46 protein-coding genes and 1 tRNA gene (1 of these 47 cut by a window edge) are annotated in these 45,388 nt (G+C 61.4%); 15 read left to right on the top strand and 32 right to left on the bottom strand.

The features are described from left to right. Nucleotides 1-36 precede the first annotated feature (36 nt). Entirely contained in the window at nucleotides 37-1,518 is a 1,482-nt protein-coding gene (gltX, locus tag ACRESH_RS10305) for a glutamate--tRNA ligase (RefSeq protein WP_431741887.1), read from the bottom strand. A 121-nt stretch (nucleotides 1,519-1,639) separates the two neighbouring features. Beyond that, a complete protein-coding gene (uvrB, locus tag ACRESH_RS10300) occupies nucleotides 1,640-3,655 on the bottom strand; it encodes an excinuclease ABC subunit UvrB (RefSeq protein WP_431741886.1) in 2,016 nt (671 codons plus the stop codon). Between the two features lie 308 nt (nucleotides 3,656-3,963). Between uvrB and ACRESH_RS10295 the strand changes: the two genes are divergently transcribed. Then, nucleotides 3,964-5,160 carry an amino acid aminotransferase gene (locus ACRESH_RS10295; protein WP_431741885.1) on the top strand — a complete coding sequence of 399 codons (1,197 nt, stop codon included), beginning with the start codon at nucleotides 3,964-3,966 and terminating at the stop codon, nucleotides 5,158-5,160. Between the two features lie 62 nt (nucleotides 5,161-5,222). Continuing rightward, nucleotides 5,223-5,298, top strand: a tRNA-Asn gene (locus tag ACRESH_RS10290). A 128-nt stretch (nucleotides 5,299-5,426) separates the two neighbouring features. Here ACRESH_RS10290 and ACRESH_RS10285 read toward each other — a convergent pair. The 4 genes from ACRESH_RS10285 to ACRESH_RS10270 form a co-directional block, all read right to left on the bottom strand. Continuing rightward, complete coding sequence (locus ACRESH_RS10285; RefSeq protein WP_431741884.1) at nucleotides 5,427-5,987, bottom strand: DUF1285 domain-containing protein; 561 nt, start codon at nucleotides 5,985-5,987, stop codon at nucleotides 5,427-5,429. 10 nt (nucleotides 5,988-5,997) lie between these two features. After that, nucleotides 5,998-6,603, bottom strand: a complete 606-nt coding sequence (locus ACRESH_RS10280; protein WP_431741883.1) for a DUF4823 domain-containing protein — start codon at nucleotides 6,601-6,603, stop codon at nucleotides 5,998-6,000. 66 nt (nucleotides 6,604-6,669) lie between these two features. Beyond that, on the bottom strand, nucleotides 6,670-7,638 hold the full coding sequence (locus ACRESH_RS10275; protein WP_431741882.1) for a GTP 3',8-cyclase MoaA: 969 nt from the start codon (nucleotides 7,636-7,638) through the stop codon (nucleotides 6,670-6,672). Between the two features lie 127 nt (nucleotides 7,639-7,765). Further along, the gene (locus ACRESH_RS10270) at nucleotides 7,766-8,404 is read right to left on the bottom strand and encodes a TetR/AcrR family transcriptional regulator (RefSeq protein ID WP_431741881.1); all 639 of its coding nucleotides are present in this window, start codon (nucleotides 8,402-8,404) and stop codon (nucleotides 7,766-7,768) included. Between the two features lie 72 nt (nucleotides 8,405-8,476). Between ACRESH_RS10270 and ACRESH_RS10265 the strand changes: the two genes are divergently transcribed. From ACRESH_RS10265 to ACRESH_RS10225, 9 genes are all read left to right on the top strand, one after another. After that, nucleotides 8,477-9,610 (top strand): aminotransferase class V-fold PLP-dependent enzyme, encoded by a 1,134-nt coding sequence (locus ACRESH_RS10265; protein WP_431741880.1) that lies wholly within the window; start codon nucleotides 8,477-8,479, stop codon nucleotides 9,608-9,610. Nucleotides 9,611-10,153: 543 nt separating this feature from the next. Next, a complete protein-coding gene (locus ACRESH_RS10260; RefSeq protein WP_431741879.1) occupies nucleotides 10,154-10,288 on the top strand; it encodes a hypothetical protein in 135 nt (44 codons plus the stop codon). A 103-nt stretch (nucleotides 10,289-10,391) separates the two neighbouring features. After that, nucleotides 10,392-10,727: a hypothetical protein gene (locus ACRESH_RS10255; RefSeq protein ID WP_431741878.1), complete on the top strand. Its 336-nt coding sequence runs from the start codon at nucleotides 10,392-10,394 to the stop codon at nucleotides 10,725-10,727. Then, on the top strand, nucleotides 10,724-11,668 hold the full coding sequence (locus ACRESH_RS10250) for a magnesium transporter CorA family protein (protein ID WP_431741877.1): 945 nt from the start codon (nucleotides 10,724-10,726) through the stop codon (nucleotides 11,666-11,668). Before ACRESH_RS10255 ends, ACRESH_RS10250 begins: the two co-directional genes overlap by 4 nt. A 44-nt stretch (nucleotides 11,669-11,712) precedes the next feature. Beyond that, nucleotides 11,713-12,030 (top strand): hypothetical protein, encoded by a 318-nt coding sequence (locus ACRESH_RS10245; RefSeq protein WP_431741876.1) that lies wholly within the window; start codon nucleotides 11,713-11,715, stop codon nucleotides 12,028-12,030. A 3-nt stretch (nucleotides 12,031-12,033) separates the two neighbouring features. Next, nucleotides 12,034-12,984, top strand: a complete 951-nt coding sequence (locus ACRESH_RS10240; RefSeq protein WP_431741875.1) for a CorA family divalent cation transporter — start codon at nucleotides 12,034-12,036, stop codon at nucleotides 12,982-12,984. Next, complete coding sequence (locus ACRESH_RS10235; RefSeq protein WP_431741874.1) at nucleotides 12,981-13,880, top strand: CorA family divalent cation transporter; 900 nt, start codon at nucleotides 12,981-12,983, stop codon at nucleotides 13,878-13,880. The genes ACRESH_RS10240 and ACRESH_RS10235 overlap by 4 nt, the downstream gene beginning before the upstream one ends. Before the next feature lie 238 nt (nucleotides 13,881-14,118). Beyond that, on the top strand, nucleotides 14,119-15,129 hold the full coding sequence (locus tag ACRESH_RS10230; RefSeq protein ID WP_431741873.1) for a sensor histidine kinase: 1,011 nt from the start codon (nucleotides 14,119-14,121) through the stop codon (nucleotides 15,127-15,129). Further along, entirely contained in the window at nucleotides 15,126-15,752 is a 627-nt protein-coding gene (locus tag ACRESH_RS10225; RefSeq protein WP_431741872.1) for a response regulator transcription factor, read from the top strand. The genes ACRESH_RS10230 and ACRESH_RS10225 overlap by 4 nt, the downstream gene beginning before the upstream one ends. A gap of 19 nt (nucleotides 15,753-15,771) precedes the next feature. Here the strand turns inward: ACRESH_RS10225 and ACRESH_RS10220 are convergent, their stop codons facing one another. The 12 genes from ACRESH_RS10220 to ACRESH_RS10165 form a co-directional block, all read right to left on the bottom strand. Then, nucleotides 15,772-16,554 carry a TatD family hydrolase gene (locus tag ACRESH_RS10220; RefSeq protein ID WP_431741871.1) on the bottom strand — a complete coding sequence of 261 codons (783 nt, stop codon included), beginning with the start codon at nucleotides 16,552-16,554 and terminating at the stop codon, nucleotides 15,772-15,774. A gap of 43 nt (nucleotides 16,555-16,597) precedes the next feature. Beyond that, nucleotides 16,598-17,584, bottom strand: coding sequence for a DNA polymerase III subunit delta' (locus ACRESH_RS10215; RefSeq protein ID WP_431741870.1), 987 nt, complete (start codon nucleotides 17,582-17,584; stop codon nucleotides 16,598-16,600). Continuing rightward, the gene (gene tmk, locus ACRESH_RS10210; RefSeq protein ID WP_431741869.1) at nucleotides 17,577-18,209 is read right to left on the bottom strand and encodes a dTMP kinase; all 633 of its coding nucleotides are present in this window, start codon (nucleotides 18,207-18,209) and stop codon (nucleotides 17,577-17,579) included. The genes ACRESH_RS10215 and tmk overlap by 8 nt, the downstream gene beginning before the upstream one ends. 19 nt (nucleotides 18,210-18,228) lie before the next feature. Further along, nucleotides 18,229-19,383 carry an endolytic transglycosylase MltG gene (gene mltG / locus ACRESH_RS10205; protein WP_431741868.1) on the bottom strand — a complete coding sequence of 385 codons (1,155 nt, stop codon included), beginning with the start codon at nucleotides 19,381-19,383 and terminating at the stop codon, nucleotides 18,229-18,231. A gap of 3 nt (nucleotides 19,384-19,386) precedes the next feature. Beyond that, nucleotides 19,387-20,202, bottom strand: coding sequence for an aminodeoxychorismate lyase (gene pabC / locus ACRESH_RS10200; RefSeq protein WP_431741867.1), 816 nt, complete (start codon nucleotides 20,200-20,202; stop codon nucleotides 19,387-19,389). Continuing rightward, nucleotides 20,202-21,446, bottom strand: a complete 1,245-nt coding sequence (gene fabF, locus ACRESH_RS10195) for a beta-ketoacyl-ACP synthase II (RefSeq protein ID WP_431741866.1) — start codon at nucleotides 21,444-21,446, stop codon at nucleotides 20,202-20,204. Before fabF ends, pabC begins: the two co-directional genes overlap by 1 nt. A 104-nt stretch (nucleotides 21,447-21,550) precedes the next feature. Further along, nucleotides 21,551-21,787: an acyl carrier protein gene (gene acpP / locus ACRESH_RS10190; RefSeq protein WP_122783953.1), complete on the bottom strand. Its 237-nt coding sequence runs from the start codon at nucleotides 21,785-21,787 to the stop codon at nucleotides 21,551-21,553. Nucleotides 21,788-21,982: 195 nt separating this feature from the next. Then, the gene (fabG, locus tag ACRESH_RS10185; protein WP_431741865.1) at nucleotides 21,983-22,723 is read right to left on the bottom strand and encodes a 3-oxoacyl-ACP reductase FabG; all 741 of its coding nucleotides are present in this window, start codon (nucleotides 22,721-22,723) and stop codon (nucleotides 21,983-21,985) included. Nucleotides 22,724-22,739: 16 nt separating this feature from the next. Beyond that, a complete protein-coding gene (gene fabD / locus ACRESH_RS10180) occupies nucleotides 22,740-23,678 on the bottom strand; it encodes an ACP S-malonyltransferase (protein WP_431741864.1) in 939 nt (312 codons plus the stop codon). Nucleotides 23,679-23,807: 129 nt separating this feature from the next. Next, a complete protein-coding gene (plsX, locus tag ACRESH_RS10175; RefSeq protein ID WP_431741863.1) occupies nucleotides 23,808-24,818 on the bottom strand; it encodes a phosphate acyltransferase PlsX in 1,011 nt (336 codons plus the stop codon). A gap of 3 nt (nucleotides 24,819-24,821) precedes the next feature. Further along, the gene (gene rpmF, locus ACRESH_RS10170; RefSeq protein ID WP_010223221.1) at nucleotides 24,822-25,004 is read right to left on the bottom strand and encodes a 50S ribosomal protein L32; all 183 of its coding nucleotides are present in this window, start codon (nucleotides 25,002-25,004) and stop codon (nucleotides 24,822-24,824) included. A gap of 13 nt (nucleotides 25,005-25,017) precedes the next feature. After that, nucleotides 25,018-25,545 (bottom strand): YceD family protein, encoded by a 528-nt coding sequence (locus ACRESH_RS10165; protein ID WP_010223220.1) that lies wholly within the window; start codon nucleotides 25,543-25,545, stop codon nucleotides 25,018-25,020. A gap of 95 nt (nucleotides 25,546-25,640) precedes the next feature. On the opposite strand from ACRESH_RS10165, the gene ACRESH_RS10160 reads away from it, so the two are divergent. Further along, nucleotides 25,641-26,225: a Maf family protein gene (locus tag ACRESH_RS10160; protein ID WP_431741862.1), complete on the top strand. Its 585-nt coding sequence runs from the start codon at nucleotides 25,641-25,643 to the stop codon at nucleotides 26,223-26,225. Between the two features lie 60 nt (nucleotides 26,226-26,285). Here ACRESH_RS10160 and ACRESH_RS10155 read toward each other — a convergent pair whose 3' ends face one another. The 3 genes from ACRESH_RS10155 to rluC are packed head-to-tail and all read right to left on the bottom strand — an operon-like array spanning nucleotide 26,286 to nucleotide 28,899. Continuing rightward, on the bottom strand, nucleotides 26,286-27,269 hold the full coding sequence (locus ACRESH_RS10155) for a S49 family peptidase (RefSeq protein WP_431741861.1): 984 nt from the start codon (nucleotides 27,267-27,269) through the stop codon (nucleotides 26,286-26,288). 6 nt (nucleotides 27,270-27,275) lie between these two features. Continuing rightward, nucleotides 27,276-27,953: an HAD family hydrolase gene (locus tag ACRESH_RS10150; protein WP_431741860.1), complete on the bottom strand. Its 678-nt coding sequence runs from the start codon at nucleotides 27,951-27,953 to the stop codon at nucleotides 27,276-27,278. Further along, nucleotides 27,943-28,899 carry a 23S rRNA pseudouridine(955/2504/2580) synthase RluC gene (gene rluC, locus ACRESH_RS10145; protein ID WP_431741859.1) on the bottom strand — a complete coding sequence of 319 codons (957 nt, stop codon included), beginning with the start codon at nucleotides 28,897-28,899 and terminating at the stop codon, nucleotides 27,943-27,945. Before rluC ends, ACRESH_RS10150 begins: the two co-directional genes overlap by 11 nt. Nucleotides 28,900-29,644: 745 nt before the next feature. Between rluC and rne the strand changes: the two genes are divergently transcribed. Next, nucleotides 29,645-32,725, top strand: coding sequence for a ribonuclease E (gene rne / locus ACRESH_RS10140; protein WP_431741858.1), 3,081 nt, complete (start codon nucleotides 29,645-29,647; stop codon nucleotides 32,723-32,725). Nucleotides 32,726-32,815: 90 nt separating this feature from the next. Here the strand turns inward: rne and murB are convergent, their stop codons facing one another. From murB to ACRESH_RS10100, 8 genes are all read right to left on the bottom strand, one after another. Then, nucleotides 32,816-33,835: a UDP-N-acetylmuramate dehydrogenase gene (murB, locus tag ACRESH_RS10135; RefSeq protein WP_431741857.1), complete on the bottom strand. Its 1,020-nt coding sequence runs from the start codon at nucleotides 33,833-33,835 to the stop codon at nucleotides 32,816-32,818. Then, nucleotides 33,832-34,296 (bottom strand): low molecular weight protein-tyrosine-phosphatase, encoded by a 465-nt coding sequence (locus tag ACRESH_RS10130; protein WP_431741856.1) that lies wholly within the window; start codon nucleotides 34,294-34,296, stop codon nucleotides 33,832-33,834. Before ACRESH_RS10130 ends, murB begins: the two co-directional genes overlap by 4 nt. Continuing rightward, nucleotides 34,296-35,060 (bottom strand): 3-deoxy-manno-octulosonate cytidylyltransferase, encoded by a 765-nt coding sequence (kdsB, locus tag ACRESH_RS10125; protein WP_431741855.1) that lies wholly within the window; start codon nucleotides 35,058-35,060, stop codon nucleotides 34,296-34,298. The genes ACRESH_RS10130 and kdsB overlap by 1 nt, the downstream gene beginning before the upstream one ends. Then, nucleotides 35,057-35,242 carry a Trm112 family protein gene (locus ACRESH_RS10120; protein ID WP_003247142.1) on the bottom strand — a complete coding sequence of 62 codons (186 nt, stop codon included), beginning with the start codon at nucleotides 35,240-35,242 and terminating at the stop codon, nucleotides 35,057-35,059. Before ACRESH_RS10120 ends, kdsB begins: the two co-directional genes overlap by 4 nt. A gap of 38 nt (nucleotides 35,243-35,280) precedes the next feature. Next, entirely contained in the window at nucleotides 35,281-36,291 is a 1,011-nt protein-coding gene (lpxK, locus tag ACRESH_RS10115) for a tetraacyldisaccharide 4'-kinase (RefSeq protein ID WP_431741854.1), read from the bottom strand. Then, entirely contained in the window at nucleotides 36,291-36,722 is a 432-nt protein-coding gene (locus ACRESH_RS10110; RefSeq protein WP_431741853.1) for an ExbD/TolR family protein, read from the bottom strand. The genes lpxK and ACRESH_RS10110 overlap by 1 nt, the downstream gene beginning before the upstream one ends. Further along, the gene (locus ACRESH_RS10105) at nucleotides 36,719-37,354 is read right to left on the bottom strand and encodes a MotA/TolQ/ExbB proton channel family protein (protein WP_431741889.1); all 636 of its coding nucleotides are present in this window, start codon (nucleotides 37,352-37,354) and stop codon (nucleotides 36,719-36,721) included. Before ACRESH_RS10105 ends, ACRESH_RS10110 begins: the two co-directional genes overlap by 4 nt. 70 nt (nucleotides 37,355-37,424) lie before the next feature. Next, on the bottom strand, nucleotides 37,425-39,647 hold the full coding sequence (locus ACRESH_RS10100) for a DNA internalization-related competence protein ComEC/Rec2 (protein ID WP_431741852.1): 2,223 nt from the start codon (nucleotides 39,645-39,647) through the stop codon (nucleotides 37,425-37,427). Nucleotides 39,648-39,790: 143 nt separating this feature from the next. Between ACRESH_RS10100 and ACRESH_RS10095 the strand changes: the two genes are divergently transcribed. Next, nucleotides 39,791-40,333 (top strand): DUF2062 domain-containing protein, encoded by a 543-nt coding sequence (locus ACRESH_RS10095; RefSeq protein WP_431741851.1) that lies wholly within the window; start codon nucleotides 39,791-39,793, stop codon nucleotides 40,331-40,333. On the opposite strand, the gene ACRESH_RS10090 is transcribed toward ACRESH_RS10095, so the two are convergent. From ACRESH_RS10090 to ACRESH_RS10080, 3 genes are all read right to left on the bottom strand, one after another. After that, complete coding sequence (locus tag ACRESH_RS10090; protein ID WP_431741850.1) at nucleotides 40,301-41,080, bottom strand: ABC transporter permease; 780 nt, start codon at nucleotides 41,078-41,080, stop codon at nucleotides 40,301-40,303. The two genes, ACRESH_RS10095 and ACRESH_RS10090, sit on opposite strands and share 33 nt — an antisense overlap. Next, the gene (locus ACRESH_RS10085; RefSeq protein ID WP_431741849.1) at nucleotides 41,077-42,009 is read right to left on the bottom strand and encodes an ABC transporter ATP-binding protein; all 933 of its coding nucleotides are present in this window, start codon (nucleotides 42,007-42,009) and stop codon (nucleotides 41,077-41,079) included. Before ACRESH_RS10085 ends, ACRESH_RS10090 begins: the two co-directional genes overlap by 4 nt. A 138-nt stretch (nucleotides 42,010-42,147) precedes the next feature. Next, a complete protein-coding gene (locus ACRESH_RS10080) occupies nucleotides 42,148-42,771 on the bottom strand; it encodes a glutathione S-transferase family protein (protein WP_431741848.1) in 624 nt (207 codons plus the stop codon). 184 nt (nucleotides 42,772-42,955) lie between these two features. On the opposite strand from ACRESH_RS10080, the gene ACRESH_RS10075 reads away from it, so the two are divergent. Continuing rightward, on the top strand, nucleotides 42,956-45,388 hold the 5' portion of the coding sequence (locus tag ACRESH_RS10075) for an acyl-CoA dehydrogenase (RefSeq protein WP_431741847.1). Its footprint extends 15 nt past the window's final position; the window shows 2,433 of its 2,448 coding nt (coding positions 1-2,433); the start codon lies at nucleotides 42,956-42,958; its stop codon lies beyond the right edge, outside the window.

Below are 45,388 nucleotides of genomic sequence, written 5' to 3'. Positions count from 1 at the left end.
CCCACTGTAGGAGCGGGCTTGCACCCGCGAAGACTATCAGGCGATGGTGCCCAACAGCTTCTCCCACTCCTTGTTTTCCTTCTTCGATACACCACCGAGCAGGTCCAGCGCCTGGCGCAGACGGTAGCGGGTCAGGTCCGGACCAAGGATTTCCATAGCGTCGAGCACCGATACCGAGCTGGCCTGGCCGCTGATCGCGGCGAACATCAGCGGCATGGCATCACGCAGTTTCAGCTCCAAAGCCTCGACCACGGCCTGGATGCAGTTGGTGATGCGGTCTTTTTCCCACTGGCGCAGGCTTTCCAGCTTCCACAGGATCAGCTGGATGACCTGACGCACCTGGTCGGCCGACAGCTTCTTGTGCTCGAACAATTTGGCATCGAGCTTGAGCGCGCCTTCAAAGAAGAAGCCCCCCAGCGGTGCGATCTGGCTGAAGGTCTCTACCCTGCCCTGCACATGCGGCGCGATCTTCATCATGTAGTCGCTGTTGAACGCCCACTTCTGTATCCGTGCAGCGAATTCTTCCACCGGCAGCTCGCGCAGCCACTGACCGTTGAGCCAGGACAGCTTCTCGATGTCGAAAATCGGCCCACCCAGGGAAATCCGCGACAGATCGAAGTGCTCGACCATCTCGGCCAGGGAGAACTTCTCGCGCTCGTCCGGCATCGACCAGCCCATGCGGCCCAGGTAGTTGAGCATGGCTTCAGGCATGAAGCCCATGCGCTCGTAGAAGGTCACCGAGGTCGGGTTCTTGCGCTTGGACAGCTTGCTCTTGTCCGGGTTACGCAGTAGCGGCATGTAGCACAGGGCCGGCTGTTCCCAACCGAAGTACTCGTACAGCTTGATCAGCTTGGGCGCCGAGGGCAGCCACTCTTCGCCGCGCAGCACGTGGGTGATGCCCATCAGGTGGTCGTCGACGACGTTGGCCAGGAAGTAGGTCGGCAGGCCGTCGGTCTTCATCAGCACCTGCATGTCCATGCGGTCCCACGGAATCTCGACCTCGCCACGGAGCATGTCCGGCACCACGCAGACGCCTTCGCTCGGCACCTTCATGCGGATCACATGCGGCTCGCCAGCGGCCAGGCGGCGCTGCACTTCTTCGGCCGACAGCAGCAAGGCGCGACCGTCATAGCGCGGGGTCTCGCCGCGGGCCATTTGCTCGGCACGCATCTGGTCCAGCTCTTCGGCGGTGCAGAAGCACGGGAAGGCGTGCCCCAAGTCGACCAGTTGCTGGGCGTACTGCTTGTAGATGTCGCCGCGCTCGCTCTGCCGGTACGGGCCATGCGGGCCACCGACGTCCGGACCTTCGCTCCACTCGATACCGAGCCAGCGCAGGGCGTCGAAAATCTGCTGTTCGGACTCGCGGGTCGAACGCAACTGGTCGGTATCTTCAATACGCAAGATGAACTCGCCGCCGTGCTGCTTGGCAAAGCAGTAGTTGAACAGGGCGATGTAAGCGGTGCCGACGTGGGGATCGCCAGTAGGCGAAGGCGCGATACGCGTGCGAACGGTGGTCATGGAGAGTCTCGAACTAGAGATGAATCAAAGGCTGGATGTTAACAGGGAGCGGGCATCCGGCTCCAGCAATGGGCGCGATCGTCACCTGTGTGCGAGCCTGGCTAGTCCCATGATGAAGCCCTCACATCGTGATCAAACGCTCGCGCAACGCGGTTATTTCGTCACGCATTTGCGCTGCGGCCTCGAACTCCAAGTCCCGCGCCAACTGGTACATCTTCTCTTCCAGCAGCTTGATCCGTTTGGCAATCTCGCCGGGTGAGCGCAGTTCGGCTTCGTAGCGCGCGCTTTCTTCGGCCGCCTTGGCCATGCCCTTGCGCTTCTTGCTGCGCGAGCCGGGCACGTTGGCGCCTTCCATGATGTCGGTGATGTCCTTGACCACGCCCTTGGGCACGATGCCGTTGGCTTCGTTGAAGGCAATCTGTTTGTCACGACGGCGTTCGGTTTCACCGATCGCCCGCTCCATCGAGCCGGTCATTCTGTCGGCATAGAGAATCGCCCGGCCATTGAGGTTGCGCGCCGCTCGGCCGATGGTCTGGATCAGTGAACGCTCGGAACGCAGGAAACCTTCCTTGTCGGCATCAAGGATCGCCACCAGCGACACCTCGGGCATGTCCAGGCCCTCGCGTAACAAGTTGATCCCCACCAACACATCGAAGGTGCCCAGGCGCAGGTCGCGGATGATCTCGACGCGCTCCACGGTGTCGATGTCCGAGTGCAGGTAGCGCACCCGCACGTCGTGATCGGCCAGGTAATCGGTAAGGTCTTCGGCCATGCGTTTGGTCAGGGTGGTGACCAGCACACGCTCTTCCAGCGCAACACGCTTATGGATTTCCGACAACAGGTCGTCGACCTGGGTGGTGGCCGGACGCACCTCAACCTGAGGGTCGACCAGGCCGGTCGGGCGCACCACCTGCTCCACTACCCTGCCAGCATGTTCAGCCTCATAGGGCCCAGGCGTGGCGGACACGAAGATCGTCTGTGGACTGACGCTTTCCCACTCGTCGAAACGCATGGGCCGGTTGTCCAGTGCCGATGGCAGGCGGAAGCCGTACTCCACCAGGGTTTCCTTGCGCGAACGGTCCCCCTTGTACATCGCCCCCACCTGGGGAACGCTGATATGCGACTCGTCGATCACCAACAACGAATCAGCCGGCAAGTAGTCGTAGAGGGTCGGCGGCGGCGCCCCGGCCGGACGCCCGGAGAGATAGCGCGAGTAGTTCTCGATGCCGTTGCAATAGCCCAGTTCGAGGATCATTTCCAGATCGAAACGGGTGCGCTGCTCCAGGCGCTGGGCCTCGACCAGCTTGTTGGCCTTGTGCAGGTATTCAAGGCGCTGCTGCAGCTCTTCCTTGATGCCCTCCACTGCTTCGAGCAGGGTTTCCCGAGGGGTCACGTAGTGACTCTTGGGATAGAAGGTGAAGCGCGGCAACTTGCGGATCACCTCGCCGGTCAACGGGTCGAAGGCGGCAATGTTCTCGACTTCATCATCGAACAGCTCGATGCGGATCGCCTCCAGGTCCGATTCGGCCGGGAAGATATCGATCACATCGCCACGCACCCGGAAGGTGGCGCGGGCAAAGTCCATTTCGTTGCGGGTGTATTGCAAGTCGGCCAGCCGACGCAGCAAGGCGCGCTGATCGAGCTTGTCGCCGCGATCCACGTGCAGGACCATCTTCAGGTAGGTTTCCGGGCTGCCCAGACCGTAGATGCAGGACACCGTGGTGACGATGATTGCATCGCGACGTTCCAGCAGCGCCTTGGTCGCCGACAGGCGCATCTGCTCGATGTGGTCGTTGATCGAGGCATCCTTCTCAATGAAGGTGTCGGAGGACGGTACGTAAGCTTCGGGTTGGTAGTAGTCGTAGTAGGAAACAAAGTACTCGACGGCGTTATTGGGGAAAAACGCCTTGAACTCGCCATACAGCTGCGCTGCCAGGGTCTTGTTCGGCGCCAGCACCAGGGTCGGTCGCTGCACTTGGGCAATGACGTTGGCGATACTGAAGGTCTTGCCCGAGCCGGTCACCCCAAGCAGGGTCTGATGCGCCAGGCCCGCGTCGATGCCTTCAACCATCAGACGAATGGCTTCGGGCTGGTCGCCGGCCGGCTGGAAACGGGTGACGAGCTGGAACTCGGACATGACAAACCTCTGTGTTTTCGCGACGTTTTTATCGCAGACGCCGGCAACTGTATTTATAGACAGTAGTTATACCGAATTAGGGGTCTTGAGCGCCAGTTTCAACTTAATGTCGTGGGCATTTCTGATTATGGACCGGTCAATTCGACTAACGGTCGAAAAATAATCGGCGAAACAGCAGGAAAAGCTGCGTCAGACTGTCGCCGTGACCGATGGGTATCACTATACTGACTCCCCGTTTGTGCACCGCTCTAGTGCATTCGACTGGAGCGTGCGACCTCTTCCACTCTCCATTCAGAGCCAAGGTAATAATGAGCCTGTTTTCCGCTGTCGAGCTGGCACCACGCGATCCCATTCTGGGTCTCAACGAAGCTTTCAACGCCGATACCCGTAGCAACAAGGTCAACTTGGGTGTAGGTGTGTATTGCAACGAAGAAGGGCGTATCCCACTGCTGCGTGCAGTGATCGAAGCCGAAACCCAGCGCGCTGCCCAGCACGCTTCCCGCGGTTACCTGCCGATCGACGGTATCGTCGCCTACGACCAGGCCGTGCAGAAGCTGCTGTTCGGTGCCGAGTCGCCGCTGCTGAGCGCCGGCCGCGTGGTCACCACCCAGGCCGTCGGCGGTACCGGCGCCCTGAAGATCGGTGCCGACTTCCTCAAGCAGCTGTCGCCCAACGCTGTCGTCGCCATCAGCGACCCGAGCTGGGAAAACCACCGCGCCCTGTTCGAAACCGCTGGTTTCCCAGTGCAGAACTACCGCTACTACGACGCCGCCACTCACGACGTCAACCGCAGCGGCATGCTCGAAGACCTCAATGCCCTGCCAAACGGCTCGATCATCGTGCTGCATGCCTGCTGCCATAACCCGACGGGCGTCGACCTGAGCCTGGACGACTGGAAAAACGTCCTGGAAGTGGTCAAGGCCAAAGGCCACGTGCCATTCCTCGACATGGCCTACCAAGGCTTTGGCGACGGCATCCACGAAGACGCCTTCGCCGTACGACTGTTCGCCGAGTCGGGCCTGGACTTCTTCGTCTCCAGCTCGTTCTCCAAATCCTTCTCGCTGTACGGTGAGCGCGTTGGCGCCCTGTCAATCGTCACCGAGTCCAAGGAAGAGGCCACTCGCGTGCTGTCGCAAGTCAAGCGCGTGATCCGCACCAACTACTCCAACCCGCCGACCCACGGCGCCACCATCGTCGCCACCGTGCTCAACAGCCCTGAGCTGCGCGCCATGTGGGAAGAAGAACTGGCCGAAATGCGCCAGCGCATTCACGGCATGCGCAAGCAGATGGTCGAACTGCTGGCCCAGTACGGTGCCAAGCAGGACTTCAGCTTCGTCGGTCGCCAGCGCGGCATGTTCTCCTACTCGGGCCTGAGCGCCGATCAAGTGGCGCGCCTGAAGAATGAGTTCGGCATCTACGCCCTGGATACCGGCCGCATCTGCGTGGCCACCCTGAACCAGAGCAACATCCATGTGGTGACCAAGGCTATCGTCGAGGTCCTGTAACTGACTTTTTGCCCGGGGGAGGCTTGACTTCCCCTTAGCAATCAGTAAGATACGCCACAGATTCCGCGATAGCTCAGTCGGTAGAGCAAATGACTGTTAATCATTGGGTCCCAGGTTCGAGTCCTGGTCGCGGAGCCAAATACTTGAAAAACCTCCAGTTGCGCTAAGCACTGGAGGTTTTTTCGTTTCAGCCCCTCGCCCTTTACCCTGCCCTACAAGCTGATAGGGCTTGGTTACTGGCCGCCGCTCATCCAGCGGGAGGCCAATCAGCTGCGACCAATGGGGTAGAAGGTGCCGCCACTCCAGACACCCAGCCATTGCTGCCCGTCGATCTGGCGCGGCACAGCCAGCTCCACCAACTGATAAAACACATTGCGATGGATCAGCGCTTCGAGGTTGCTGCGCATGCGTACATAGGGCGACGGCTCCTGGGTCTGCACATCGATTTCGAAGCGCAAGGGGTGTTCAGGACCAGCTTCGACCTGATCCTCGACATTGCTGATGAACCGCAGCACCTGCTGCTCACCTGTGCCCTGCACATCCAGGGCCACCGCCACGAACGGCGCATCGTCGACCTTGATGCCGACCTTCTCCACCGGCGTCACCAGGAAATAGTCGTCACCGTCCCGGCGAATGATGGTGGAGAACAGACGGACCATAGGCTTGCGCCCGATCGGCGTGCCGAGGTAATACCAAGTGCCGTCACGGGCGATGCGCATGTCGATGTCGCCACAGAAGTCCGGGCTCCACAGATGCACCGGTGGCAGCCCTTTTTCGGACTTGGGAATCTGTGCCAGGAGATCACTGGCCTTGCCGGTATCTGTCATCACCCTTTCCTCAACGGCTCATGCCCAAAAGACTACGAGCGTAATCCTCAAGTGGCAGCCCGAGCAAATCTTCCGGCTTATTGTCGTGAAACGTCAGCAATCCGCCGCGGCTTTTGATCCGCGCGGTATCGATCAGGTAGCGGGTATTGGTTTCGATGAGCATCAGCTGGACCACACCGGTATCGATGCCCAGACGGTCGAGCGCTTGCTCGTCATACCATTCGTCGCCATTGCCGATGCGGTCGTCGGTGCGGGCAAAGCGGGCATAGAGAAGGTAATGGGCACCCACCCCACGCGCTTCGACCAGGGCCTGTTCCAACCCCAAGGGGGCCTGGGCCCGGCGGACCATGGGGAAGTACTCGATAAAGCCCTTGAAGGCTTCCTCAGCCACCACATTAGGCCGCGGATAAGGCCCCTTTCCCGGAGGGACGAAGGCACCCTGGCCAATATAAATGAATGAATCAGGCTGCAGGCGCACCGACAACGAACGACGGGTATCGCTGTGATCGAGCAGACCAGCATCGCTCATGTGATAACGGGCACCCTCGCCCATATCGCTGACATTCATACAGCCGCCCAACGCCATCAGCGCCAGCAGCAAAACCAGGCTACGCATCTATCCTCCAGTGGCCGGTGACGGAAAACCGGCGAACGGCTGACAGATGCAGCTTTTGCGCCAGTCTTAGCCGCCGATGATCTTCATCACCGTTGCACCACCGGAAAACGCCACCGACTGCTTGTCGCCCAAAGCCTTGAGAAGCAATCCTTGCAGGGCGGGCAAGGCTTGATGGCGCGGTTTGTCGAGCAGGTCGCCGATAAAGTGACGGTTGCTCGATGACAGACAGCCATGCAACCAACCCGTGGAAGACAGGCGCAAACGCGAGCAGGTTCGACAGAACGGCACGCTTTCATTGGCGATCACCCCAAAGTAACCCTGACCAGGAATCTGATAGCGCAGCGCCGTGGCATCCACCGGCGCGTTGGCCTGCAGGTATTCGTAGCGCTCGCCAATCAACTGCAGCAAGTGCTCGAGACTGACGAACTGCTGCAGGAAGGCATTGCTGTCACGGGCCAGGTGTCCCATACGCATCAATTCGATAAAACGCAGCTCGAAACCACGGGCCAGGCAGTACTCCAGCAGCGCCAGCACCTGGTCGAAGTTCTGCCCACGCAAGGGCACCATATTGACCTTGATTTTCATCCCGGCCGCACTGGCCTGCTCCATGCCATCAAGCACAGTGGCCAGGTCACCACCGCGCGCTATACGGCGGAAGGCATCAGGATCGAGGGTGTCGAGGGAAACGTTGAGCCGACAAATGCCGGCCGCACGCAGCAGCGGCAGCTTGCGCGCCAGCAACTGGCCGTTGGTGGTCAGACTGATTTCGTCCAGCCCCAGGCCAGCGACCGAAGTAAGAAACGTTTCAAGCTTGGGACTGACCAGCGGCTCGCCGCCCGTTACGCGTAAACGCTCGATGCCGGCCGCTTCGATCAGATAGGCCACACCGCGGGCCATGGCCTCGGCAGACAGCTCATCCTGGGCCGCCACCAGACGCTTGCCGTCCGGTACACAATAGGTGCAGGCATAGTTGCAGGCAGCGGTAAGGCTGACACGCAAATTGCGAAAACGCCTGCCTTGGCGGTCGACGATCATGGATGACTCCGGCATGGATAAATCGGGCCTGCAAAACCTGACTCAAAAATCAGGTTTTTGCAAGCCTCATACCTGAGTATATTCCTGCAGGGGCCACACCAGTAACTTCGTTGGGCCTCTGGATGTGTCAGTTGCCGGTCGTGTCCGGGTCGCGCTTGCGCTTGTTGCCCATGCGCACGCCGATATCCATCAGGAACTGGAAGAAACCTTCCTGGTCCTCCAGCACGTTGCTCCAGAACGGCGAATGGTAGAGCGCCACAGCCCCATGCACCAAGGCCCAGGCGGCGCAGTAGTGGAAATACGGCGGCACGTCTTCAAGCTTGCCTTCGCTGATGCGGCCTTTGATCAGCAAGGTCAGGCGGTCGAAATTGGAGGCACGGATCTTGTGCAGCTCCTCGACCATCTCCGGCACCTGGTTGCCCTTGACCACCTTTTCTTCAAGACGGTCGAACAAGCGGTAGCGCTGCGGATCGCGCATGCGAAATTCGAAGTAGGCACGCGACAGGGCTTCCTTGTCGCGGTCAACATCGGCAGAGTGCAGCAGTTCGTTCAAATCGCGCTCGTAGTCGAGCATCAGGCGCAGGTAGATCTCCGCCTTGGATTTGAAATGCTTGTAGATCGTGCCTTTGCCGATACCGACTGCATCAGCGATCATCTCGACGGTGACACTGTCTTCACCCTGTTCGAGAAACAGCTTGAGCGCGGTATCGAGAATTTCTTGCTCACGGCGACGAAACTCACGGACCTTACGAGGTTCTTTCTGCATAAGAAGGACTGGATCAAAATCGAAGCCGGTTATTATGCCTAACTTGCGCCAAAATGCACGGATCATCCGACCATGTCTATGTTTCTTGATGAGTTTGAACAGGCTCCAGGCCTTCGCTACCTGAACCACGCTGCCGTCGCCCCATGGCCAAGAAGGGCCAGCCAGGCCGTTGCCCGCTTCGCCAATGAGAACGTTTTGCTCGGCGCCAGGGACTATCCAGACTGGATGGCCATGGAGCAACGCCTACGCGAACGCTTGATGCGCCTGACGAATGCGCCGTCGACCGATGACATCGCCCTGATCAAGAACACCTCCGAAGCGCTTTCGTTCGTCGCTTTCGGACTCCAGTGGCAAGCGGGTGACCGGATTGTCATCAGCGATGAAGAATTCCCCTCCAACCGCATCGTCTGGGAAGCCCTGGCCGACCAGGGTGTAGAAGTGATCCAGGTGAGCCTCAAGGGACAAGACCCGGAAGCCGACCTGCTGGCCGCCTGTGGTCCGCAAGTGCGCCTGCTGGCGATCAGCGCCGTACAGTTCGCCAGCGGCCTGCGTTTGGACCTGGTGCGGCTCGGCCAGGGTTGTCGTGAACGCAACGTGCTGTTCTGCATCGACGCCATTCAGCAACTGGGCGCCCTGCCCTTCGATGTGCAAGCCTATCAGTGCGATTTCGCCATGGCCGATGGTCACAAGTGGATGCTCGGCCCTGAAGGCCTCGGTGTTTTCTACTGTCGCACCGAGGTTCGCCCACAGCTGAAACTCAGCGAATACGGCTGGCACATGCTCGAACACATGGGCGACTACACCCGCACCGAGTGGGAGCCGGCCCGCAGCGCCCGGCGCTTTGAATGCGGCAGCCCGAACATGCTCGGCGCGGCGGCGCTGGACGCCAGTCTGTCGCTACTGGAAGAAGTGGGCATGGAACAGGTATCCACGCTTCTGGCAGAACGGGTGCAATGGCTCTATGAAGGGCTGGCGGCGATTCCCGGGGTTCAGTTGCACAGCCCGGAAGATCCGCAGCGCCGTTCGGGCATCGTTTCGTTCAGCATCGACGGGGTGGACAATGCCCAGGCCTATCACCAGCTGAAACAACAGCAGGTAGTTTGTATTACCCGCGGGCCTGGCGTGCGCTTTTCCCCGCATTTCTACACACCCAAGCAGATAATCGACGAAACTCTGGCAATTGTGCGGCAAATTGCAGAGCGATGAGTGCTCAGCAGCCGTGGTCGTATTCCAAATCTGTTTAAAAAACCAGCAACAGCCGCTGGCAGCTCGCCAATCCTGACCAATACTTCAGGTGTTGGCGCGGCGCATCCCCCCAAGTGGCGCGCTGATAAAGGTGCTCAGGGACCGTGTGCCTTTGTTTTACTCCTAATGGTCTTAACCCGGATTCACCCCCCAGAACCCGGGTTTTTTTTGCCTGACGCCAGCAACGGGCCTCACTCTATACCTTGGTATATATCGATTATCCCTTGGCCGCTCCGGGGTATCCCATTGCTGTCTGGCATCGAGCAAATACTGATGCGAGAATTTCCCCCAGTCGCAGGTTGACGCAGTTCGAACACCGCGTTGACACACCGCTCCAAAGAGGAGGAAGTCCATGGACCCCGATCCGCATCGGCGCCCGAGCGCGCCTGAACCCGCCTTGCAACCAACCATGATCGCAACCTATCGGAGGACACTGGCTCCGAGGCAGCTACTCACCTGAACGTGTGAGATGCCTTGGCGACCGTGCGTCCCGAGGACAGTCTCATGCTGATGCTCCATATTCTCCCCGGCAACACCCGTCAGCGCGCACCGCGCGCCCTCACTGCCCATCTCCCCTCGGCACCAAGTGCCTTACTGGCTTCCTCTGCCCGCCTGGAAACGACCCTGCGCGTCGCCTGAGCCGGTACACCTTCAATTCACACCGTCTCGCCACCCGGCATGTCGAGCGACAGAAGTCGCACGCCGCCGCGCTGGCCAGCAATTCATCAGACGAGGCCGCAGCATGCCGCAGATGATCAGCGCTCCGCCGTCCACCCCCTCAGCCGACAGCATTCTCCAGCCCCTGGTCTGGACACGAACCGCACGACGCTTCAGCAACATCCCGCCTGCAGCGCCCAGGCGCTGGTCCCGCTATGAGCGACTGTCCTTCTCGATGCTGGGCTACACCTGGGGCATCCTGGTCATCGCGGTCAGCGCCCTGCACTTCGGCAACTATGACCTGGACACCAGGACTTCATCCACATCCGGCTCACATTCCGGTTTCTATGAAAGCGCCAAAGCACTCAAGCCCTCGGTGCAGGGTACCCGCCAGCCTGCGTCGCAAGGAGGCCAGCCATGACCCTAGAACAACAGGGTGCTGACCGTCGCACAGCGGACAACGGGCAAACACCCCATGACTGGCTGCGCATCAGCAGCGCCACGCCGGAAAAGTTGAACGAGGTCAGACAGGCCCTTGGCATCGACATCCCCCGGACACTACAGCGCATCGTGAGCCAGGACGGCGAGTTCAGCTACTTTCCGATCACCTTCCTTGGCGTCGACAACGGCCGCAAGAAGGCCAGCCGGGTGGTGTTCGTGCTCGGTCGGCAGATACTGATTTCGCTGGAGCCCGATCCTGCTCCACAGCCCCTGACGGTGGCCCTGAACCGGCTCGCGCGTGACGGACGAGACAGCTGTGCACTGCTGAGCTTCGCCGCGATTCTTCAGGCCATCAACGATGCCACCGACGAGTTGCTGGACTCACTCAACGAAGACTTGGGCAAAGTGCTGGTACAGACCAACTCGGTGCTCAACAGCCTGGAGACGCGCGACCGTGACTTTGGTGCCAGCGACGTGGTGTCGACACAGCTGAATCTGGGCGAAGTGGAAGAACTGCTGTCGGACTGCATCGAAAGCCAGCTGCAACTGGCCCTCGCCGCACGCCATGTACTGGGACGCCTGTCGGCTGCGAACGCCCGCTTGAGGCCGCTGTACCAGACGCTGATCGCCGACATCGAAGCGGTCGAGGAGCACGTCAGCTTCGTGCACGACCGTGTGCGACTGCTGCAGACCACCAACAACATGGCCCTGAACGTCAAGCAGAACCAGATCGTCAAGGTGTTCTCGGTGATTACCGCAGTGTTCCTGCCGGCCATGCTGATCTCCACGTACTACAGCATGAACGTTGCCAACATGCCCATTCTCGAGTGGCAGTACGGCGAACCCATGATCATCGCCCTGACAGCCTTTCTCGCGGTGCTGCCACTGCTTTACGTAAAGCACCGCGGCTGGCTGCGGTGAATGACCACGGTCAGCGGATCGTACTTAACTCTGGAGAATCCCCCATGCCGCCAATCCTTAACGACGCAACGCCACCCACCCCTGCTAGCCCTGGCACCCTGCAAGGCCTGGTCTGGAACGCCGACCTGACCCTGCAGGACGATTCGAATCCAGCCGCCCTGCAACGCCGCCAGGCGATTGACCGCGCCCGTGCAAGCCGCCCACGCACCGCGCAGATCGAGCGAGAAATCATGATCGCGGTGATCGTGCTCTACGCCCTGATCCTGGGCAGCTTCGCCGCGCTGCACCTGTACGGCGAACATGCCCTGCCAGCAACGACCGAGCAGAGCGCGCAGGCCGAGTTGACTGGAACAGGAGGTTGAACCATGACCGCAAAGCAACCTGAGCTGATGCGTGCCGTCGGGCATGCCGATGAACTGCAGCAAGCCGGCTGGCTGCGCCTGTCCGCCGGGCAGCACGAGCAACTGCGCGCTGCGCACAGCCAGCATGGCGTTGACCTGTCAATCATCCGTGGTCGTGCGGCCACCGAGGAAGGCGACTTCATCATCATTCCGCTGGAACTGGTGATTCACCAGGAGCAGCAGTACCTGGAAACCAGCGTGCTGTTCGCCCTCAGCAAGGATGTATTGATCAGCGTGGAGAAGGATGTCCACCTCAACGCCCTGGAGCAGGCCAGCCAGCAACTGCTGGAAACACGGCTGGCCGGCCGCCCGCTCGATCCGGCCGGGATGCTGTTCACCCTTCTCGAAGTGCTCAACGATTCGGCGCACGCGGCCATTCGCGAGATTTCCGCACGCCTGGACGAGCGCAGCGAAATCGTCGCCATTGCCAGCGGCGGCTTCGAGATGTCCAAGCGCCAGGCCGGCGTTGCCGACATCGCCGGGACAGCCATCGCCCTGGGTGAGGCCGAAGAGCTGGTCGCCAAGACGGTGGAGGGGCAACTGATGCTGGCCCGTGCCGGCCGCTGGCTGCGGCGGGTGGCAGGTGAAGCCCGCTTCGAGCAGAGCCTGCCCATGCTGCTGTCCGACATCCAGAGCCTGAGACGCTATGCACGATTTCAGCACGACAAGATCCGCAACTTGCAGCAGTCGCTGATGACCACCATGGACATCAAGCAAAATCAGGTAGTCAAAGTGTTCACGGTGGTCACCGCGGTTTTCACCCCACCCACCCTGGTGGCCTCATTCTACGGACAGAACTTCGCTCACATGCCGGAGCTGGAATTGCCATGGGGCGAATGGATGGTCATGGGCCTGACAGGACTCTTCGCCCTGATGCCACTGCTCTACATCAAACGCAAGGGGTGGATGCGATGAACGCAATCAACCAACTACCGGCCTGGCAGCGGCTACACGCTGCGGATCCGCAGGCGCTAGAGGACCTGGGCAGACTCCACGGCATCAATCTGATCCCTGAACCCATCGCGCGACCCGGCACCACCCTGCGCATACGCTGCGCCCGGCTGCAGGACGACCAGGTGCTGGTAACAGATCTGCTGTGGCGCCAGGGCGACGATGACCACCCACTGTTCACCGTCGAGACCGGGCACCGGGTGCTGCGTCCCGGCCAGGCATTCGAACGGATCCAGGCCCAAGGACTGTCGACCGACAGCTCCCAGTCGATATCGCTGGTGCTGCTGCACCAGTTGCTAGGCCAGACCTGCCTGGTACTCGATCGCATCGACCAGGGCCTGCGCGTGTCCATGCAGTCCATTCGGACCTTCCAGCTCAACGCGGGAACTGACAACACACGGGGCGCGGAAGATCTGGCGGATGTGGATGGTCATCTGGCGACGCTGAACGCGCCGCTGTCGTTCGTCCTGCAGTCGCTGGATGACCTTGAGCAGGCCGCCCTGCGGCTACGCCGGGCGATGGTGTGCAGGCCCACGGCAAGGCCGGAAGATGCCGATGAGCTGATCGCCCACATCGAAGGCGTGCAGCGCCGTGCGCGCTTCATCCTGGAACGTCAACGCTTTCACTGGCGCGCCGCTGGCGAGACGGTAGCGATGAGCGACCTGAACGTCACCAAGGTGTTCAGTGTGTTGTGGGCCGCGTTCATCCCCGGCACTGCCCTGATCAACTGGTACGGTCAGAATTTTCGGGTGATGCCCGAGTTGTCCTGGGACGGCTCCCTGTGGACGCAACTGCTCGCCGTGCTGGTGCTGACCGCGGTACCGGTGCTGATGGTCAAGCAATCGGGTGCGCTGCGCTGATCTGCGCCCGCCGGCTCGCCCCAGGTCAAGCCCAACCCTTGAAGCACCCTGTGGCCAACCTCACCCAATCCTGCTGTGGTACGCTTTTCAGCCCCGCGCCACGGCGCAGGCTGGAGAGTGTGGACAGGGGCGGCCTGCGCAACGCCGCACAGCAACAAGCACAGGAGCCAAGCAGGTGATAAAAGCGCCCCCCTTGCAAACGCCCTCGACGCCTTACCGAGTGACACGATTCGTGCTCATGGCGATGGTGATGGCGGCGATCTTCATAATCGACAGCGCGACCAGCTACGAGGTCGCGGCGTCGGTGTTCTATACCGTGGTGATCCTCACTGCGGCGCGCATCCTCAGCCGACGCGCATTGATGGTCTTGGCCGGCATTTGTGTCACGATCACGCTGCTCAGCTTTTCCATCACGACACAGGGGGACTACCGCGCAGGCCTGATCAACATGACCATCAGTGTCATCGCGATCCTGATCACCGCCTACCTGGTACTGAAGATGGAAGCCGCGCGCGCTGCCGCCCACGATGCGCAAGCGCGCCTGCTGCGCATTGCCCGGGTGAAAAGCCTGGAGGGCCTGACCACGTCTATTGCCCACGAGCTCAATCAACCGCTAGCGGCCATCGTCACCAGCGGTAATGCCTGCCAGCGTTGGTTGGCACAGGACCCGGCGAACCTGGACAAGGCTCGCCAGGCGCTGGAGCGCATCCTGGCCGACGCAAACCGCGCCAGCGATATTATCGCCCGGGTGCGCAGCCTGACCAAGGGCGAGCCATCACAGAGGGTCGCCTTCGCGTTCAATGACGCGGCCCAGGAGATCATAGCGCTGTCGCAGCAGGAAATGGCGCGGGCCAGCATTGTGTTAACCGTCGATCTGAGCCCCGATCTGCCCTTGGCGCTGGCCGATCGCGTGCAGGTGCAGCAGGTGATGGGCAACCTGATATTGAACGCCATCGAGGCCAGCGTAGCGGTACCGGTATCCAGGCGCGCCATCCGGATCACCTCGGCACGCCAGGACGCTATGATCGTGTTCAGCGTTTGCGACGCAGGTGTCGGGCTGGCAGCCGGTGTCCATGAACACCTGTTCGAGGCCTTCTGGACGACCAAGGCCCAGGGCATTGGCGTGGGCCTGAGCATCAGCCGCGCGATCATCGAGGCCAATGGCGGCGATATCTGCGCGCAATCGAATGAAAATGGCGGTGCGTTGTTCCGCTTCAGCCTACCCACCACGGATAAGGAACAGGCATGACACCCCTCTCCCCTGCAATTGCACAGCCAGTCGTTTATATCATCGACGACGACAGCTCCATGCGCGCCGCCCTGGAGGACCTGCTTGCCTCCGTGGGGCTGACAACACGGGCGTTCGCCTCTACCCGGGCGTTTCTCGCCGAGCCGGTCATGGATGCCCCCGGCTGCCTGGTGCTGGATGTGCGCATGCCCGAGCAAAGTGGCATGGACTTTCATCGCCAAATGCAAGAACTGGGCTTGCAGTTGCCGGTGGTCTTCATCACCGGGCATGGCGACATCGCCATGGGTGTCACGGCGATCAAGCGTGGTGCCATCGAGTTCCTGACCAAACCGTTCCGCGATCAGGACCTGCTTGACGCCATCCAGCAGGGCCTCGAGCAGGACCGCGAGCGCCGCCAGCGCGATGCCGCCAGCGCCGAATTGCACGAGCGCTGGATGTTGTTGAGCGAGGGCGAGCGCAACGTGGCGCGCCTGGTCGTGCAAGGCCTGCTGAACAAGCAGATCGCCGCCCAGCTCAATCTGAGTGAAATCGCCGTGAAAGTTCGCCGAGCCAATGCGATGCGCAAGATGCAGGTGAAATCCTTGGCAGACCTGGTCAGGATCACCGAGAAACTGGAAAACTGATCAAGACATCCGGCCGGTCTCAGCTCACCCGAGCCAACGGAAACAGGCGTTTGAAGTTCGCAGTGGTCTGTTCGGCCAGTTGCTCATAGGTTTCGCCCCGCACCATCGCGACGAATTCCGCCACTTCCCGCACATACTGCGGCAGGTTCGCCTTGCCGCGGTAGGGAATCGGCGCCAGGTAGGGCGAGTCGGTTTCGACCAGCAGGCGATCGGCCGGCACTTGCCGGGCGACGTCGCGCAAGGCATCGGCATTGCGGAAGGTGACGATTCCGGACAACGAGATGTAGTAACCCAAGTCCAGTGCCGCCTTGGCCATGCCCCAGTCTTCGGTAAAGCAATGCAGTACACCCGCCTGGCTCAGGTCTGCTTCGCGCAGCAGGGTCAGGGTGTCGGCACGCGCTGCACGGGTATGAATGATGACCGGCTTACCAGTAACTTGCGCCGCCTGCAGGTGCAGGCGGAAGGAGTCCTGCTGCACCTCGGCCGCTTCTGGCTCGTAATGGTAGTCCAGCCCGGTTTCGCCGATGGCCACCACATGCGGGTGCTCCAGCTCCTTGAGCAGCCACGCAAGCGGCGGCGCGCCGTCGGGCGTCAGGTCCAGTGGGTGGATACCCACCGAACAGTCGACGTCGCGGTAACGCTCGCTCAGGTCCTTGACCGCCTTGGCGTTATCGGCACTGACGCCGATGCACAGGAAGTGGCCAACGCCTCGAGCGCGGGCAGCATCCAGGGCCGCATCCAGAGAGCCCTGGTGAGCGGTGAGGTCGAGACGGTCGAGGTGGCAATGGGAATCTACAAGCATGGGCACATGACAACGCTGAAAGGAAATAAAGGGACAGCCCGGCTCAACGCTGGCCGGGCAACATTGCCCAGGAGGCCAGCAGCGCTTCGAGCAACAGCACACGATTGAGATTGGCCTTGGCCAGGATCTTCTGGCGCTGGGCGAGGATCCAGTCCTGAATCTCCAGGACCTTGCCCTGGCCGCTCTTCTGCGCCAGGTACTGCACAACCTTGCGCATATCGCTCAAGCCTAAACCTTCCTCGTCCTCGGTCAACTGATAACGCAGGACCAGATTGGACCAGTCACAGAACCAGTCGAACAACTGCAGCAAGGGAATCGCATTCCAGGCTTCGGCCAGCTGACTCGGGGACTGCTGCTGCTTGAGCAGCTTTTTCACCCCGTCGACCACCAGCGCCCGCTGCTCGCGCGCACCCTGAGCCTGCAGGCTGACAGCAACCAGCGGCGAGCCTGCCGCCAGGCTGAGCAGCTCAAGGCGTTCCTGCTCATCGCACTCAGGCAACGCCCCGCTCAACCAGGCCAGGCTTTGCGTGGTATCGGGTAAAGGACACGCTTGCTGTACGCAACGACTCTTGATGGTCGGCAACAACCGGCTCGGCTGGTGGCTGACCAGCAGCAACACAGTATTGCCGGAAGGCTCTTCCAGGCTCTTGAGCAAGGCGTTGGCAGCATTGATGTTCATGGCCTCGGCCGGTTCGATCAACACCACCTTGCGCCCGCCCAGCTGTGCGGTCTGGACCACGAAGGACACCAGGTCACGCACCTGGTCTACCTTGATCGGCTTGTCGGCCTCCTCTGGCTCCAACACGTAGTTGTCCGGGTGACTGCCGGCCGCCAGCAACAGGCACGATTTGCATTGCCCACAGGCTTGCAAATTGGCCGGGCGCTGGCACAGCAGCAAGGCCATCAGCCGCTCGACCAGGGCGCGCTTGCCAATGCCTTGTGGCCCATGCAGCAGGTAGGCATGGGCATGCTGGGTGCGCCCGGCCAGTTGCTGCCACAAGTCCTGCTGCCAGGGAAAGGCCTCAGCCACGGCAACGCTCCAGGATCTGCGGCAGCAAGGCGTCCAGCGATTGCTGCACCTGGGCCAGCGATTGCGCAGCGTCGATCAGCTTGTACTGCTGCGGCGCAGCCTTGGCGCGCGCCAGGTAGGCCTGACGTACGGCCTCGAAAAAGGCCTGGCCTTCCTGCTCGAAGCGGTCCAGACGGCCACGGGCCGCAGCCCGGGACAGGCCGATTTCCACCGGTAGGTCGAAGACCAGGGTCAGGTCCGGACGCAGGTCGCCCTGGACGAAATTCTCCAGGGTGGCGATGCGCTCCAGCGACAGGCCACGGCCACCGCCTTGATAGGCGTAGGTAGCATCGGTGAAACGGTCGCAGAGCACCACCGCACCATGGGCCAGGGCCGGGCGAATCACTTCGGCCAGGTGCTGGGCACGGGCGGCGAACACCAGCAACAGCTCGGTATCGGCATCCATTTTTTCGTCGCTGGGGGCCAGCAACAGTTCGCGGATCCGCTCAGCCAGCGGCGTGCCGCCTGGCTCACGGGTCAGCACCACATCCACACCCTGGGCACGCAGGTGCTCGGCAAGGTACTCGCGGTTGGTGCTCTTACCCGCGCCTTCGGGACCTTCCAGGGTGATAAACAAGCCGCTCACAGGCAGTCCTTATAGTTGGTCATTGCGCAGAGGCTTCACTGGCCGGCGCCGAGGCTTCAGGCACAGGCTCAGGACTCACCTCAGTGGATTCCGGGGTCTGCGGCTCGGCTGCAGGCTCGGCTTCAAGCTCAAGTTCGGTCACAGGTGCCGGGCTCGAACGGTAGTCGGCACGGCGCTTGATCTGGTACTCGCGGACCGCCGAATTGTGCGCATCCAGGTCGTCAGAGAAGATATGGCTACCATCGCCACGGGCGACGAAGTACAGGCTGCTGCCCGGTGTCGGATTCAATGCGGCATGGATGGCTTCACGGCCCACCATGGCAATCGGCGTCGGCGGCAGGCCAGCATTGGTATAGGTGTTGTAGGGCGTCGGCTCGCGCAGGTCGGCGCGGGTGATCTTGCCGTTGTAACGCTCACCCATACCGTAGATCACCGTCGGGTCGGTCTGCAGCAACATGCCGATGCGCATGCGGCGCACGAACACCCCGGCAATCTGGCCGCGCTCCTGGGGCACACCGGTCTCCTTCTCCACCAGCGAAGCCATGATCAGCGCCTGGTACGGATCACGATACGGCAGGTCGCTCGGACGCTCGGCCCACTCCTTGGCCAGCACCTCGTCCAGGCGCGCATAGGCTTGCTGGAGGAACTCTACGTCAGTCATGCCGCGCACGAAACGATAGGTATCGGGGAAGAAACGCCCTTCAGGGAACACACCGGGGTGACCGAGCTTGTCCATCACCTCGACATCACTGAGGCCATCGATTGTCTGCTTGATCTTTTCGTGCTTGGCCAATGCCGAGCGCACTTGACGGAAATTCCAGCCTTCGACCAGGGTCAGGCTGTACTGCACGACATCGCCCCGACGCCAGACCTCGAATAGGTCGCGCACGGTCATGCCTGGGATCATGCGGTACTCGCCGGTATGCAACGGCACGCCCGCCATGTTGAAGCGCCAGTACAGGCGCAGCCAGAAGGCATCATCCAGCAGTCCTTGGCTCTCCATACGGTAGAACATGCGATTAGGGTTGGTACCAGTGGGCACGTCGAGCAGTTGCTCCTGGTTAACGTGCAGGGTCTGCTCAAGCGCCGAATTCACTTTCCAGGCTGAAAAACCCAACATCAGGCCTGCCAGAATCAATCCGGTTTCCAGCAGCACCAAGAATTTACGTCTCACAAATCAGGCATCCAGTAGCGTTCGGGCAATGGCCTGCAGTTTACGGGTGAGTGGACCCGGCGACCAGTTCAGCGCTGCAAATGCACGCACCGGCCAGATACCGTAAACGCTGTTACAGACGAAAACCTCATCAGCCTGCTCCAAGTCCTGCAGGGACAGATCGGTAACACGCAGCGCGATTCCAGCCACTGCAGCCTGCTCGATCAGGGCCGCGCGCATGACCCCGGCCACGCCACAGCGGCTCAGGTCAGCCGTCAGCAGCTCGCCATCACGCACCAGGAACAGGTTACTGAAGACGCCTTCGACGACCCGTCCCGAGGTATCGCGCATCAAGCCTTCGGCATGCTCGGTATCCTGCCATTCGGCACGCGCCAGCACCTGTTCAAGTCGATTGAGGTGTTTGATTCCGGCCAGCAGCGGTTGTTCCGCAAGGCGGGTGGTACAGGCAAACAGACGAACGCCCTGCTCGGCATGCTGTGCAGGATAAGCAGGCAAGGGACTGCCCTGAAGGATACGTCGTGGTACCACGCCAGCGCCAGGCGCATAGCCGCGCTGACTGTCACCACGGACGAGAATCAGTTTGAGTACGCCGTCACCCAGCAAGCTGGCATAACGGCATAGCTCGTCACGAATCAGGCCGTGATCGGCGCTGATCGCCAGGCGCTGGCAACCCAGCGCCAGGCGCTCGAGATGATACTCGAGCAACGATGGCCGACCGGCCCTGACAGCAATAGTCTCGAACAGACCATCGCCGTAGGCCAGCGCGCGGCTTTGCAGGTTGACTGCATCTGCCGCCTGGCCATCGATCCAGCTGTGCATCAGCCGGCGAACCGGCGGAACACCAGCGAGCCGTTGGTACCGCCAAAACCGAAGGAGTTGGACAGCACGATATCGATCGGCATGTTGCGCGCCTCATGCGGCACGAAGTCCAGATCGCAGCCCTGGTCCGGCTCATCGAGGTTGATGGTCGGTGGTGCCACCTGACTGTTGATCGACAGCACGCTGAAAATCGCTTCCACTGCACCGGCAGCGCCCAGCAGGTGACCGGTCATCGACTTTGTCGAGCTGACCGCCAGCTTGTAGGCATGCTCACCAAATACCGACTTGATCGCCGAGGCTTCCGCCAGGTCACCGGCCGGGGTCGAGGTGCCATGGGCGTTGATGTAGTTCACCTGGTCAGCGTTCAGGGCGGCATCGCGCAAGGCGTTGACCATGCAGCGCGCCGCGCCGCTGCCGTTTTCTGGCGGCGAAGTCATGTGGTAGGCGTCGCCACTCATGCCAAAACCCACCAGCTCGGCATAGATGGTCGCACCACGGGCCTTGGCGTGTTCGAGCTCTTCAAGCACCAACGCACCGGCACCGTCGGCCAGGACGAAACCGTCACGGCCCTTGTCCCACGGACGGCTGGCACGGGTCGGGTCGTCATTGCGGGTCGACAGCGCCCGCGAGGCACCGAAGCCGCCCATACCCAGGCCGCAGGCCGCCATTTCCGCCCCGCCGGCAATCATCACATCAGCTTCACCGAAGGCAATGTTGCGCGCAGCCATGCCGATACAGTGGGTACCGGTGGTGCAGGCGGTGGCAATGGCGTAGTTAGGTCCCTGTACACCCAGGTGGATCGACAGGAAACCGGAAATCATGTTGATGATCGAACCCGGCACGAAGAACGGCGAAATGCGCCGCGGGCCTTGCTCATGCAAAGTCCGGCTGGTTTCTTCGATATTGGTCAGGCCACCGATACCCGAGCCCATGGCCACGCCAATACGCTCGCGGTTGGCATCGGTCACTTCCAGGCCAGCGTTGCGCACTGCCTGAAAACCGGCTGCCAGGCCGTACTGAATGAACAGATCGAGCTTGCGGGCTTCCTTGACCGACAGGTACTGCTCAACCTCGAAGCCCTTTACCGAGCCGCCAAAACGGGTGGAGTAGGCAGACAGGTCGGTATGTTCAATCAGACCTATGCCACTGCGGCCAGCCAGAATGCCCTGCCAACTGCTCGGCACATCCGTACCCAGTGGCGACAGCATACCCATACCGGTGACCACGACGCGTCTACGCGACACAGCACTCTCCTTATTCAATTGACTACATCTCTTGTAAAGAAAAAACCGCACGCCGGCGAAGGCAGTGCGGTTTTTCCATGACAAGAAGCGACGACTACAACGTCTTAGGCCTGGTGGCTGGTGACGTAGTCGATAGCAGCTTGAACAGTAGTGATCTTCTCGGCTTCTTCGTCAGGGATTTCGGTCTCGAATTCCTCTTCCAGAGCCATCACCAGCTCAACGGTGTCAAGGGAATCGGCACCCAGATCTTCGACGAAGGAAGCAGAGTTCACTACTTCTTCTTCTTTAACGCCCAGTTGCTCGGCGACGATTTTCTTGACGCGTTCTTCGATGGTGCTCATACCTTGTTTTCACTCCTAATGGACATATGTCAGGCGGCTGGCCGGTGTGTAAGTGTATAGAAAGACGTCTGCTTTTCAAGCGCAACACGCCTCGCCAGACCACACCTGCCAACCGACTAGAATCTGGTTGCAGCTTTATAACGGATTTTAGACAGCTCGTATGACATTTTTTTGAAGCAATCCGTCACATTAGATTTACATGTACATGCCGCCGTTGACCGGAATGGTCGCGCCAGTCACATAACCTGCGCCTTCAGAGGCCAGGAAAGCGACCACATTGGCAATTTCCTCAGCCTGGCCCAGACGCCCCAGGGGAATCTGGGTCTGCAGCGCCTCGCGCTGAGCTTCGGGCAATTCGCGGGTCATGTCGGTATCGATGAAGCCCGGGGTCACCGAGTTGACGGTGATCGCACGCGAGCCGACTTCGCGCGCCAGGGCACGGCTGAAGCCTTCCAGACCGGCCTTGGCTGCAGCGTAGTTGACCTGCCCGGCATTACCCATGGCACCCACCACCGAACCGATGCTGATAATACGACCCCAACGCGCCTTGGTCATGCCACGCAGCACGCCCTTGGACAGACGGTAGAGGCTGTTCAGGTTGGTGTCGATGACGTCGAACCACTCGTCGTCCTTCATGCGCATCATCAGGTTGTCACGGGTGATGCCGGCGTTATTGACCAGAATGGTTGGCGCGCCGAACTGCTCCTGGATCTTGGCCAGGGTGGCAGCAACCGACTCGTCGCTGGTCACGTTCAGCTCCAGGCCGGTACCGGTGATGCCGTGCTCCTTGAGGGTCGCGGCGATACGCTCGGCGCCCGAGGCAGAGGTGGCGGTACCGATCACGGTAGCGCCCAGACGGCCCAGCTCCAGGGCGATAGCCTGGCCAATACCACGACTGGCGCCGGTAACCAGGGCAACTTTACCTTGCAGGCTCATGCAAGCTTCTCCTAAATCAGGCCAGCGCCGCACGGGTGGCGGCGACAGCATCCGGGGTGTTGAGGTTATAAGTGGTGACGCCATCGGCGCAACGCTTGTTCAGACCGGCAAGCACTTTGCCCGGGCCGCACTCGACCAGTTGCACCGCGCCATTGGCGGCCAGGGTCTGCACGCACTCGACCCAGCGAACTGGCTTGTACAGCTGCTCGAGCAGGTCGCGCTTGAGGGTGCCCAGGTCAGCTGCCACAGCGGCGCCGACGTTCTGCACTACGGGAATCTGCGGAACCTGCCAGTCGATGGCATTGACCGACTCGGCAAAGCGCTCGGCAGCCGGACGCATCAGCTCGCAGTGCGACGGCACGCTGACCGGCAGCGGCAGCGCGCGCTTGGCGCCGGCAGCCTTGCAGGCTTCCATGGCGCGCTCGACGGCAGCCTTGGCGCCGGCGATCACGACCTGACCTGGCGAGTTGAAGTTCACCGCACTGACCACTTCGCCCTGGGCTGCCTCAGCACAGATACCGACGACGACAGCGTCATCCAGGCCGAGAATCGCCGCCATCGCGCCCTGCCCGGCCGGAACGGCCTCCTGCATGAGTTCGCCACGTCGCTTGACCAGCTTCACGGCGTCACCCAGGCTCAGGCTGCCCGCGGCAACCAGCGCGCTGTACTCGCCCAGGCTATGACCGGAAACGAAAGCCGGGCGCGCACCGCCCTCTGCCAGCCACAGGCGCCATAGGGCGATCGAGGCGGTGAGGATGGCCGGTTGGGTTTTGTCAGTTTGATTGAGTTGCTCTTCCGGACCGTTCTGGGTCAATGCCCAGAGGTCATAGCCCAGAGCCTCGGAGGCCTCGCGGAAGGTATCAATGACCAGCGGATACTGGGCGCCCAGCTCGGCAAGCATGCCGAGGGACTGCGAACCTTGACCGGGAAAGACAAATGCGAGGGATGCAGACATTGAACAAGCCCCTAATGATCTTGTCGGCGGAAATGAAGCGCCCAGCGCCTGGCTGAGCACAAGAAACTGCAGACTTGGATGGTAACGCGGACCAAGCGGTCACATTTAACCACTTCCTGAGGCATATGCCTAAAGCAACAGGTCTTCCAGGCGCCCGTGCAGGCGCTGCGGCAGATTCTCCTGGATTTCGATCAAGGCACGCTGGATAGCACTCTGAAAGCCCTGCACACCGGCAGAACCATGACTCTTGATGACGATACCCTGCAACCCCAGGAAGCTTGCGCCATTATGCCGCGCCGGGGCCAGGTCGGCCTGCAGGCGCTTGAGCAGCGGCATGGCCACGGCACCGGCCAGGCGTGCAGCGAGCCCACCCTTGAACAGGGCCTCGATACGCGAACCGATCATCGTCGCCAGACCTTCGCTGGACTTGAGCAGGATGTTGCCGACGAAGCCGTCGCAGACCACCACATCCGCCTCACCACGGTACAGACCATCGCCTTCGACGAAGCCGATGTAGTTAAGCCCGCGCGCACTCTGCAGCAGATTGGCCGCCAGCTTGACCTGCTGGTTGCCCTTGATGTCTTCGGTACCGACATTGAGCAGCGCTACCCGAGGCCGGGAAACCCCCAGAGCCTGAGCCGCCACGGAGCCCATCACAGCAAACTGGAAGAGGTTTTCCGCGCTGCAGTCGACATTGGCACCCAGGTCGAGCAACTGACAGTAACCGGCCTGAGTGGGAATGGCCGCCACCATGGCTGGGCGGTCGATGCCGGGCAGGGTTTTCAGCACATAGCGCGACAGCGCCATCAGCGCACCGGTATTACCGGCACTCACGCAGGCCTGAACCTTGCCATCACGCAATAATTCCAGGGCCACGCGCATGGACGAATCAGGCTTGCCACGCAACGCCTGGGCCGGCCGCTCATCCATGCCGATCACTTCGCTGGCCGCAACAATCTGCAGGCGCGCGCGATCCGCTGCCGACTGGCCAGCGACAAGATCTTCTAGGAGGGAGGGTTGACCGACAAGGGTCAGGTGCAGCGAGGGGGTAGCCGACAGGCAAGCAATACTCGCCTGAACAATGCTGCGGGGACCGAAGTCCCCGCCCATTGCGTCAATCGCGATGATCTGAGCGGACAAGGATTACTCGTCAGCGCCCTTGTCGATCACTTTACGACCACGGTATACGCCTTCTGGCGATACGTGGTGACGCAGGTGCACTTCACCGGTGGTTTTCTCTACGGACAGAGCGTTTTCCGAGAGGGCGTCGTGCGAACGGCGCATGTCACGGGCAGAGCGGGATTTTTTGTTCTGCTGAACAGCCATAATTGATTAACTCCTAAACGTTTGGGTCACGCTTTAACTGCGCCAATACACTGAACGGGTTGGACCGTGTTACCTCGTCCTTGCTCGGTTCGGGCTCATCGGCGCCCGCCGGCTGCTGGCATTCTTCCGGATGATGAGCAGGCACGATGGGCAAAGCGAGCAGAAGCTCTTCCTCGACCAAGGCCTGCAGATCCAAAGGATCTTCGCCCAGTTCCAGCACGTCATAACCTTTCGGCAACGACTGGGTATTCGCACCCTCCTTCACCACGGCGTAAGTACATTCGCTGTGGATCGGCAGGGTGACCAGCTCAAGACAACGCTGGCAAACCATCTTGACCTCGACGCTCAGGTCGGTGTGGATAACCACAGCCTTCTGCTCGTCTCGCTCAAAATCGAATTTAGCCTGCACCGTACCGACAGTGTCGGAAAGCGGGTCGCAGAGTCTCTCCAAATCGGCGAGCTGCAGTGTTCCTTCGAGGGAAACACCACGATCGGCCAATTTGCGCGGGTCAACGTGAGGTGGAATCGGGTCATTCAACATAGGCGCAGCATTCTAGGGATGACCCCCGCCCCTGTCAAAGGAAATTCGGCTCCGCTCAGCATGTTAGAATCGTTTCACCTGCCCAGGAGTTTACCATGCTGCCTTTATTACTGGCTTCCAGCTCGCCCTACCGGCGTGAATTGCTTGAACGCTTACGCCTGCCCTTCAGCTGGGCCTCCCCGGATATCGACGAACAGCGCCTACCCGAAGAGCCTGCCCTTGAGCTGGTCAAACGCCTGGCCCGAGAGAAAGCCCAGGTCCTGGCAGACAGCCACCCTGGCCACCTGATCATCGGTTCGGACCAGGTCGCGGTGCTCGGCGAGCAGATCCTCGGCAAGCCGCACACCTTCGAACGGGCCTGCGAGCAATTGCTCGCCGCCAGCGGCAACCACGTCACCTTTCTCACCGGCCTTGCCCTACTCAACAGCCAGACCGGCCACTGCCAGGTGGACTGCGTGCCGTTCACGGTCAACATGCGCGAACTGGACCTGGCGCGCATCGAACGCTACCTGCGCACCGAAGAGCCCTACGACTGCGCTGGCAGCTTCAAGGCTGAAGGCCTTGGCGTCAGCCTGTTCCAGAGCACCCACGGGACCGATGCCACCAGCCTGGTCGGCCTGCCATTGATTCGGTTGGTGGATATGCTCCTGGCCGAAGGTGTCAGCCTCCCACAAGGGTAGCCTCGCACCCCAGAAAGCAAAAAGCCGACCCCAGGGGCCGGCTTTCTTTTGTCGGAGCAATCAGCGCAACGACGGCCCTTGAAAGCCCATCCACATCGCCAGTCGCTCGGCAATACTGGTACCCAGGCGCTTAGAGAAGCGATCGAATGGCGACTCTTCGACGGTGAAGTCCACCAACTCCTTTTCGCCAACCACTTCACGCGCCACGTAACCTGCACTCCCAAGGCCATCCACCAAGCCCAACGCCAACGCCTGCTCACCGGACCAGATCAAACCGCTGAACAGCTCAGGGTGCTCTTTGTCCTTGAGGCGCTCGCCACGCCCTTGCTTGACGCTGGTAATGAACTGCTTGTGAGTGGTTTCCAGTACACCCTGCCAGAACGCGGTCTCTTCGGGTTTTTGCGGCTGGAACGGATCGAGGAACGCCTTGTGCTCGCCGGCCGTATAGGTACGGCGCTCGACACCAAGCTTCTCCATGGCACCGACAAAACCGTAACCGGCGGCCGTAACACCGATGGAACCGACCAGACTGGCCTTGTCAGCGTAAATCTGGTCGGCGGCACTGGCGATGTAATAGGCACCGGAGGCGCCCAGATCACTGATCACCGCGTACAACTTGATTTGCGGGTACTCGGCACGCAGACGGCGAATCTCATCGTAGACATAGCCCGACTGCACCGGGCTACCACCCGGACTATTGATACGCAGGACCACCGCTTTGGTTTTCGAATCCTTGAACGCCTCACGCAAGCCACCGACGATGTTATCGGCACTGGCAGGCTCCTGATCAGCAATCATCCCACGCACCTCAACCAGCGCGGTGTGATTGACGCTTCGGGAGGTGGCCTTGTCCATGTTCATCATGGGACTGAACAGCGCGAGAAGGCCAAACAGGTAAGCAAAGGTCAGCAACTTGAAAAAAACACCCCAGCGCCGCGCCCGACGCTGCTCCTGCACACCCGCCAGGAGGGTTTTCTCCAACAACTTCCAGCTTTTCTGCTCTTCGTTGCCTTCGGCGCCAGGCGCCTTCCACTCGTCAGCCATGCTCACCTACCCTGGAATTACTGCGGCAGGCGACTGGCTCAGCCAGGCCTGCAAATGTGAAAAATGCTCGATACAGACCTGCGGCCCGAAAGCACTCAATGCTTGCGGCGACATGGCCCCGTAGCCGACAGCCACCGAGTGCATCCCGGCATTGGTAGCCATCAACAGGTCGAACGACGAATCGCCGACCATCAAGGCACGCCCAGGCTCAACCCCGCAGTGCGCCAGAATCTCTTCAAGCATCTGCGGATGAGGCTTGCCGCGGCTTTCATCGGCAGCCCGGGTGATATCGAAGTAATCCTGCCAGCCATTGGCCCTCAGCACCCGATCCAGACCACGGCGCGCCTTGCCGGTGGCCACCGCCAGACGATAGCCCTGAGCGCGAAAAGCCTCCAGCGACTCCACCACCCCCTCGAACAGGGGCGATGGCTGCTCGTCCAGCGCCATGTACACATCGGCGTAGTGTTGACGGAACACCGCCACCTGCTCGACATCCAGGTGCGGATACAGCGTGGCGATCGCCTCGGACAACGCCAGGCCAATTATACCCTTGACCGCCTCGTCATCGCAGGTAGCGTGACCGGCGCGACCAGCGGCCAGATGCATGGCCTCGACAATGCGCCCGATTGAATCAGCCAGCGTGCCATCCCAATCGAAGATCAGCAGATCGTAATCACGCCGCACTCAAGCGCTCCACGGTTTTGGCCCACATCTCGTCCACTGGCGCCTCAAGCTTGAGCTCGCCACCGTCAGGCAGGGGCACGGTCAGGGCATAGGCATGCAGAAACAGACGCTTGCCGCCCAGGTCACGAATCTCACGGGTGAAATCTTCATCACCGTACTTGCTGTCACCAGCAATGCAGTGCCCGGCATGCAAGGCGTGCACGCGGATCTGATGGGTACGACCGGTGATCGGACGCGCCTCGACGATGGTGGCAAATTCACCAAAGCGGCGCAGCACACGGAAAATGGTCAACGCCTCCTTGCCTTCGTCGTTGACTTCGACCATGCGCTCGCCGGAACGCAGGTTGCTCTTGAGCAAAGGCGCGTTGACCTGCTTCTTGGCGGTCGCCCAGTGGCCACGAACCAGGGCCATGTAGCGTTTGTCGACACCATCCCCGCGCAACGCGGCGTGCAGGTGACGCAACATGCTGCGCTTTTTGGCGATCATCAGCAGGCCGGAAGTATCGCGATCCAGGCGATGGACCAGCTCCAGCTCCTTGGCATCTGGACGCATCTGACGAAAGGCTTCGATCACCCCGAAGTTCAGGCCGCTGCCGCCATGAACGGCAATGCCGGCAGGTTTGTTCAGCACAATCAAGGTCTTGTCTTCATAGACGATGGCGGCCTCCAGGCGTTGAAGCAAACCCTGGGCCACTGGCACAGGCTCATCGCGCTCAGGCAGACGAACGGGCGGCACACGCACGATGTCACCGGCCTGCAACTTGTACTCGGGCTTGATTCGACCCTTGTTCACGCGCACTTCGCCTTTGCGCAAAATGCGGTAAATCAAGGTCTTGGGAACACCCTTGAGCGCAGTGATGAGGAAATTATCGATTCGTTGGCCGGCAAGTTCCGGCGCGACCTCGATCAGCTGGACGCCGGAGGTCGGAGGGGCATTAGTCGTCATTTATCAATCATAACAATTTTTTATGGATTTGAAGCACTTAATGATTGCTGCTATAGTCGCGAACGCCGCCAAAAGCGGCTGGCCAGCGGACTCACGGCTTCTAGCCGGCCCTGACCGACGCAAAATCTCGAGGACGCGAGGCCGTCCGACGGGGCTTTTGCCAGTTTACAGAATTGCCTGGAATCGCCACCAGCGCCGTGCAGAGAAGACCGATAAAAACGACAAGAGCGGTGTTTTGCCCTCCCCCGATGTTTTTTTCGCTGCCACTCTGTCAGTGCCGTCAATTTCACGCAGTCATGGCGAAGGCTTCGGAAATACCAGCCTTGGACATAAAGGCGCGGGCTCCCGTATTGGAGCTGGCGATAAATGCAACCCGTTGCGGATTCAGCGCGCGGCAGCACCCGAATTATCAGGGATACGTGTAGGGTGGAGATGCACAACCGTCGGACCGTGTAGTACTGCGTTCAGTCCACAGGCCTTTTGGCCAGGCGACCGGACCCGGTCTTGATCAAGATGCCCCTGGGCGTCCACGGCCGAAGGCTGATTCCTCCTCCTGACTGAGTGCATTTGACACCACAGCAAGCAGGACGCGTCGTCGCGACTTCGGCAGTACTGGGTTACCAGTCTGGCTCGACAGTCGCTGGACACAGGGGTGGCCTGCCACCCCTTGCGCACCTGACACCGACCGTGAGAAGTCGTGTGTGCCGAACGCCGTTTCCGGCAGCCCGGAAACCGACGGTATTACATGAAAAGAATGCTGATTAACGCAACTCAACCCGAAGAGTTGCGTGTAGCGCTGGTAGACGGCCAACGTCTCTACGACCTGGACATCGAGTCCGGTGCGCGCGAGCAGAAGAAGGCCAACATCTACAAAGGCCGGATCACCCGGATCGAACCTAGCCTGGAAGCCGCTTTCGTCGACTTCGGCTCCGAACGCCATGGCTTTCTGCCGCTGAAAGAAATCTCCCGCGAATACTTCAAGAAGTCCCCGGAAGGCCGGGTGAACATCAAGGAAGTGCTCAGCGAAGGCCAGGAAGTCATCGTCCAGGTCGAGAAAGAAGAGCGCGGCAACAAGGGCGCAGCCCTGACCACCTTCATCAGCCTGGCCGGCCGCTACCTGGTGCTGATGCCGAACAACCCGCGTGCCGGTGGCATCTCCCGCCGCATCGAAGGCGAAGAGCGCAATGAACTGCGCGAAGCCCTGAACGGCCTGGTCGCCCCTGCTGACATGGGCCTGATCGTGCGTACTGCCGGCCTCGGCCGCAGCAGCGAAGAAATGCAATGGGACCTGGACTACCTGCTGCAGCTCTGGACCGCAATCAAGGAAGCCTCCCTGGACCGCGCCGCGCCATTCCTGATCTACCAGGAAAGCAACGTCATCATCCGCGCCATTCGCGATTACCTGCGCCAGGACATCGGCGAAGTGCTGATCGACAGCATCGATGCCCAGGAAGAAGCCCTGACCTTCATCCGCCAGGTGATGCCGCAGTACGCCAGCAAGATCAAGCTGTATGAAGACAGCGTTCCGCTGTTCAATCGTTTCCAGATCGAAAGCCAGATCGAAACCGCCTTCCAGCGCGTGGTCGACCTGCCGTCCGGCGGTTCGATCGTCATCGATCCGACCGAAGCCCTGGTGTCCATCGACATCAACTCGGCGCGCGCCACCAAAGGCAGCGACATCGAGGAAACCGCCCTGCAGACCAACCTGGAAGCGGCTGAAGAAATCGCCCGCCAGCTGCGCCTGCGTGACATCGGCGGCCTGATCGTCATCGACTTCATCGACATGACCCCGGCCAAGAACCAGCGCGCTGTCGAGGAGAAGGTACGTGAGTGCCTGGAAGCCGACCGCGCCCGCGTACAGGTTGGCCGCATCTCGCGCTTCGGCCTGCTGGAAATGTCCCGTCAGCGCCTGCGCCCTTCCCTGGGCGAAAGCAGTGGCATCGTTTGCCCTCGCTGCAGCGGCACCGGCATCATCCGTGACGTCGAATCCCTGTCGCTGGCGATCCTGCGCCTGATCGAAGAAGAAGCACTGAAAGACCGCACCGCTGAAGTTCGTGCACAAGTGCCGATTCCGGTTGCAGCTTTCCTGCTCAATGAAAAACGCAACTCGATCACCAAGATCGAACTGCGCACCCGGGCGCGTATCGTCATCCTGCCGAACGACCACCTGGAAACCCCGCATTTCGAAGTCCAGCGTCTGCGCGACGACAGCCCGGAAGCTCAGAGCAGTCAGTCCAGCTACGAAATCGCCGCTGCCGAGACTGAAGAAGTCCAGCCGACTGCCGCCACCCGCACCCTGGTTCGCCAGGAAGCCGCGGTCAAGACCGCACCGTCCCGCGCCAACGCACCGGTTCCGACTGCCCCGGAACAACCCGCCGCGCCAGTACACGTCGCGCCAGAGCCAAGCCTGTTCAAAGGCCTGGTGAAATCGCTGGTCAGCCTGTTCGCCGGCAAGGATGAACCTGCCGCCGCCCCAGTGGTTGCCGAAAAGCCTGCCACCGAGCGTCCGCAACGCAACGAGGAGCGTCGTACCGGTCGCCAGCAGAGCCGCAACCGCAACGGCCGTCGCGATGAAGATCGCAAGCCTCGCGAAGAGCGCGCCCCGCGTGAAGAGCGTCAACCACGCGAAGCCCGTGAAGAAACCCAGGCCCGCGAAGAGCGCGCCCCACGTCAGCCACGTGAAGAGCGCCAACCTCGCGCACCACGCGAAGAGCGCCGCTCCCGCGAAGACCGTCCGGTCCGCGAACTGCGCGAGCCACTGGATGCTGCCACCCCGGCCGTGCGTGAAGAGCGTCCTGAGCGCGCCCCGCGTGAAGAACGTCAGCCTCGCGAAGAACGTGCACCGCGTGAAGAGCGCAGCCCACGCGAAGAACGTGCACCTCGTGAAGAGCGTCAGCCACGCCCGCCACGCGAAGAGCGTCAGCCTCGCCCAGCCGAACAGACTGCTGAAGTGGCTGAAGAGCAACTGCCGAACGAAGAGCTGCTGCAGGACGACGGCCAGGAAGGCATCGAAGGCGAACGCCCACGTCGTCGCTCCCGCGGCCAGCGTCGTCGCAGCAACCGTCGTGAGCGTCAGCGCGATGCCAACGGCAACATCGTTGAAGGCTCCGAAGACGGCGCCGAAGAAGGCAACGAGCCGTCGGCTGCCGAACTGGCCGCAGGCCTGGCCGTCACCGCAGCTGTTGCGACCAGCAACATCAGCGCTGAAGCCGAAGCCCAAGCCAACGTTCAAGCTCAACGCGCTACCGCTGCCGTTGAAGAGGCTGCCCCTGTCGCTGCCCAAGCAACTGTTGAGGTTGTCGCCGTAGAGACCGTTGAAGCAACCGAGCCGACTCCGGTCGAACCAGTTGTGATTGAAGCGCAACAGCCTGTCGTTGCTGAAGAAGTGGCAATCGCCCCGGTGGTTGAGCAGCCGCTCAGCCACCCCGTGGCCGCGGCTGAGCCGAGCATCGAGCCTGTAGTCGAAGCCGCCCCTCAGCCAGTCGTAGAAGCACCGGTTGAAGTGACTGTCGTCGCCGAGCCAGCTGTTGAAACACCACGCGAGCCCGAAGTTGTTCAGGCCCCTGTGGTTGAAGTCGAAGCAGTCCGGCCGGTTGCTGCCGAACCAGCGCCAGTAGTCGCAGAACAAGCGCCTGCTGCCGAGCCAGCTGTGGTCGAAACCCCGGTGGTAATACTGCCGAGCGGTCGCGCACCAAACGACCCACGTGAAGTGCGCCGCCGCAAGCGTGAAGCCGAAGCTGCAGCCGCTGCTGCTGCCCAAGCCGAACCCGTGGAGCAACAACCGCAAGCCCAGGAAACAGCAGAAGAGCACAAGCCGCTCGTCTGATCATCCAGGCAGTAAAAAGCCCCGCCAGGTAACTGGCGGGGCTTTTTTATGACCTGCGGGTGGGAGCTACAACAGCCGCTCCCACAGTGTTCAGTACAGATTCGGCTCCATCTCAAGCGTAACGCCGAAGCGCTCGAGAATGTCAGCCTGGATTTTCTGCGCCAGCTGATACAGCTGCATGCCACTGGCCTGGCCATAGTTGACCAGCACCAACGACTGCAAACGGTGCACCCCGGCGTCGCCTTCACGGTGCCCCTTCCAACCCGCCTGCTCGATCAGCCAGCCTGCTGCCAGCTTAATCTGCCCGTCAGCCTGTGGATAAGCCACCAAGCCTGGGTACTGCACACGGATCTTGTCGGCCAGCACAGCCGCGACCACCGGGTTTTTGAAGAAGCTCCCGGCGTTACCCAGCTCGACCGGATCTGGCAGCTTCTCCCGGCGAATGCTGCATATCGCATCGCTGACATTCTGCGCCGTCGGCTGACTAATGCTCTGCTCGCTCAAACGTTGACGCACTGGCCCGTAGTCCAGATGTGCTTGCATGACGCGACTCAAGGCAAAGCGTACACGCAGGATCACCCAGCGCCCCGGATGGCGCTTGAACAGGCTGTCACGGTAAGCGAAAGCGCATTCTTCCAGACTGAAATCACGCAGCTCGCCAGTCTGGCGATCCAGCGCGGTGAGTCCGGCAAACACGTCCTTGATCTCAACACCATAAGCGCCAATGTTCTGCATCGGTGCGGCGCCGACCGTACCCGGGATCAAGCTGAGGTTTTCCAGCCCGGCCAGGCCCTGGGCCAGACTCCACTGGACGAACGGATGCCAGGGCTCACCGGCCTCGGCCTCGACCACCACATGCTCACCGTCGTCAGAGAGGATACGCAGGCCACGGCTGGCCATGCGCAGCACCAGCGCCTGGATATCGGCGGTCAGCAGCAAGTTGCTGCCCCCCCCGAGCACCAACACTGGCACACCCTGCTCACTCGCCTGGGCCAGAGCCCGGCGCACTTCGTCGTCATTATGAGCCTCGGTGAAATAACAGGCCTTCACATCAATGCCAAAGGTGTTGTACGGCTTGAGCGATACCTGCTCCTGCCACTGCCCGCTCATAGACGTCCCTTGAGTTCGATGACCAATCGGCTACAGGCGATCTCGATCAGGTCCAAGACCTGCTCAAATCCCTGTTCGCCACCGTAGTAAGGATCCGGTACCTCATCCAGCGCACCCTCATAGCGGCGCAGGAACAGGTCCAGCTCGGCGCTCGCCCCGGCAGGCTGCAGCGCCTGCAAATGGCCAAGGTTACTCGTGTCCATAGCCAGGATCAGGTCGTATTCATTGAAGTGAATGGCCTTGACCTGTTGCGCACGCTGCTGCGACAGGTCATAACCGCGCGTCCGGGCTGCACGACAAGTGCGGCTGTCAGGCGGCTTGCCGACATGCCAGTTCCCGGTCCCAGCCGAAGCCACTTCGATCAGCTCGCCGAGCCCTTCGGCCTGCAACTGATGACGCAACACGCCTTCGGCGGTCGGTGAACGACAGATATTGCCCAGACAGACGAACAGAACCCGCATCAGGCCTCCAGCAAGCGCCGCACGCGCTCCAGGTCTTCAGGCGTATCGACACCCACCGGTGGCGCTTCGATAGCATCAGCGACGTGAATACGCACGCCATGCCAGAGGGCCCGCAGTTGCTCCAACGACTCAGTCTTCTCCAACCAGCATGGGCCCCAGCCAACGAAATCCTGCAGGAAACCCGCGCGGTAGGCGTACATGCCGATGTGCCGACGATATGGCACGCCTTCCGGCAATTGCTCGCGGCTCTGGGCGAAGGCATCCCGTGCCCAGGGCAGTGGCGCCCGGCTAAACGTCAGGGCCAGGCCATTGCAGTCGCTGATCACCTTGACCGCATTGGGATTGAACAGTGCTTCAACCTCGCTGATCGGCTCGGCCAGGGTGGCGATACCGGCTTCAGGATGGGCTGCCAGGTTGGCGGCGACCTGATCGATGATCACCGGTGGAATCAGCGGTTCGTCGCCCTGGACGTTGACCACGATAGCATCGGCGGCCAGGCCCAGCTTGCTAGCCACTTCAGCCAGACGGTCGGTGCCGGAGTCATGATCTTCGCGGGTCATCAACACTTCAGCGCCGAACGCCTCGCAAGCCTTGAAGATGCCCGCGTCATCAGTGGCAATTACCACGCGACTGGCACCGCTTTTGCGCGCTTGCTCCCAGACATGCTGGATCATCGGCTTGCCGGCAATCAGCAGCAGCGGCTTGCCTGGCAAGCGGGTGGAGCGCAGGCGCGCCGGAATCACCACGGTAAAAGCCAGGCTCATTTGTCCAGACGCTCGTCATCGGTCAGGGTACGAGCTTCACTTTCGAGCATCACCGGGATGCCATCGCGGATCGGATAGGCCAGACCTGCGCCCTTGCTGATCAGCTCGGTCTTGTCGGCGCTGAGTTTGAGCGGGCCTTTGGTGATCGGGCAGGCGAGGATATCGAGCAGTTTGGTGTCCATGGAAATTCCTCAGGCCAGTGGCCGGAATAAGAAACGAATCAGGAATGCCGCGACTCGGGCAGCAAGCGTTCGAGCTGTGCATCGAACCAAACCCGGAAGGCCGGCGAAGGCACAGCGTCGACCGCAAGGTACCACCAGTCGTCAGCAGCGAAGGCGCGGCATTTGACCGCGTCCTTCTCAGTCATGATCAGCGGTAGCGCAGGAGTGAAACTCAGGGCCTGGACGCTGTATTCGGCATGATCGGCAAATGGGTGTGGCACAGGCCGCCAGTTTAGCCCCTGCAGGGTATTGAAGAAACGCTGCGGATTACCAATACCGGCTACCGCGTGCACAGCCTGGCCAGCGGGGAAATACTCAAGCCCCTGGCGCTCACCGCTGCGCAGGTTGACCAGCGCGGTGGGCTGCAGAGCAAAGGCAAAACCGTCTTCACGGTCCGCCATTGCGCCGTTGTAGAGCACGGCGTCAACCTCCTGCAGGCGCTCCACCGGCTCACGCAGCGGCCCGGCGGGCAAGCAGCGGCGATTACCCAGACCGCGGGCGGCATCGATCAGCACCAGCTCCAGATCGCGGGCCAGGCGGTAATGCTGCATACCGTCATCGCACAGGATAAGGTCCAGTGACTCGCTAGCCAGCAACGCCTGCACGGCGCGCGAACGATCCGGGTCAATCATCAGCGGCACGCCGCTGCGCTGGACGATCAGCAAGGGTTCGTCACCCGCTTCGGCTGCGCTCTGCTCGGCGCGCACCCGCCAGGGTAGCTGCGGCGGCTTGGCGCCATAGCCACGACTGACCACACCGACGCGCAGACCTTGCTGGCGGCAATGCTCGATCAGCCACAGAATCATGGGAGTCTTGCCCGTGCCGCCGATGGTGATATTGCCCACCACGATGACCGGTACCGGCGCACGGTAGCTAGCACTCTCCCCGGCCAGAAAACGCGCCCGCTTGCGCAGCACCACCCGACGATACAACGACTCCAGCGGACGTAGCAGGACAAGGGCCGGATGCCCGGCGTACCAGGCATTGAGCAAACGATCGGCAAACGCCATCAGGGTGTCCCCTGGGCAGCCTCGACCGTGGTCATGCGCAACTGGCTGAAACCGAGCTTGCCGGCCGCATCCATGGCAGTGACCACCGCCTGGTGCGGCGTCTTGCCGTCGGCGCTGATCGACAACGGCAGTTTGCTGTCACCGGCAGACTCTTTCTGCAGGGCTTCGGTCAGCGTCGCCAGATCGCTCTTGGGCAACAGGTTGTTGTTCACCGAATAGACGCCATCGGCGCTGATGGTGATGTCCAGTTGCTTGAGCTCGTTGTCGGGCGCGGGCGCACCACTGACAGACTCCGGCAGTTCAACCCGCAGTTGGGTTTCACGGGTAAACGTGGTGGTCACCACGAAGAACAGCAACAGGATGAACACCACGTCGATCAGTGACGCCAGGTTGATATCCACGGTCTCCCGTGGCTTGCGCCGGAATCTCACGCCTTGCCCTCGGCCAGGTCGACGTCACGGTCGCCCTGCACCACTTCGACCAGCTTGATTGCCTCCTGCTCCATGCCAACCACCAGTTCGTCGATACGGCGTTGCAGGAAACGGTGAAAAAACACCGCCGGAATGCCGACCATCAGGCCGGCTGCGGTGGTGATCAACGCCTTGGAGATACCGCCAGCCAATACCGCGGCGTTGGTGGTCATGCCGGTACCCATGAACGCGCTGAAAATATCGATCATGCCCAGCACGGTGCCGAGCAAACCAAGCAACGGCGCCATGGCGGCAATGGTGCCCAAGGCATTGATGTAGCGCTCCAGCTCGTGGATGACCCGGGCGGCGGCCTCTTCGATGCACTCCTTCATGATCTCGCGACCATGGCGGGAGTTCGCCAGGCCTGCTGCCAGGATCTCGCCCAGCGGCGAATCGGCGCGTAGGGCCTTGAGCTTGTCACTGGTCAGCTGCTTGTCCTTGATCCACATCCATACCTGCCCCAGCAGATGTGGCGGGGTGACACGGCTGGCACGCAGGGTCCACAGACGCTCCGCGACGATAGCCATGGCGGCGATGGAACTCAGAATGATCGGCAGCATCATCCAACCACCGGACTTGACCAATTCCCACACAGTTAGCATCCCCTTGAAAAAGTCCGCCACTCTACCATAGGACCCTTGGACGCTCATCTGCCGAAGGTCGTCAGCCTGGGTCGCGCCAAAAGCGTCGCTGGCTACGCAGTCCCAGCGGCTCGCCGAAAGCCCCCAGGCGCAGGTGCAGGGCACCGTGCACGGCGCTGTCGAACACTTCGATGCCATTTGTCCGGTAGCGTTCCATGACTTCGGCATGGGGGTGACCGAAGGCGTTGTAACGACCTCTGGAAATCCATACCCCGCGCGGCGCCGTAGTAGCCAGCAAGGCCTGGCTGGATGAGGTGCGACTGCCATGGTGCGGGGCTTGCAGCCAGTCGAGCCGGGTGACCTGCCAGTCACCGAGCCAGGCCCGCTCGCCAGGGGCGTCGAGGTCGCCAGTGAGCAACAGACGCTCGCCACCCGCCTCGACCAGCAACACACAGGAGTCCTGATTGCTGTCGCGGGCGCCTTGCCATTGCCAGACAGAAAAGCTCACGCCGTCCCACTGCCAGCGCTCACCGCTGACACAGGACTGTGCCTGCAAGGCTGGCGGAAGCTTCGCCGCTTCGCCGCTGCGCACCTTGTGCACCTGCAAGCCGCGTTTGAGCGCTAGCGCGCCGCCAGCATGGTCAGCATCAGCGTGGCTGAGCAGCATCAGGTCGACCTCCTTGACGCCCAACTTGCGCAAGGTCGGCAACACGATCCGCTCCCCCAGGTCATGGTCGCCCAGCGCGGGCCCGGCGTCATACAGCATCGCGTGCTGACGGGTACGCAGCACGAACGCCAAACCCTGGCCAACATCCAGTTGCCAGACTTCCACCTGGCCATGTGGTATCCGTTCTCGAGGCGCAAATGCCGCCAACAGCAACAACGGCCAACCCAGCACACGCATTGGCAGGCCAGGGGGCAACAACAGCAGCACGGTCCCCAGCCATAACAATACCCAGAGTGGCCATGGCAACGGCTCCGGTATCCACGCTGGCTGCCATTCGGCCAGGCGCCCCAGCAGGCGAAACAGCCCGTCAAGCAGCCCACCCGCCAACCAGATCAACCCCTGCCCCACAAAGGGCACGGGCAGCAGCAAGGTGCCCAGCAACGCCAACGGCAGCACCGCCAGGCTGACCCAGGGTACGGCGAAAAGATTGGCCAACGGCGCACTGAGACTGACCGGCAGGCCCAGCGCCATCAGCACCGGCAACAATCCCAAGGCTATCAACCACTGCGCTCGTCCCCACACTATCCAGGGGCTCCAGGCACCCAACCGGCCACTGAAGGCAAAGACCAGCACTGCAACTGCAACGAAAGACAACCAGAACCCCGGCAGTAGGCTGGCCAGCGGCTCCCACAGCAGCACAGCATTGAGCGCCAGCAACAACGGCAACCCCACCCCCAGGTGGCGATAACGCAGACGCCAGAGCAGCACCACCGCCAGCATCATGCAGGCACGCTGTACTGGCACCTGGAAACCGGCCAGCAAGCCGTAACCCAGCGCCGCCGCAAAGGCCGACCCACAGGCCCAAGGCAACCAAGGTAAGGCCTGTGGCCATGCGCCAAGCCGCGCGAGGCCGGCAATCAGCCCATAGACCAGCCCGGCCAACAACCCGATATGCTGCCCGGAGATCACCAGAAGGTGCACGGTGCCAGTCGCCTGCAGCGCTTGCCAACTGTCCCGGGCCAGGCCCGCGCCATCCCCCAGCACCAGAGCGACCAGCTCCGCCTCGCGCCCCTGAGCATCCACATTCAATAAACGCTGGCGAATTCCATCGCGCCACGCTCCCTCGGCGGGCGCCAGGCGCTCTCCTGCCTTGACGTTACCGGTGGCACCAATACGCCGGGCCAGCAAGGCTGCCTCGCGATCCGGACCATGAGGGTTGAGTAAACCATGGGGACGCTTGAGGGTGACCGCCAGCCGCCAGCGCTCGCCACTGCTGACCTCGGGCCCGCCAAACCAGCTCAGTTGCAGGCGCTGTGGCAGCTGTGCACGGCGTGACTGGGCGGCGTCGAGTTCAAATCGCAGCGATCGACCGTTTTGCGCGGGCAAGCCGACCACCCTACCCTCCAGCCACAAGGTGCGGCCATCGAGCGCTGGCGCCAGGCGATCATCCAGCGCCTGTTGTGCCGACAGGCAGGCCCAGCACAGCCCCAGCAGAAAAAGACCGAACGGCCGAGCTCGCCAAGGCAGGCAACTCAGTCCGATCAGGGCCATCAAGAGCACGATCCCGACCGATGGCAAAACCGGTAAGATACGCAGGCACAGCAGGCCCAGTGCCAGCGCTAACATCCCTGTGCGCATGGTTTACAGCTCCAGAAGAAATCCACCCTCTGAGGCTTAGATCAATGAGAGCAACAGCTCACTCAATAATTGTCACAAAGTCTGTAATGGGGCACTTTTAGAATCCGTGCATACTTGCCCCCTTCACCTAGTCGAGAGCCTACATGCCGCGTCGTCTCTTCAAACGCTACATGCCCGACCCGACCAGCATCAGGGAACACAAATCCTTACGCTTTCTCGGCCGGCTTTTACATGACCCGAACCTCTGGCACCTGAATCGACACTCGGTTGCGCGAGCAATGGCTGTCGGCCTGTTCGCAGCGTTCATTCCGGTTCCGATGCAAATGCTCTTGGCCGCCAGCCTGGCAATTCTGCTGCGCGGTAATATGCCAATTGCGGTCAGCCTGGTCTGGCTGACCAACCCGTTCACCATGCCTCCTGTGTTTTACTGCACTTACCAGATGGGCGCCTGGCTGATGCAGGTTCCACCCAGGACCTTGCCGGAGGAACTGACCTTCGAGTGGATCACCGGCGAGCTGTCGACCCTGTGGCAGCCCTTCCTGCTCGGCTCGGTAGTCTGCGGCCTGCTGCTCGGTGCCCTGGCCTACTGCCTGACCATGCTCTACTGGCGCTGGTGGGTGGGCCGGCAGTGGCGCCGGCGCAAGCAAAAGATATCAGGTGCGCATTCCACGCCCGCTGACCAGTAGGCGAACACAGCCGAAGTACAACACGGCAGTGGCAACCAGCATGAAACTGATGGCCACGCCAATACGAATATCCGACACCCCAAGGATGCCGTAGCGGAACGAGTTGACCATGTGCAGCACCGGGTTGGCCAACGATACGGTCTGCCAGAACGGTGGTAGCAGGTTGATCGAGTAGAACACCCCTCCCAGGTAGGTCAGTGGTGTCAGGACAAACGTCGGAATAATCGAGATATCATCGAAGTTGCGCGCAAACACAGCGTTGATGAAGCCAAGCAGCGAAAAGATCGTCGCGGTCAGCAGCACCACCAGGATGGTCACGCCCAGGTGATGCACCTGCAGGTGGGTGAAGAACAGTGACAGCAGGGTGACGATCACGCCCACCGCCAGCCCGCGCAATACGCCGCCCAGGGTGTAGCCAATCAAAATGGTATGGGGCGAAACCGGCGAAACCATCAGCTCTTCAATCGAGCGCTGGAATTTGCTGCCGAAGAAGCTCGACACCACGTTACCGTAGGAGTTGGTGATCACCGACATCATGATCAAACCCGGCACGATGTACTCCATGTAGGTGAAACCACCCATGTCGCCGATCTGCCGACCGATCAGGTTACCGAAGATCACGAAGTACAGGACCATGGTGATCGCCGGGGGCAGCAGGGTCTGCGGCCAGATCCGGGTGAATCGGCGCACTTCCCGATAAACGATGGTATTGAGGGCGACCAGGTTGGCGCTTAGTTCCGAACTCATACCGCCACCTTCGCCAGGTTTTTCTCAACCAGAGACACAAACAACTCCTCGAGACGATTGGTCTTGTTGCGCAGGCTTTGCACTTCGATGTTCTGCAGGGCCAACTGGCCGAACAACGCAGTGATACCCACATCCTTGTCCACTTGTACTTCCAGGGTGTGCGGACTGATCAGCCGGCACGGATAGCCGACCAGGTTCGGTGCCTGGGACAGGTCCTGCTTGAGATCGAGCAGGAAAGTCTCCACATGCAGCTTGCCGAGCAATGCACGCATGCTGGTGTTTTCGACAATAGTGCCGTGATCAATGATGCCGATGTGGCGGCACAGCTGCTCGGCTTCTTCCAGATAGTGCGTAGTCAGGATGATGGTGATGCCCTGCTGGTTCAGCTCGGTGAGAAAACTCCACATTGAACGGCGCAGCTCGATATCCACACCCGCAGTCGGTTCATCGAGAATCAGCAAGCGCGGCTCATGGATCAGCGCCCGGGCGATCATCAGACGGCGCTTCATGCCGCCAGACAGCGAACGCGACGGCACATCGCGCTTGTCCCACAGGCCAAGCTGGGTCAGATACTTCTCGGCGCGCTCCTTGGCCACCTTGGCCGGGATGCCGTAGTAACCGGCCTGGGTGACGACGATGTCGAAGGTCTTTTCGAACTGGTTGAAGTTGAACTCCTGCGGCACCACGCCGATGCAGCGCTTGAGGGCGGCCGGCTGCCGATCGAGGTCGTTGCCGAAGATGCTCACCATGCCGCTGGTCTTGTTGACCAGGGTCGAGAGAATGCCAATGGTGGTGGACTTGCCGGCGCCGTTGGGGCCGAGCAAGGCGAAGAAGTCACCTTCGGCGACATCCAGGTCGATACCCTTGAGGGCCTGGAAACCGTTGCCGTAGGTTTTGGTTAGCTGCCTTATGGACAGAGCAGAACTCATAGCGGGTCGCGTACCAGTTTGAAAGGTTCAAGACACGACCGGACAGGCCGGCCGTAGTGAATATGACCATGGTGCTTGCCCAGGCCATACAAGTACAGTCATGTGTATCGATAATAACTATCAGGTTGACCGTAGTGATCAGGTCAGCGCAGTCATGACTGCGGCCTGGTAGGCCGGGCGCTCCTGCAAACGCTCGTACCACGCGCGCAAATGGCGCATTTCGGGACGCTCGATTGGCATCTCGAACCAGGCATAGGCAAAGCAGCCCAGTGGAATATCACCCATGCCCAAGTCGCCGCCGGACAGGTACGGCTGATGGGCCAGGGCCTGATCAGCGATGGACAGCAATTGTGCGCAGGTCTTGTGCGCGGCATTGATCGCCACCCAGTCCTGCTGCTCGGCCGGGGTGCGCAGAATACCCCAGAACAGTGGACGGAATGGCGTGGCCAGTGACGACGTCACCCAATCCATCCACTTGTCCGCCTCGGCACGCTGGCGTACATCACTGACATACCAGCCATACGGGGCACCATACTGTGCCGACAGGTAGCGCACGATGGCATTGGACTCCCAGAGCACCAGGCCGTCATCCTCGATCATTGGCACCAGACCATTGGGATTCAGCGCCCGGTACTGGGGTTCATTGACCAGACCGAAGGCACCCCCGGCATCGATCGACTCATACTCCAGCCCCAACTCTTCGGCGCACCACAGTACCTTCCTGACATTGGTCGAATTCTTCCGGCCCCAGATCTTGAGCATGACGTCGTCCTGATGAATGTGCGGTCGCCCAGTCTACCCCAGGCGCTTGCCCTGACAACCGCCTACGCACCCACGACGAACGCCTGCGGCCACAGCCTGTCATTGTTCTGACAAGCCGATTGACGGATGCCGTCTAAGCTCTGATGGGTCGCAGAATGCCCTTATGTTTCACGGAGGAATGAATATGTTGCTGTTGTGGTTAGTGGTTCTGGTGATCGGTGCGGCCTATCTTGCCCACCGGCGCATCGCCGCCGCGCCGACGCTGGCCCTGCTTGCGGTGTATGTGTTGCTGATGGGCATTTTCAGTCACGCACCCGGCTGGCTGCTGGCGATTCTCTGGCTGCTGCTGGCGGCCAAGGCCGCACTGGTACTGCTACCGGACTCGCGTCGCAAGGTCTTCAGCGGCCCGCTGTTCGGCTGGTTCAAGCGCACGCTGCCAGCCATGTCGCAAACCGAGCGCGAGGCTATCGATGCCGGCACCGTGTGGTGGGATGGCGAACTGTTCAGCGGCCGCCCGAACTGGAACACCCTGCTCGGCTATTCCAAGGCAGAACTGAGTGAAGAAGAACAGGCGTTCATCGACGGCCCTACCGAAGCCCTCTGCGCCATGGTCAGCGACTGGCAGATCGGCCAGGACCTGGACCTGCCGCCAGCGGCCTGGGAGCACATCAAGTCCCACGGTTTCTTTGCCCTGATCATTCCCAAGGAATATGGCGGCAAGGGCTTCTCGGCCTATGCCCACTCGCAGGTGGCAATGAAGCTGGCCACCCGCAGCGGCGACCTGGCATCGACCGTCATGGTCCCCAATTCCCTGGGCCCGGCTGAACTGCTACTGCACTACGGTACCGATGAGCAACGTAATCACTACCTGCCGCGCCTGGCGCGCGGCGAGGAAATTCCCTGCTTCGCCCTGACAGGCCCCCTGGCCGGCTCCGATGCCGGCGCCATGCCCGACACCGGAATTATCTGCAAAGGCCAGTGGCATGGTGAAGAGGTCATCGGCCTGCGCCTGAACTGGGAAAAACGCTACATCACCCTCGGCCCAGTGGCGACCTTGCTGGGCCTGGCGTTCAAGGCCTACGACCCGGAGCACCTGCTGGGCGAGGAAGAAGAACTGGGTATCAGCCTGGCGCTGATCCCCACCGACACCCCCGGTGTCGAGATCGGCCAACGCCACCTGCCCCTGGGCGCGGCTTTCATGAACGGCCCCAACAGCGGCAAGGACGTGTTCGTCCCGCTGGATTTTCTCATCGGTGGCCAGGCCATGCTCGGCAAAGGCTGGATGATGCTGATGAATTGCCTGTCGGTCGGCCGCTCGATCTCGTTGCCAGCCGTAGGCACCGGCGCGGCCAAATACACCAGCCTGGTCACCGGCCAATACGCACGGGTGCGCGAACAGTTCAACGTGCCACTGGCGGCTTTCGAGGGCATCCAGGAATCCCTGGCACGAATCGGCGGCAATGCCTTCCTGATGGACAGCGCTCGCCTGCTCACCGCCAAGGCCGTGGACTTGGGGGAAAAGCCCTCGGTGCTGTCGGCAATTCTCAAGTACCACCTGACCGAGCGTGGCCGCGAATGCATCCAGCACGCCATGGACGTGCACGGTGGCAAGGGCATCATCATGGGCCCAAACAACTACCTGGGGCGCAACTGGCAGGGCGCGCCGATCTTCATCACCGTCGAGGGTGCCAACATCCTTTCGCGCAACCTGATGATCTTCGGCCAGGGTGCCATCCGCTGCCACCCTTTTGTGCTCAAGGAAATGGCCCTGGCCGGTCGTGAAGACCACGATCAGGCACTCAAAGAGTTCGACCAGCTCCTGATGCAGCACATCGGTTTCGCCGTCGGCAATGCTGCCAGCACCCTGGTCCTCGGCCTTGGCCTCGGACATTTCGAGAAGGTACCGGGCGACGCCCTGAGCCAGGGCTACTTCCGCGCCCTCAATCGCCAGGCCGCGGCCTTCGCCATGCTCGCTGACCTGTGCATGATGCTGCTCGGCGGCGAGCTTAAACGCCGCGAGCGCCTGTCAGCGCGCCTGGGTGATGTGCTGAGCCACCTCTACCTGAGCTCGGCGGCCCTAAAGCGCTATCACGACCTGGACTCCCCCAAGCACCTGCAACCCCTGCTGCGCTGGGCCATGGAAGAAAGCCTGGGCCAAGCCGAGAAAGCGCTGGATCGCCTGCTCGACAACTTCCCCAATCGATTCCTTGGCTGCGCCCTGCGTCTGCTGGTGTTCCCGTTCGGCCGTCGACATACCGGCCCGAGCGACGAGCTGGATGCCGAAGTGGCTGCACTGATCGGACGCGCCAAGGGCGATCCGGCGCTAGAAGAACTGCTTACCGGCTGCTATCGCCCAGAGGCTGCCGATGACCCGGTGGGTGCCCTGCAGCAGGCCTGCAGCTTGCTCGACGAGTGCGCCCCGCTGCACAAAAAGCTGCACCAGGCAGACAAGGACGGCCAGCTCAGCCCGGCACCAGGCGAATCGATAATCGATGCAGCTCTGCGCGCCGGCACTCTTGAGGCCACAGAAGCACAAACGCTGCAGACCGCCGAAGCAGCCCGACGCAGCGTCATTGATGTCGATGCCTTCAGCAAGGAGGAACTGCTGCCCACCCCT

Origin of the sequence: Pseudomonas sp. (genome assembly GCF_050739775.1) — a bacterium.
Lineage (GTDB): Bacteria > Pseudomonadota > Gammaproteobacteria > Pseudomonadales > Pseudomonadaceae > Aquipseudomonas.
The sequence above is the reverse complement of the archived record's forward strand: the minus strand, read 5'-3'. Positions and strand labels throughout refer to the sequence as shown.

Coding starts and splice junctions, on each gene's coding strand:
- gltX (WP_431741887.1), bottom strand. CDS start 1,518: ATGACCACCGTTCGCACGCGTATCGCGCCTTCGCCTACTGGCGATCCC.
- uvrB (WP_431741886.1), bottom strand. CDS start 3,655: ATGTCCGAGTTCCAGCTCGTCACCCGTTTCCAGCCGGCCGGCGACCAG.
- ACRESH_RS10295 (WP_431741885.1), top strand. CDS start 3,964: ATGAGCCTGTTTTCCGCTGTCGAGCTGGCACCACGCGATCCCATTCTG.
- ACRESH_RS10285 (WP_431741884.1), bottom strand. CDS start 5,987: ATGACAGATACCGGCAAGGCCAGTGATCTCCTGGCACAGATTCCCAAG.
- ACRESH_RS10280 (WP_431741883.1), bottom strand. CDS start 6,603: ATGCGTAGCCTGGTTTTGCTGCTGGCGCTGATGGCGTTGGGCGGCTGT.
- ACRESH_RS10275 (WP_431741882.1), bottom strand. CDS start 7,638: ATGATCGTCGACCGCCAAGGCAGGCGTTTTCGCAATTTGCGTGTCAGC.
- ACRESH_RS10270 (WP_431741881.1), bottom strand. CDS start 8,404: ATGCAGAAAGAACCTCGTAAGGTCCGTGAGTTTCGTCGCCGTGAGCAA.
- ACRESH_RS10265 (WP_431741880.1), top strand. CDS start 8,477: ATGTCTATGTTTCTTGATGAGTTTGAACAGGCTCCAGGCCTTCGCTAC.
- ACRESH_RS10260 (WP_431741879.1), top strand. CDS start 10,154: ATGCTGATGCTCCATATTCTCCCCGGCAACACCCGTCAGCGCGCACCG.
- ACRESH_RS10255 (WP_431741878.1), top strand. CDS start 10,392: ATGCCGCAGATGATCAGCGCTCCGCCGTCCACCCCCTCAGCCGACAGC.
- ACRESH_RS10250 (WP_431741877.1), top strand. CDS start 10,724: ATGACCCTAGAACAACAGGGTGCTGACCGTCGCACAGCGGACAACGGG.
- ACRESH_RS10245 (WP_431741876.1), top strand. CDS start 11,713: ATGCCGCCAATCCTTAACGACGCAACGCCACCCACCCCTGCTAGCCCT.
- ACRESH_RS10240 (WP_431741875.1), top strand. CDS start 12,034: ATGACCGCAAAGCAACCTGAGCTGATGCGTGCCGTCGGGCATGCCGAT.
- ACRESH_RS10235 (WP_431741874.1), top strand. CDS start 12,981: ATGAACGCAATCAACCAACTACCGGCCTGGCAGCGGCTACACGCTGCG.
- ACRESH_RS10230 (WP_431741873.1), top strand. CDS start 14,119: ATGGCGATGGTGATGGCGGCGATCTTCATAATCGACAGCGCGACCAGC.
- ACRESH_RS10225 (WP_431741872.1), top strand. CDS start 15,126: ATGACACCCCTCTCCCCTGCAATTGCACAGCCAGTCGTTTATATCATC.
- ACRESH_RS10220 (WP_431741871.1), bottom strand. CDS start 16,554: ATGCTTGTAGATTCCCATTGCCACCTCGACCGTCTCGACCTCACCGCT.
- pabC (WP_431741867.1), bottom strand. CDS start 20,202: ATGCACAGCTGGATCGATGGCCAGGCGGCAGATGCAGTCAACCTGCAA.
- acpP (WP_122783953.1), bottom strand. CDS start 21,787: ATGAGCACCATCGAAGAACGCGTCAAGAAAATCGTCGCCGAGCAACTG.
- fabG (WP_431741865.1), bottom strand. CDS start 22,723: ATGAGCCTGCAAGGTAAAGTTGCCCTGGTTACCGGCGCCAGTCGTGGT.
- fabD (WP_431741864.1), bottom strand. CDS start 23,678: ATGTCTGCATCCCTCGCATTTGTCTTTCCCGGTCAAGGTTCGCAGTCC.
- rpmF (WP_010223221.1), bottom strand. CDS start 25,004: ATGGCTGTTCAGCAGAACAAAAAATCCCGCTCTGCCCGTGACATGCGC.
- ACRESH_RS10165 (WP_010223220.1), bottom strand. CDS start 25,545: ATGTTGAATGACCCGATTCCACCTCACGTTGACCCGCGCAAATTGGCC.
- ACRESH_RS10160 (WP_431741862.1), top strand. CDS start 25,641: ATGCTGCCTTTATTACTGGCTTCCAGCTCGCCCTACCGGCGTGAATTG.
- ACRESH_RS10155 (WP_431741861.1), bottom strand. CDS start 27,269: ATGGCTGACGAGTGGAAGGCGCCTGGCGCCGAAGGCAACGAAGAGCAG.
- rluC (WP_431741859.1), bottom strand. CDS start 28,899: ATGACGACTAATGCCCCTCCGACCTCCGGCGTCCAGCTGATCGAGGTC.
- rne (WP_431741858.1), top strand. CDS start 29,645: ATGAAAAGAATGCTGATTAACGCAACTCAACCCGAAGAGTTGCGTGTA.
- murB (WP_431741857.1), bottom strand. CDS start 33,835: ATGAGCGGGCAGTGGCAGGAGCAGGTATCGCTCAAGCCGTACAACACC.
- ACRESH_RS10130 (WP_431741856.1), bottom strand. CDS start 34,296: ATGCGGGTTCTGTTCGTCTGTCTGGGCAATATCTGTCGTTCACCGACC.
- kdsB (WP_431741855.1), bottom strand. CDS start 35,060: ATGAGCCTGGCTTTTACCGTGGTGATTCCGGCGCGCCTGCGCTCCACC.
- ACRESH_RS10120 (WP_003247142.1), bottom strand. CDS start 35,242: ATGGACACCAAACTGCTCGATATCCTCGCCTGCCCGATCACCAAAGGC.
- lpxK (WP_431741854.1), bottom strand. CDS start 36,291: ATGGCGTTTGCCGATCGTTTGCTCAATGCCTGGTACGCCGGGCATCCG.
- ACRESH_RS10100 (WP_431741852.1), bottom strand. CDS start 39,647: ATGCGCACAGGGATGTTAGCGCTGGCACTGGGCCTGCTGTGCCTGCGT.
- ACRESH_RS10095 (WP_431741851.1), top strand. CDS start 39,791: ATGCCGCGTCGTCTCTTCAAACGCTACATGCCCGACCCGACCAGCATC.
- ACRESH_RS10090 (WP_431741850.1), bottom strand. CDS start 41,080: ATGAGTTCGGAACTAAGCGCCAACCTGGTCGCCCTCAATACCATCGTT.
- ACRESH_RS10085 (WP_431741849.1), bottom strand. CDS start 42,009: ATGAGTTCTGCTCTGTCCATAAGGCAGCTAACCAAAACCTACGGCAAC.
- ACRESH_RS10080 (WP_431741848.1), bottom strand. CDS start 42,771: ATGCTCAAGATCTGGGGCCGGAAGAATTCGACCAATGTCAGGAAGGTA.